The following is a 55161-nucleotide window of genomic DNA, read 5'->3' as shown; positions in this document are numbered from 1 at the left end:
TTTGGTAAACGAGAGCCCGGGCTAACGCTCGGCGCGGAATGCGGGCCTATGCACCAATGACGTATTCGTTGCCCTTGATCTTCTGCAAGTAGGCCCATGTGCCAGACAGCGCCAGGTTCGAAGGCGTTGTTTGCAAGCGGAAGGCGCGATCGCGGTAGGCATCGCCCGAGTCGCAGTAGGCGGTGATGAAGTCGTAGCCCTCCTTCCCGTGGAAGCGGAACCGATCCCCTTCTACACACTTCAGCAAGGCCTCTGGGAAGCATTCCAGCACCTTGCGCCTCCCGAACTTGACGGTGAGCGTCGGCGGCCCGTCCTCGTCGAACACCACCTCGTATGAGCTGGCCTCAATCTTCAGGAGCTCGGACAGGTGATGGATGGTTCCATAGCCGTCGTTCTCCACCTGCCCGCACATGATCGCCATGCGAGCGTCGGCCGGGAAATGCTCCCAGCGCCAGTTCTGTATACGGTGAGGATAGGGGAACCAGTGCTTCTCCAGGCACTCGGGCACGAGCGTGTGAAGTTTTTTAGCGTTGAACCGTGGGCTGCGGGACACGATGGAGCCGGCTTGGGCGACCAGACAGCGTATCTGCTCCACGTCGAGGCTCTCGCCTTTCAGCCGCTCATCTGGGATGCCGTGTGCCTTGAAGGCCTCTTCCGAAGATGGCCTTGCCACCTCCTGGTAGCCGGTATACATGGCAGCAGGATGCGCTTTGCCGTCCTCCCCCTTCTCGACCAGCACGCACATGACGTGGATGATCGGATCGTCTCGGGTCACACCGGTAGTGTCTGCCTCCACCAGCAGCACGGGGAAGTCGATGGGCTTGTTCCTTGCCATGGCTATAGCATCCCTGACGCATGAGGCGGAAGTCCGTGTAAGCCCACATCTTACAGTTCGCCGGCCTCGGCCTCGCCATTGGCTTGTTGGTTGAACCACCCCGCATAGGGGGAGTTCTTCACCAGGCGCTGGTTCCAATCCGGATCCCAATCCGCCCATCACACCGGGCACCGTTCGCCTAATCCCCTCTTCGCGCTGTCCACGGCTTGGCGCGGTTGCCAGGGCGTCGGCGTCCCCGGAGGCCTTAGCGGTCTTCACAGCCCGGCGGACGTCCAACAGTTCGTTGACCAGGCGCTGCCTCTCCTTCTCTCCCAAGCTTGGGTTGGTGGTTCGCCAGAGCCTGCATCTAACGTGAGGTAGCGGCCGTCTGGAGTGATGAGTGGTGGCACATGAAACTTAAGGAATTGGGTAGTGGAGCGCCAAGTCGCATGTGCGCCGGCCCTAGCCGCTGGATCGCATCGAAGCGGAGCTTGTAGTCCTCCACCTCCCAGAGCCAGGCCTCCTGGACCTCGTAGCCAGGGTTGTAGAGGATCCAGATCAGACGGTCCCAATCGTAGTTGCGGGGCTTCGGCACCCAGGTCACCACACTGCCCCTCTTCCCACTGGGCCGGTTCCCTTTCACTTGGTAGCGCACACCCTGATAGATGAAGTCATAGCCCCGCTGGACCGCGGTAGCGGCCCTCATGCTGGCGGAGTAGTCGGCCAGCGAGCAGCCCAGGAGAACGGCCGCGTCATGCTCGGACAGAGCTGACGTGATTGCGGGGGCATTGCCAAAGGCATTCTCCCAGGCCAGCGTGGTATCAACCAGCTGGCGACGAAGGTCTAGGTCAGAAATATCAGAGTTCATCTGCTATGGGTCATCCAGCGGTTAATTCGAACAAAGAAGATAGCCACTTCAGCTTGTTCCCAGTGTAGAGCGTAGCAATCAGACCCACGAAGGCAAGGAAAGCCGGCACGTAGACCTTATATGCATTTGACCTCCACTCATTCGCATACCGGCGATCTCTAATCCGCAATCGCAGCCTGAAGAGGTAGCCTCGCAGTCCCAGATCACCATGACAGCTAGTTACGGATAGATAGCGGAAAAACGTATTGAAATGCATTCGAAGTCTGCGTTCGTTGAGCGAGGTAGCGCAGCCGTAACGAGCAATGATCAACTCCTTTTCATCCATCCTCATTTTTGTTGATGAGTATGGCGAGATGAACACCGTAACCGCACCAGTTGCATCTTGAGAATACCAGAGCTGGCCTCCCCTTTCGTCCAAGAGCATCCTCTTCTGATTGGAGTCAAGAAACTGGACATTGAGCGGTCGGCCACCAACAATGATCCATACGGCATTGAGAACAGAATCTGGATAAGTTCCCTTGAGTGCGGGCATGTCCCTCTGATTCGAAAGATAGATATTCCCGATCTCATCACAACCTAGATCTTTAGCCTCATTGAAGAGCCTATCAATCCTTCGCTCAACATCTAACCATGCGACACGACTTACAAAGGCCTTGATCCTCCCTCTATGCAGGCGGCTTTGCGTTCTTTCCAACTGCTTCTTCATACCTGCCCTTTAAAGCTGTCCCCTGATGGTTCGTTTTAGTTCTTCTTCCGCGCTTGTCCGACAATCGCCTTCCGGACCTGCTTGCGCACCGGGTCCAGGTCATCAGCCGCTGTTGTGACCACCAAGCGCCGCTTGCTCTTTTTGAGCTCCTGGCAAGCCCAGGAAGCCAACGCGATGATCGCTGTGGTAACGATAGGCTGCTCTTCACCGGTGACATCCTGAATCTGCTCGCGGAGCTTCGGCGGCACGGTGACCATCGTTCGCTCCACACGCGCCCCGTTCTCGTCCCGGTAGTCAAACATCGTTGAATCGCGGCCCACCTCCAGGTAGATCCTCTGCCCGGATCGGGTGTAGGGCGCTTCTTCGCTGTAGTCGAAATACGTTTTGCGCCCTGGGGCGTCCCCGGCAGCCACCATCAGTTCGGCCAGCTCCTCTTCGGAGAACTGCCTCAGGTTGATGAGTGGCGCGTATTCCCGCTTCGGCTTGGAGTGCACCACCTTGGCGGCGGTTGCCAGGTTCTTGCGGGCAGGCACCTTCTTGGAAGTAGCTTTCTGGGTGGGGGACTTCTTGGCAGCCATGAGGTCAGGCAGGGGTAGCAACGGGGCCTCCATCATGCAGTCCCCCGCGCGTCGGTCAACCTTTTTTGGATAGCTCCACCCACCCTCAAAATGTCCTCCCGCGCCTTCTCCACGCCTGCGCCCCTCATGCTAAAAACCGTTTCGCCCAGCTCGTAGTAGCTGGCCAAGGCCGCCCGTTCGGGGATGACGATGGCTCCGACCAAGCTAGGATCCTCCAGCCGGCGGCGGTGTTCCGCCCGCTTCACATTGACCCGATTGGCCACTGGCAGGAAGGCCTTGCCCTGGCGACGCAACGTGTCGATGGTCCGCAGGTAGACGACAAAGCTGCCTCCGTCGAGCAGGGTTGGGACGATGTAGAGATCGGCGTCCGGCAGCTGATCTTTCACCGGGGCGCTGGGCGGCAGGTCCTGAATCTCCAGGTCAAACCCTGGGGAGGAGGAACGACCGACGGTGAACGGCGTTTCGTCGGACAGGGCGGCCCACGCAACGGACCCGCATTGCGGATCGCGATCGTTGACCAGCACGCGGGACTGGCTAGCAAAGGCGGCCGCCAGATTGAGTGACAGCGTGGTGCGTCCTACGCCCCCTTTGAAGCAGCAAACAACCAGTCGCATCGCGCGGATTCCTTTTATGAGTAGGTTATGCAACACACTACGATGCAAACCTATTCCCGCAAGGTCCGTGCAGCTAGGGGGTTGTAGCCATGCAGACGTCTGGGATTAAGAAGGGCCCGGGCCCGGCGGAAACCGTGGCCCTCCCCGCCCTTTCTCCCCGACGCTTTTCGGCGGCGAGCAGCCGCCGGCTCTGGCCTCATGCGACTTCCGCAATGTGCCGTGGGGATTGAACGAACGCCGGGTGGTGTCGGTGGAGTTCGGTGTTCATCCGGTCCACAGTGTGGCGCGCAAACCAGGCGTGCATGGCGGGGGCAAGGACGCCCTCGCAGACTTCAGCCAGCGTCTTACCATCGGCTACACGCCGCTGTTCCAGCTTTCCAAGGTGGTTCCTCTTAACGACGAACCGCTCACCGATCCGCACCAAGGGATTGGCTCCCGCATCCAGAAGCGCTGCAACCATGGCCGCATACCGGCCTGCTCGGTGGCGGTCTGATTTGAGCACGTTGGCATACATGACCGCGGCCACCGCCAAAGGGGTGATGCCTGGGTCACCGACCACGCCGGCATCCAGGTCCGGGGTTCCTTGTAGCGCGCGCAACCAGCCGTAGAAAGCCAACGAATCGTTCGTTTGGATGGCCCGGATGAGGTTTTCCGTTGAGGCGCTCATGCGAACCGCTCCTGCTCGTTCTTCCAACGGCGCTCGGCGCGGGCCTTGGCAGCCAGTCGGGCGACGCGCTGCCGCTTGGTGACCAAGTGATCCAAACCGTTGGAACGATCCAACGTCAGATTGGGGGTCAGTAGCTGAAACGACGCCACATCAGCAATCGTGTCGATCGAGTTCATCGTAAATACTTTCATGGTGCATCCTTTTATGTGTTGGTCGATTTACCCATTAAACCGACAAACCCATCCAACCACGCCCACAACGGTTGTCAACCCACTGATTTGACTGATATTTGACTAAAAGTCTAATCGCGGCGGGGGCTTGCCAAATCCGGGTCCTGTCACATGCTGAAGAGCATGAAAACAACCGCTCGCCGCCGCTGTCGTTCCTTACGTCCCCATGGTTTTGGCCTGGTGGAGTTGCTCATCGCGCTGGGCGCAAGCGCAGCCATAGGAGCGGCAGCTCTGATCTTCTATCCCCGGGTTCAAACGCGCGTGTTTGTCGCAACGGACGTGGAGAACTTGCGCGCCTTGTCCAGCGCGATAGACCGGTCCTACGGCGTCATTGGCACCTATCGAAACGTCAGTGCGTCAAGCGTGGTTGAGGACAACCTGGCCCCCACTGATTTCCGGAAAGCGTCGTCTGTGTCGGCGCTGACCAACGCTTGGGGCGGCCCCATCGCCATCACACCGACTACCGTTCGACGCTTTGGAGACAGCTACACAGTGGCATTCGCCGGCGTGCCTCGCCGCGCCTGCGTGCCCTTCCTTTCGACGATGGCCGGTGATCCCAACGTGCTGGACGTGATCGTGGACAACACCAGTGCGAAGCGAAACACGGGCGGGCAGCTGGACGTGCCGACGCTGGCGGCCGCGTGTGAGGAAGGAGGCCAGCGACTGGAGGTGCTTTACTACTCCGGCCTGGCCGGCGGTGGCTCTGTGGCCGCCCTTATTGATCTACCCGTTCCACCGGCCCGTTCTTCCCTTGATCCCCCGCAGGCGATGCCGGTTGGTCCGATTGGCTCGGCGCCAGACGTGGGCGATGCGTTGCCAGGCGCACCCGGCGCTCCTTTCCCCGGCGTGTCGCCTCCGGCTCCCCCTGCAGTCCCAGCCCTGCCCCCGGCCGCGTCGATCCCCTGGGTGCCGCAGCCCTTGCCCATTGGACTTCCTTACCCGTTGCCACCGGCCTTGGTGCCCTGCAAGCAGGCAGAAGCACAGACGCAGACGAGCACGTGCCCGGCGGGAACGTGGGGGACGGAAACGCTACGGACTCGGACCGTTTGTTCGGACGAAGGCGTCGATCCCAACACCGACGCGGCGTGGGAGCATCCGGAAGCGTGGGTCAGCCCTGTTGTGGTGACGGCAACGATTGCCAGCAGCTGCCAGGCATGCCCCACCAACGAGCGGCAAACGCAGGCCCAGTGGGTCACCCGCACCGGGTCATGCCCTTCCGGGATGACCGGGAACGTGTCGCAGGAGTGGGAGCAAGTCCACTCGCGGGACATCACCTACGCCTGCCCTGCTAGACGCACCACGGCTCCATCGCCCAACGTCGGTGGATGGTCCGCCTGGTCGGATACCGGCAACCTACGCAATCCGGTCAATACGTGCGTTCCAACAACCCCGCGCTGCAGTGACGGGAGCCTACAGGTTGCGGCGTGGTATTCCTCAGATTACGTGGATCTTCCACCCGCGTCGGGGTCTTCAGCGAACCAATATTGGTATCCAGACGCAGTGGTTCGTTTGACTTCAGCGGAGAGTGCACGGCTGCGATGGGCATTGAACAACGTTCCGGTGACCCGCGTGGAGACCCCTGCCCCGATACCAGGGAACTGGCCGGCGAACGTCAGCGAGTCAGCGAACTACGCAGAGCAGTGCAACGCGTTGGGAGACGTTGGAAACATCAACTACGCCTACTCCTACGACTTCGAATGCGTGTCTAACATGGGCATGCACTACTGCGACTACAACTCGACCGGTGGGGGCACTTCCATGGCGGTTTGTCGCCAAGCCTGCGCCTCAGACTTGGTTGGGAAAACAAACAATCCCTACCACTGGGAGTGGCCGAGCACCGCGATGGTTTCTTCCATCCCCTCCGTTACGTGCACGGGTCAGCCAGGGTGCACGCCCAACGGCGGGTATGGGAGCCAAGCCGGATTGCCTGCATGCACTGAGAGCAACGCGGGCCAAGCCATCGCTTATCGCTGGTATCGGCAGTTCTACAGCCCAGTGAGGGTGAACTACCAGGCGCTTACGCTAACTTGCCGAGGGCCCGTATGAGCTACAGGTAGGATGGGGTGTTCAGCTGTGGCACTCATTGGCAGACCAGTGAAGCTACTCAGTCGGCGGCACAAACGATGCCTGGCTTGGCGTCCCCATGACCTTCTGGACAAGCTCGTAACCTGAAACCTCCTCATATCGGGAGGGGATTCTTGCCTTGAGCCCATGGAGGCGACGATTCGCCGTCAATGCGAGCTGGTTGTAAGTAGTCGCCGTCACGCGACCGCGCCGCGAACCGTTGTATTCCCGGTCAGTTCCCGTCGAGATGTTGGATGCCACCGAATGACCGACAACGAACGCATGGAAGAACGGAACCCCTTCAATGCCGCCACTCGAGACAAGCTCATCGACATACTCAGCTGCCTGATTCATCTCAGGCCGGCCTATTTCAGAACGCCCCTTCTTTAACTCGATGAGCAAGACATCGCGCATCATCACGAGATGGTCTCTCGCGCTATCGAAGCTCTCTGTCCCCACCATCGAGATGGTGGCATCAGCGAGGACGACGATATCCGGGCGTTTCGCAGCATTGGCGAAGGATTGATCTAACTTTCTCGCTTTAAATAGGCTGGTGGCGACCGTGCGCAGAGTGTTGTTCGACGCATACTCCGAGCTATCGAACTCCGGTCCGAACAGCCAACGCGCCTGTGTCACAAGCGGGTGGAGGGTGTGCAGTTCGTCCGCTTCCGGGTCGCCGCTGAGCTTCTCCATGGCGGCGATGATGGACAGACGACTGTCGATCTCATCCAGAACGGTAAGCGCATCCTCCACAGTCCACTGCCCAAGCAGTCGATCCAGCCCGTCGATGTCATGCTCATCCAGCTGCATCAGCTTGTCGAGGAAACTTGCACCGCTGCGCCCCTTCTGAATCTTGATCACCGCCTTGACCACTTTACTGAGGGTCTCTGGCGATATGCCTGGTTGGTCCTGCACTACGGTTTTTGTGAACTGGGCCACTTCAAGCATGGAACGTCGTGGGAGCGTCCGCAGATCTTCTCGATTCTTGTAGAGAGCGTCCTCGGAGTTTTCCTCGATCAGGTTGGCGGACAGCTTTTCGACCATTTCCTGGGCATAGTCATTGATCGCTTTGAAAAGGTGCTCAGTGCGCTCCGTGGACTTGAACTTCGACCAGTCCGGTTCGACTTCTGATAGCCACTCCGCTCCGCACTCAATCACAATGGCGTAGCGCTTCGCGAAGCGCACCCGCCCGTCCAAAACGGCCCTTGGCCCAACAGTCCAACTCGGCAGACCAACCAACCGATTGCTCACCCAGAACGCTACGCCCTGGTAGCGCGTGGATTTGGCCGTGCGTGTCGTGTCCACCACATAGGCGGTGACGCTGAATCCGCGTTCGACCTGAATGTTGCGCTCTTCCAGAAGGCCTTCATGCTGGGACAGAGGAACTGACTGGCCGTTCACCGAGACTATGAACTGCGGGTCGTGCAGGAAGCGACCCGACAGAACCGTCCTGATCCGATCTGGATCGGGGCGGTGTTGTTCAACTTCCACCAACAACCGGGTGCCATGGCCCAACCGCCTGCCCACTTGATGACTATGAATGTAGAACGGCGACGGCTGATTTCTGGTCCCAATCACGAAGGTAGAGAGAACACCGTTCGTCCAGGTTTCGACTGTGTAGTGATCAGAAAAGCACAACAGACCGTGGCGACCTATGCCGTTGCGCCCAAAGGCCATGCGCACCCAATCGTCGCGTTCAGAGGGAAACTGGACGTTTTCCCCCTGGGTTCTTTGCCGGTTGTATCCCAATGTCATCCAGCGCTTACGAAACTGGTCCTCGGTCATCCCATGGCCATCGTCCTCAACCGAAAGCAACCCACCCGTCTCCGCCGGGATGATCACACCTACTTTGGCCGCCCCCGCGTCCCACGTGTTAGCTACCAGCTCAGTGAGGGCCATGTCTGGGTCATAGCCAATCCGCCCCAGTGACCGCAGCACGTAGTCTTCTTCAAAGAGAGCTTCGTTGGCTGCCGTGCCCTTCTTGGCCATGTGGATGCCCGCTAAATGCTTGATTGTGAATGTGTGCAGGACTATGCAGCCTTCCGCCGACTTTGGCAAAAAGCTACGCCTTGTCCATCTCACCCGCCGCGACGCCGGCGGGCATGAGTTATCTGGGGAGCGCGGTGCGATCCCACGCCCGCTTCGCGCAGCCGGCCACCACGGCCATCACAACCAACACCGGCAATCCGTAGAGGAAGGCTCCGTAGAAAGCGTAGTTGGCAAACGTCCCATAGAGCGGGTCGTCCATCAACCGCAAGCCGAGCCACGCCGCCGACACCACCAAGCCAACGCCCAGCAACGTGCCAACCGCCGCCCCCTTCAGGAAGCTGCGGTGGCGGAACATCGGCACACGACCGGTTTGGACGTGCCATCCCCAAAGCCGCTGGGCTCGAACATGGAGCGCTAGGCAGAAGGCCAAGAAAGCAAACATGCCCGCTCCGGGAATGCAGCAGACCAAGCCAACGAAGAAATCACGCTTCATCACCTCCAAGCCCGCGGCCAGGGCCAGCAAACCTAGGGGACCGAGAATGACCATGGGCAAGATCATCTGCGACGGACCCGGAGGAGCCATCATGCGACGGTGCGGTGCGTAGTTGCTCATGGTTCTCTCCCCCTAGCGGTCTTGCTGCACGCTTGATCGGAACCTGTGTGCAGTCAAGACGATGGCATGAAGGCGTTTAGCCTGCAGACGTCCCTTCGTCTTTCACCTCCACCGCCTGCCATCCCTCGCCTTGCGGCCGGAAAGTGACGTGCATCTTCACCTTCATGCTCTTTCCTTCCTGGCTCGTGGGCTGCCCTCCCAAGTGGCCCAAGGCGGTGACGGTCCCCGACACGTCGCAAGCGTGGTCGTCATTTGGCTTCTTCTCGCATTTCAGCGACAGATCGCTTGCGTCGGTCACCTCAAAGCGCCATGTCCGCTGAAGCGTCGCTTCCTTGCCTTGCTGAGTGAAGTAAGCCTCCACCGCTTTGACGGCGTCTTGGTTCGTTGGTCGCTTGTCTCCCGAACACCCCGCCAAGGCCAACACGGTGAGCGCTGCGAAAGCCTTCATCTCTCGGCTCATTTCATGCGTCCTTGTCTTTGGAGGGGGTGATGCCGATGACTTGGTTCTTGTAGCCGATCTCCAAGCGGTCGATCTGCAACACGATGTCTGGCAAGCCATTGGGCTGAAGGCCACCCTTCAGCACTTTGAAAAAGATTCGGTCCCCGGTCGCGTCTCGCCCCGCCCGGTTCAGTTCAGCCACGTCTTCTGGCTTCAGGCGCAAGGCGGCGTGGTAGCGGCCTCCGTGCTCCACCCCGACCACGGCTGATCCCTTCCCCAGCGGAGATGCCCCGACCACTGCAGTGGGTAGAAATCCGGGTGAGTGCGGATACCAGGCGTTGTCGAACACCTTCGCATAGGCGTGGAGGATCCCGGTCTTCGGATCGATCTCCACGTCGATGTGAGGACGCAGGTAAAACTGGTCCGTGGCAGCGAACTGGCGCGCCTTGGCGTCGAAGGCGGTCGTTGGGTCGCCGGTCTGCCCAAGCCGCTGATAGAGGTGCTGCCAACTGCCAATGCACCGGGTGCGTGTCGATGGCGCCATGGCGTAACCCGCCTTGGCCTGAGCTAACAGGTTGCCTTCGCAAAGGTCGAATCCGCCAGAGGCCGTGGCGGCAAGGCCCCACCGAACGCGGGTGTAGCCATCCACAACCGGGGGATCGCCGTCGTCCCAATACGTGCCTGCAGGCTCCAAGTAACGCTTCGTCGCTGGCGCGGACACCACGCCTTTACCCGCGTGCATCAGTCCTTTCCCAATCCGTCCCAAGATGCCGTCCTGAGCTCCAGCGGTCCCACTGGCCACCGCAATCGCAATGGCCACTGCTCCTATCCCCAGCTTCATGCACGCCCCCTGTGTGCGGCCGCCCTGGCCGCATTTGCCATTTTGGCAAATGCGGTGCAGCATTGGAAGCGGCAGACTGTGGGGTCGTTACGGATCCGTTGATCTCCCATGCCTGCTCCTCTCGCCCCTGCTCATATGTTCGGTCGTCGCTTACGCGAGGCCCGGCTTGCCAAGGGGCTGACACAAGCGGACCTGGGGGCCGTGCTTGGGTTGGACGAGGAGAACTCCGCTGCCCCCAGAATTTCTCGTTACGAGAGAGGCGATCGGGTGCCGGATCCTGCAAGCATGGAAAAGCTGGCCGAAGCTCTGGGTCTTCCAGTGGCCTATTTTCATGCTGCCAACGATTTGATGGCCGAGACGCTGCTGGTGATGTCTCGCTTGAACCCCGACCAGCAACGTGAGTTGCTGGCGAAGGTCAGAGCCTACGCGCTCAGCAATGGCGTAGATGTCGATCCGACTCCCGAGTAGCGGCATTCATCGGCCCCAAGAAAGAGCCCTCATGTTGAATCGTTTGAAGCAATGGTGGTCCCAGCGACGCCCACCGCGCCCCATGGCTCCTGAGCAGATGCAGGCCCTGGTGGAAATCAACTTGTTGGAAATCCAGTTGGCCACGTTGGACAGCCGTCGGATCGGGGCAGCGTATAACGGGGCAGTGAGCACTCGAATTCGCGCCTGGCTGGCCACCCTCCGGCGTCAGGGCCTAAACGTTTCCCACGACTGGGCCAAGTTAAAGGCAGAAGCCCGGGCATTGAATCGCGAGCTGGCACCGATCCTCCATGCGACAACTCCTGGTTCTTTCTCCGAATCACTCAACGAACCGAACCCTTCGCCTCCGCCGAAGGCCTGTCCTGACGCCCACGACGGACACCCACTTGCCCCGGGCCTTGACCAGCGTCACCATTGAATGAGGGGGAGGGGCCTTCCTGGCTCACCGCCGAACACAGGGGATGTGATCCATGGCGAAGAAGGACGGGGCCGCTGCGCCCACGGCGCTGGAAGATTGGTTGAATGGCCGCCCAAGCTGGCTGCGCATGGCGGCGGCCATCCTCATCGAGCACCGTCGCATGCCGACAGAAGAAGAGATGGAGGCCCTGGCTGCCCATTGCCTGGCAGAAGCAGCCAACACGCTGGACGCGCCACACCCGCCATTGACGCCTGGGACCATCTTGGGAACGCCATCGGCGGCAGATCTTCGCATCGATTCGGTCTCAACCATCCGCGGCGTCAATGCCATCGGGGAAGGCGCCACTTTGGATCTTAGCCAGGGGCAGATGACCGTGGTCTACGGGCCCAACGGAGCCGGAAAATCGGGCTACGCGCGCTTGATGAAACACGTCTGCGGGGCACGGGCCAAGGGATCTATCCACGGGAACGTGTTCAAGCAGGGCTCTGCAGCCGCTTCCGCCCTCATCAAGGTCACAGCGACGCGGGCCGACGGCACCACTGCGTCTGCCGATCTCGGATGGGAAGAGGCACACGGCCCCCATCCGAAGCTAAAAGCGGTCCCGGTCTTCGATTCGGCTACGGCGCTGGAGTTCGGGGACACCGCCACCACGGCCACCCACCTTCCACGCGCAATGCGGTTTGTGGGCATGCTCATCCAGATTTCCGATGGCATTGCCATTCGACTGAAGGCCCGCGCAGCCAAGCTCACCAGCAGCCTGCCCCTCATCCCGGCGGAGCATTCCCAAAGCAGCGCTGCCACGTTGCTCCACAAGTTGACAGCAAAACTGACCGAGGACGATATCAACAAGGCTTGCGCCTTCCCCTCCGCCTTGGATGAAGAGCGATTGGCGTTGGAGACGGCGCTGGCACAGGCCAATCCGGAAGTGGCCCACGCCAAGGCTGTCGGGGAGCTGGAGCGCCTGTCGCAGATGGCCACGAGCCTCTCGACGCTGAAAGACAACCTGAGCGATGGGAAGGTCAAAGCGCTTACAGAGGCGCGCACCGCTGCGGAGGTCAAACGCCAAGCCGCCACCGCCTACGCCACGGCCTTCCTCAACGGTCTGCCGCTGAAGGGCGTCGGGCAGAAGGTGTGGCGAAGCCTTTGGGAGGCAGCCAAGGCGTATTCGACCGGCCACGCTTACCCTGCCCACCCCTTCCCGCACGTCGGTGAGGGGGCCTGTTGTGTCCTTTGCCAGCAACCGTTGGGCGACGACGGCAAGGCACGGCTGGCCAGCTTTGAGCACTACCTCAACGACATGCTGCAGACGGAAGCAAAGTCAGCAGAAGACGCCTTGGAGGCATTGAAGAAAGCGCTGCCCGCCCCCCTCGCCGATGTTGCTTGGCAAGCCCAGTGCGCTGCCATTGGTCTGGAAACCGAGCAAGCCACGCAGCTTCTCAAAGCCATCCATGCAAGGTTGAAAGCCATGACCGAGGCCACGGCGGCTCCGGCGGTGGAGTGGTCGGTGTGGACCAACGCCTATGATCAGAAGGTCAAGTCGACGACCGCAGAGCGCAATGCCTTGGCGGTCCTGCTGGACCCCAAAGGCCGTGCGGAGAAGGAAACCCGCCTTCGCGAGCTGAAGGCTCGACAATGGCTGGCCGGCCAGCGCGACGCGGTTTGGGCCGATGTGGTTCGCCTCAAGCGCGTAGCAACGGTTGAAACCGCCGTTCGATCCACATCGACCAATCAGCTAACGTCCAAGAGCAACGATATTGGTGAGTCCGAGCTGGCCCAAGGCTACTGCGATCGATTCAATGCCGAGCTTCAGGCCTTGGGGGGCAACTTGCTTCCCGTCCGCATGGCCTACCGGGCCGTAGGCAAGGGCGCGTTCACCTTCTACATCGAACTCAAGGACGCGACCGGCGGGGTGAAAAACCGGGAGATCTTGAGTGAAGGCGAGCAACGCATCGTCACCTTGGCCGCGTTCCTGGCCGATGCGACGGGCCTGACGCAAGGGCTGCCGGTGATCTTCGACGATCCCATCTCATCGCTCGACCAACGTTACGAGGAGGCGGTCGCCAAACGCCTGGTGGACTTGGCCGAGCATCGTCAGGTGATCGTGTTCACGCACCGACTGTCGCTGATGGTCCTTCTCCAGAATGCCGCTGAACAACGGGCCAAGCTCGATCAGCCTGCGGTCAAGGTCTCGGTTGAATCGATCGCCCGCGATGGCAGCAGCACCGGCATGCCGGCGCAGATCAACACGTTCTCGCTCAAGCCCCAATCCGGCTTTGGCCAAATGGTCGGCAACATAGGGCAGCTCAAGAAGCTGGATGCGCCCTTGAAAGAACTCGCGTTGAAGGCAGCCTGCAGCAACTTCCGAATCCTGGTCGAGCGGTCCGTGGAAGACGACCTCTGTTCCGGCATCGTCAACCGCTACCGGCGCGAGATCAAAACACTCAACAAGCTCAAGCGGCTCAACGCCATCGCCCCAGCGGACTGCGCGTTGATCGATGGGATGATGTCCAAGTATTCCGCGTTTGAGCACTCGCAACCCACGGACACCCCCAGTTGGCTCCCAGAGCCAGATGATTTATTGGCAGACGTTCAAGCGATGCTGGAGTGGACGAAGGAGTTCAACAAGCGCGCCGAAGCGGCGGCCAAGCCCAACAGCTAGTTTGGCGCATTCGCATTCCGCCTATCGGACTAGCGGATCATCGGGCATCAGAAGCGTCGCTTGCCCTTGCAGGCGGCGCCCAGCGCCTGAGGGAGGTCTTGCCGCAACTCGTGGGCCCTTAGCAATGTATAGAGCCAGGCGACTCAACACGGGCTTCGACTGCGAAACAAAGATCCATGCCAACCGATGAAAGGAGCCATATCTTGAAGATCACGATCCGAGGTTCAGCCGGAGGCAACGACTGCCTCTTTGCACACAAACTACTGCTTTCAGAAGTCAGGAGCGGACACTTTGAGCCAGGTTTGTTAGATCCGCACGCCCAGGCCGGCCTCATGGCCAATCTGGAAAGCATTCACTTAAAAGGCAACCGCAAGGACTCGAACGGAAAAGTATTACCCGCCCAGATGACCATCGCAGAAATCAATGGCTCACCAGTAGGCTTTATTGTGACCAGCGTGCTTGAGATCTATACGGCTAGAGTGAATGAGATCTGGCTTGCAGCGGTATCGCCGGAGCATCGTAAAAATGGAGTCATGACAGAACTTCTTCGCTTTTTCTGTAGTCACCTGGATGCCCAGAGTGAGAGGATATTTGCCCGTTTACTCCCAGCCTCAGACGAGATGAGAAGACTTCTATCAGCGCATGGATTTCAGCATATCGAGACGCTAAAAAATGGCTACGCGCTCTTAGAGAGAAAAGCAAGGACGCAATCCAACTGAGCAATCGAAGTGCAATTAATTTCGATTTCTTTAAATCAATCCTCATCCACGTTCTCGCAGACAAGCGTTTGAAAAAAAATCGCACTACCCTCGACCTAGTGCTTGTTGGCCACCAGCTCGCAGCTGTTTGCACGGTCGTCCTACGCTTTAGCGAACTCGACCGGGCGTTTGTGGGTGAGGATCCCAATCGACTGCCTGACCCGGAACGCTAACTTCAACGCCGGCATCTCCAGCCTCTCTACGAGCGAAAAATTGAAGATGTAGTCCTCCATTTGAGCGCTTACCAGTCGATGTTGTCAGGCATACCACTGGGGATCCCGGCCATCGGCCCCGAGTAACCGACCTGCTGAGTCAAGCCCCGTGTGATTTGCCCCATGCGGACCAGGCGTTCGCTGGCCATGTCGAAGGCGAAGATTGCGAGTCCAAAGATGGCGATGTTGAGAAGCTTGTTGAAGATCTTGCGCATGGCTGGTTTCCTCCTGTTTCAGGCATTCGGTTTCAGTTGAGTTGGACGTGCTGGGCGATGCCGAAGAGGCAGAGCGACCAAACGGCGATAACCACGACCGGCACCAGGCTGAGCAGCAGGCCGGCGGTGATGTGCTTGAAGCTGGACCACGGCCCGCTGAGCAGTTGCCAGCCCATCTGGCCGATGGCCAATCCGCTGACCCCGAAGACGACGTAGTGGAGCAGTGCGAGCGGGGTTGAGGCCGGCGGGGGCTGGGGAATCTTTTTCAAGTGGCTGGCGGTGGTGCTCATGCATTCCCTCCAGCGCTTTTCAGCTCCAACAGTGCTTCCAGCTGGAGATTCAACACCTGCTCCCGAAGCTCGTTGTAAGCGAAGTTGTAAAGCTGGTAGTCCGCAAAGCCGATCTCGTCTTGGCGCGCACTCGCCTCGCGAATCTTTTCAACGAAATGGTCTTCAAGGGGAGCAAGGAAATCTCGGACGTTACTGCAGGCCTCGTCTCCTGCGGCCCCTTGAGCCAACTTGAGAGCCTCAACCTGGGCTTCGAGCTTTTTATTGAGCCGATTGCGTTCTGCTTCGTATGTAGTGGCTGCGGCAACGCCTTCTTGGTGCAGGAACTGAAGTTTCATTAGGATTTCCTTAGTTGAAATAGGGGTTGGATTCGATGCAATCAGCGATGGCGAGGCCAGCAACAAGGCCAATGAGCAGGCTTGCGGTGTAAACAGCGAGAGTGATAGTGAGCATTTCTTGGTTTCTTTTTACTAGCAGGAAAAAATTTCCCTTCCCTGACTTCAGGGTATTAGAAAAAAGAATTTTGGCAATACGTTTATAGATTCTTTTTAAGACTAAATATTTAAATTGACGAACCAAAAGCAGTTCCACCAAACCTTTGCACCGTCTCACATTTTCTACCAAACCGCATGCAAGGCGGAATCTGCCGCTTTTCTCCGCCTCTCATCCCAAGACGCTTTTAGCCGCTCTTGCTCTTTGCTATAAAAGAACGCGGCGTTGCCGCGCTGAAAACCAAAAGCATCGTGAGAGAGGAAAGGCCCCGTGCCAGGGCTCCCGCCCCGCCACCGCTGCACTATCCCTCCCCCACGCTCGCCTGTCCCTTCAAAGGGGGCAGTTGCCCCTTTCCTGCAGCAGCGGATCGCCATGCGCAAAAAAGGCGGCCATCGCCGCCCGATCCCCCGCCAACCCTCAGCCCATCAACCGCCCGCCTGGACACACCTCACGACCAGCTGGCGGACGGCTTCAGTCATGCGGATGCCGGCCCGGTTGGCGTCGATCAACAGAGCCATGCCGTCCTCTGGGGACACTTGGACGGCTGGCAGAGCGGCGTTGTAGGTCGTGCGATCCAGAGCGGCATTGATGCCCCACGGACGCGGGGTGCGGGGCTCGAAGGGCTGGCGGAGTTGGGCATGGAGGGTGATCAGCTGCGCCAGCGCCGCACGTGAGCTCAAGCCCTGCGATTGGGCCAAGTCATCAAACGCGGCTTTCGTGGCCAGATCTATTTTCACCGGATGGATGTGTCGACTCCCCGTAAACTTGATCCATCCATAACTACAGGTCTCCGGGCACACTAGCCACCGAGGAGACCAACGATGCGCAAGAGCAAGTTCACAGAAAGCCAGATTGTCGCCACGCTGAAGCAGGTTGAGGGCGGCCGCCAGGTCAAGGATGTGTGCCGCGAGCTGGGTATTTCCGACGCGACGTACTACGTCTGGAAGTCCAAGTACGGTGGCATGGAGGTAGCTGATGTGCAGCGCCTTCGCGACCTGGAGACCGAGCACAGCAAGCTCAAACGCATGTACGCCGAGCTTGCGATGGAAAACCATGCACTCAAGGATGTCATCGCAAAAAAGCTGTAGACCCGGCGCATAAACGCCCGCTTCTTGCCTGGCTCGTCGAGCAACATGGCTGGAGCGAGCGCCGGGCCTGTGCGGTCGTTGGCGTGGCTCGCTCGACGGCGCGCTATCGGCGTCGTCCTGATCGCGACGAGGAGGTCATTGCACTGTTGTCCGAATTGGCCGAGCGTTTTCCCGAGCGTGGTTTTGGAAAACTTTTTCAGATCATCCGTCGTCGCGGACATGTGTGGAATCACAAGAGGGTCTGGCGCGTGTATTGCCTGATGAAGCTTAATCAGCGTCGTCGCAGCAGGCGTCGGGTCCCGACGCGTCATCCACAACCGCTGGCATGCGGAGAGCGACCCAATGCTGGATGGTCAATCGACTTCATGTCCGATGCGCTGTGGGATGGTCGGCGTTTCCGCACGTTCAATGTCATTGACGACTTCAGTCGGGAAGCCTTGGCGATCGAAGTGGACTTGAATCTTCCGGCGGCCCGCGTCATCCGCACGTTGGAACGCATCGCAGCCTGGCGCGGCTATCCCGCTAAGCTTCGCTTGGACAATGGCCCGGAGTTTGTCGCATTAGCCTTGGCCGAGTGGGCCGAGTGCAAAGGCATCGCATTGGATTTCATCGAGCCGGGACGGCCGATGCAAAACGGTTTCATCGAACGCTTCAACGGCAGCTACCGGCGCGGCGTGCTGGATATGCATCTCTTCCGCACGCTGAGCGAGGTCCGCGAACAGACCGAACACTGGCTGGCCGACTACAACCAACAGATACCGCACGACAGCCTGGGCGGGCTAACGCCCGCCGAGTTCCGTGATCAACATCAACCGCAGACCTCTAGTTTTGGCTGGCACTGAATTGCGGGGAGTCGACAGATGGTCTCCACCCGGCGTTGAGTTTTTGGCTGCGGCTTGAGCGTGTAGCGGGGCGTCATGGGGTCCTCGGGCCGGGTCGTGGCAGCCAGGCCTGACGGTTGGCCTCCTCCTGGGTCAGCAGCGAAGAGGTGTGGAGGCACCTGGCCAGGTGGAAGTAAGCCTGGGTGTGCGGGTATCGCTGCATGTGTTCATGCATGGCTTTATCAAAGTAGCACGTGCTACCCGAGCGGCGTTCGTAGGCGTAGTAACGGCAGCGGCGTTCACTGGTCATTGGTAAATCCTTTAAAAGCGATGCCGCGCCGGACTTGTCTTCACTGCTGCCGGCAATGCGTAGTCCAAGAACTGCGAGCGCTCGGCGCTATGTTCAAGTTGCTGCAGGTAGTCGCACACATGCGACTGCTTCCAGCCGTCTTCATAGAAGCGTGCCCGTTCTGCATCCGACATTTCGGCGCCAGCGGCCAGAAGCGCTTTCACTTGGTCGAGGTTCCCACCAATGGCTGCCTCGTAAAGCACCGAAACCCCAGCAGTATTTCTCAGATTTGGGTCGGCGCCGGCAGCGAGCAGCGCGGAAACTGTGGTCGCGTTGGTATTGCGACGGAGCCGCTTGGCAGCAACATGCATGGGGGTGTCGCCCTGGCCATCCCGTGTGTTGGACTGATGGACGCGCACGGCCCAATGAAGAGGCGTATCGCCTTGAGCGTTCTGCGCGTTCGGATCCGCGCCTTCCGCAAGAAGCTCCCTTAATGCTGCATAGTTTTTTTCAATGTCGAGGATAGACATGTTCAACCTGTTTATGCGGAGGACCCATTTCCTCCTTACAAATCCAGGTTATGGCAGACCCAATAATTCGCAATAGGTCTGTAGATTCATTTTAAGACTAAATATCAAAACTGACGGTCGAAAAGCATAAATTAGGACTATCTGCACCACATCCCATTGTCTGCAAAACCGCAGGCAGGGCGGGAGCCGCTACCGCTCTTTCTGCCTTTTTCTCCCAAGACGCGGCGGCGCCGCCGGCTCTTAGGCTCTTAGCCGCTTTTGCTCTTAGCTCTAAAAGAACGCGCCCAGTGGCGCGCCTGAAAAGCCTAGAAGCATCTTGAGAGGAAAGGCACCAGGCCAAGTTCTCCCGAACCCCAGCCGCCGTTTCACTATCCCACCCACCCTCGCTTCCCCGCACCAAAAGGCGACCGCCCCTTTTGGCAATCCCCTCCCACAAAAAAGCCCCGGTTTCCCGGGGCTCCAGTTCAACCCATCGCGCCGATCAATCCGTAGTGTAAGGGTATGCGGGATATTTTTCGTTCGGGTGCTTCTTCTGCCAAGCCTTGCCTTCGGCCGTCGCGAGCCAGTTCAAAAACTTGGTCGGATGCTTGCCATTTCCTGCCCAGGTCGTGCCGTCGGCGATCTGATATTTCGGTGCCCGAGTCGCCGTTCCGCCCACCTTCCCGGCTTTCTTCTCGACAAACCCCAGCAGCGCGCCCAGCTCACGCTTCTGCTGCGTCGTGTAGTGCTCTGCGTAGGTGCTCAAGAACTCCACCACCTCCGGAAAGCGTTTCGTGGCTTCGGCCTTGGCAATGTCTTTGGCCTCTTGCTCCAGCTTTACCAGAAGTGCCTGCGCCTTGGCTTTTTCAGCAGCGATGTCTTTCAGAGTGCGAGCCATGTTTCACCCATGCATTCGTAAATAAGAACGCCGATCCTGCCTGTTCAGTGGATTGAAAACAATGCTTACCTTTCCATACCCTGCTTTTCTTTTCCTACTGCCAGTTCCAAAGGGCTTTTCCCCTGGAAATCACGCAACGAGGGATCCACGCCCGCGGCAATCAACCGCAAACAGCTCTCCGTGTCCCTGACCTGCGCCGCAAAGTGCAGGGGCGTCTGGCCGTTGTGGTTGAAACTCCCTCGCCCAAGCCCCGGCCTCCAGCAGTGGCACCACCAGGCCCGGGTGCCCGTTGAGGATGGCTTGGCGCAGGGCCGTGTTCCCGCCCGCGCCTGGCGCGTTGACCGCCGCCCCAAGCCCCAACGCCGCTTTCAGCAATCCTGCATCGCCCTTCTCAACCGCCTCGTCCAGGAACGCTTGACGCCCGCAGGTCTGCTGGAGGTGCTGCGCGTGGTGCTGCCGCTCGCGGAATGCGATGCCATCCATCGCGATGGCTGCGAGGGTGTCGGCGCGGTCCTGTCTGACCAGCTGCTCATCCAGGTAATCCAAGATCACGCCGCTCACCAGCGCCACGTCGCCGTCGTGGAGGGCCATGTCCACGCTCTCCGGAGTGATGGGCCCCAGCATGAGGATCTCTCCCCTTTCGCCGTGGCAATCCAGCGCCAGCTTCACCCATGGCCACCCTTGCTCGGCGCCCCCTGCGGTCCAAGTCAACGCCCCGGAGCCGTCCACGCCATCTACCGGCTGCTGAAGGACCGTAACGGCGGCGTGGAAGACGTGGGCGGGGTGATGGTCGCCCACGTCCAACTGGGATCGGACGTGGTTGGCGATGATCGAGGTCGGGGGCGATGCCCATGCCGGGTGTTCGAGCGTTTCGAGCAGCTCGGTGATGCCTGGGGATGTTTGCGTGTCCATCCCCAGGTTCTACCGTGCAATCGGCGGATGTAAAGCGGCTACCTGGGCGGCAGCAACGCCCCAGGCATCAGTGCCGCAATCCGGGCATTCAGCCAGTCCAACAGTGTCAGGGCGTGAGCGCAGCAACGAGGTGTCGGCGGTCATCGGCAAAAACAAACCCCGGCTTTCACCAGGGTTTGGTCGTCGGCGCTTGGATGGAGGCTGTTAATCCCCCGACCCCCTTCCCAGCTCACGTGACCTAGGGTTTCGTGAGTGGTTCCGTTCTCATTGGTGCTTCCATTGCTCGGGTGTTGGTGGCCTGGACGGCTTGGATAGATTGAACGTTGCCGATCTTCACTGCTATCGGACTCAAACACTACAAAGGATAGGATTTTTCCTAACTTGCGGTCGGATTCGGCTTGCGCTACAAAGCGATTGCCTGCTCGGCAAAAGCCCAGGTGTTGTGCCCGCATGCCAAACGGCTCCGGGTGCCCGAGGTCCACCCAATGGGGGCACGGGAATCGAACCTTGATTCCAGGAGCCTTCCATGACCCGCCTTCAATTTCTCCGCACCCTCGCCTTCCATGCCCAGCAGGGCCGTTGCTGCTATTGCGAGCAGCCAATGTGGCTGACCTCTCCAACAGAGCTCAAGCTGTCCCATCGATCCGCACGTCGCGACCAATGCACTGCCGAACACCTGACTGCACAGCAGGACGGCGGCAAAGACACGCGAGGAAACATTGCCGCAGCGTGTTGGACCTGCAACCAGCGCCGGCACAGGCGCAAGAAGCGTCTAACTCCAGAAGCTTTCAAAGCCCTGGTGCGCCGGAGGGTTGCAGCAGGCAAATGGTGGCCATCAACAGACAGCACGAATGCCAAGGCTTCGTATCGAATCAAGCCGGCAAGCAAAGGACCAAAGCAGCCGCCAGGCATCTCGATGCTCCACTGACCGAACGAGGTCAGCAGGCATCACCGCGCAGCCGATGGTGTGCGTAGGTTGATCGCTCTGTATTGCCTCTGGTTGCCGTAACGCGGCCCGTTCTTCTCAAGCGTGGCGCAAAGCCTTCCTTCCCCACAGGGAGCTACGTCCGCACGCGACACGCGATCCAGGTAATCGATGGACGCTCGAAGCTGTGCAAGTTCGGTTCGCTTTTCGTTGATGATGCCCACCGAGTAGGCCACCGCCCCTAGGCCCAACACGCCGGCCACGAGCATCGTGGCGGATGCAATGCCCATGCGTCGCGTGATCCGTGTCTCCAAGGACTGCTGGGCCTGCGCATAACGTCGAGTGGCTTGCTGCAACGTCTCGTCCGCATGGGCCATTTCTTTGTTGAACCGCTTGGCGGCCGGTTCCAGTGTCTGGGTCAACGCCTGATTGGTCAGCTGCGTCAGCCTCGGCAGTGCACTCTCCAGCACCCGATTGACCTTGGCATCGGCGTTGCTGGCCGCGTGCTGGAGCACCTGGAGTTGCTCGGCGACCACCTCGCGCAACCGTTGTTCGCGCCGCTGCATTGATGCCACCAGCGTCGTTAGCACTTTGACCGTTTCCTGCAACGAGGCGTTCGATGCGTTCAACGTGGCCATCATTTCCGCCATTGCGGCGGCGTCTTGCCTGTCCATGAGGTCTCCTAACGTGTCTGGTCACAGAAGCGATTCTGACTAACCACCGCCCCCACCACCACCGCCTCCTCCGCCGCCGTCTCCGCCTCCACCGCCGTCCCCTTGGGGACCGCTCTGCATCGGTCCCTTGGCGAACTCCGGCAGCGTCATCACCATGACGGGCCCGCGACTGGTGTTGATCTCTGCTGAGACATCCATCCCCAGCGCTTGGCGCGTGGCGACGTGCTCTTGGGCCTCCTGCTGGGCCTGCGCCTCCAGGAACTCATTGCCTCTTTTGATCAGCGCCTGCGTTGCAGCGCTGTTGGCCACCCGATTCAAGGCCTGCTCGATCGCCAACTCGTTTTTGCTGTCGAGCGCATAGAGCACCTCGTCCACGTCCGGGTCGCCCGTGATGGATTTCCGCTCAGGCTGCGAAGAGTCGTGTGGCGCATCCCTTCCCCCTGACCCGATGGAGCGCTGGGCTAGAGGTGGGAAGGCATCGGTTTGCTCGACCGCTTCACTGGGAGAGCGTCGTGCTTGCTCGTGCTGCGGGAACCCATCAAGGCTTGCGCCTTGCGCGCTTCGTGTGTCGTCGCGAACGAAGGGATAGGGTTCTCCACGGTCGCGATAATTCTTCCACTCCTGGTGGAAGCGTTCGTCTTCCCGATCGGCCGCCTCAATCTCTTGTTGCAGCTGGCGCAGCGAGCGCATGGACTCTTCCAAGAACAGGGCGCCCCCCGGGTGTGCGGCGCTGCGATCCTGGGCCGGGATCGATTGGTCCTGCTGGTTTTCCGCGTCTGCTGGCTCCTTGGGAAAGCGATTCTCTACGCTAACTTCCAGCGATTGCCCGTGTGCCTGCGCGAGGTATGCAGGCGATAGCGCTGGCGCGTCATGCTCAGCGAGAAACATGTCCGAAGGACGGTTCTGCTCTGACTTCGTTTCTTGCTCAGGATTGCTAGACGCTGCGGCCTGCGATGCACTCAACGGCCCTGCTGTCACAGGCGTTGTTTGGGCCATGACCCGAACCGGCGCTGCCTCCTGCTCACGCGCCATGTCTTGCTGGCGGACCGACGCTTGCCCCATCTCAACCTGCTGCGTTTGCACGTGGCGAGACAGCGCTGACGGCCCCGCATCGGCCTGCACGCTCTGGGAAGGTTGGCTGTCCTGCTCCGGGCCTTCGGAGGAAGACACTTGGACGCGGGCGGCGGCGCGGCTCTCCATTGCCTGTATTTCCGGAGCGCGCTCTGCCTCTTGTGCTTGATGCGGCGGCGCGTCACCTGGACCGGACGTCTGCTTCAGTGGGTCAGGTGTGTCGTGAGCCAGGTTTTCGCCTGTCTGTTGGTTCTGTGTCTCTGGCCGCTGGCGCGCGTCTTCCTGTTGCGACTGAGGACTCGTTACTTGGTGAGCCAGCGCGGCATCTTGAGCATTCGGCTGAGTGTCTGGTTGCTGCGAGGCTTGCTGAAATTCGTCCTGTCCCTGCGCTTGCTGAGCCTGACGTTCCTGGACCTCAATTCGCGTTGCTTCTTGAACCTGGCGGTATTGCTGCTGCTCGCGCTCTTGGTTGTCCTGAGCCTGGCGCTCTTGCGCCTGACGTTGCTGGACGTCCCTTTCCTCATGTTCCTGCAGTTCGCGCTGTTGGCTGGTCTGCGCTTGGCGCTCCTGCACCTGGCGCTCTTCTTGTTCGCGTTGCTGCTCCGCTTGGCGTTGACCTTCCAGCACCGCGTGCGCCTGGACCGCTTGTTCGCTTTGTGACCTGTCTTCGTGCTCAGGCTGTGCCTGCTGGAGGTGCTCGCGCACCTGCGCTGTGTGCTGCTCTTGCGCGAGGCGATCTTGCTGTTCGCGTTCTTGCCGCGCCTGCGCCGCGACGGAGGCTTGCATGCGTGCCTGGATATCCAGCACTTGCTGCGGATTGGACGACTCGGATGTAGAGGTGTCCGCGTCTGCCGTTCCCTCAAGCACGCGCCCAAGGGTCGGCGATTCTCGCCGATTGCCTTGCGTCTCACTCAGCGCCTGCCGAATGTCGTCGCTGCTGGTCACAGCCACCACGCGTGCGATGCCATCGGGCCCTTGCTGCAGGTGTGCGATGGGGCTGTCATAGCCGTATTGCCCGGACTCGTTGCGCTGGAGTTGCTGCATGGTCGGTCCGGTGATGCCGTTGGCGTCCCTGGTCCGCTGCGTGGCCAGCTCCACGGCCTGCTGGGTCTGCGGGTTGACGTTCAAATCAACGCCTGCGGCCCGGTAGCGGTGCAGCAGCTCGTTCTGCTCCATCTGCGCCGCCGTAGGCGCGGGACGCGCTTCAATCGCCGCCAGGGTCTCCTGAGCGCGCTCCAGCGAAGGCTGGCGCATCTGGTTGGTGAGCTCCAGCTCCGCCGCCAGGTTGCCGGTCGCCAACCCTTCCTTTCCAAGCCACTGCCCAGCCTCGTTGCGCTGGTAGGCCTGACCATCGTGGCCTTGAACCCGGTCCGGCTTGGCCAGCGCCGCTTGCACCGCCGCCGGCACCTCCACTCCATAGTCGCGGGCGCGCTGCGCGGCGTGGTTTTCCAGGTAGGTCGCTGCGATGGCCTCACGGCCGGTGGCGATGTTGCTCTCGATGCGCGCCAGGGCTTCCTGGTTGAGCTGTCGCGCGCGTTCCGGGGGCGCGAGTTGGAGGGCGTAACTGCCAATCTCATCGGTGCCGGACGCGGCGGTCCTGACTTGGCGCTCCCAAGTCTGACGCTCGGGATTGCGCTCCCAATTCTGGTTGTCCAATCCCAATTGGTCGCTTGCCCGTGCTGGGAGGTTGAACGGGTTCTGGGGTGGCGGAGCGTTGCCCAACGCCAGCTCCACCGCCTTCGCGTTGGCCAGGGCCCCCAGTTCCTGGGATTTCTCATAGCTTGCAACCACGGGCTGCTCGCCCGACGTGCGGCGGCCATCCTGGGCGAGGTCAATGGCGGCTTCGCGCTGGAAGTTGCGACCGTTGAAATTCCACTCCACGTCCGCTTTGTCGGTCTGATGGTAGATGGCACGGTTGTCCAGCAAATCGGCGCCTTTGTCGAACGCCTTGCTCATCAACAGCGCGTCGCCGACCACCAACGCCGCAGGCACGAAGCCGCTGCCACCCAGCGCTGCTGCCGTGGACGCGCCACCGGCCCAGCCGCCCGCGTTGCGGGCCAAAGCATGGGTGACCTCGGATTGCGCGGCGGTGGCGTTGCCTTGCTCCAACAACGCCGAGGCCGTGCGCGCGGTCATGACCGCATCTGCGCCAGTGGTCAGAAGCCCACCCGCACGGGTCAGACCCCGAGCAGATGCCTCCCCCATCAACAACTCCATGGCGGCTTCGCCACGTTGGCCACGAGGCACGCGTAGATGATGTGCGGCTTCCTCACCGAGAACCTGCTCGACCTTGAGGATGCCCTGCTCAGACAAGACCACGCGCCCATCGTAGTGAGCATTTGCGATGGCGAGCGACAATCCGCTGCGCTGAAGCTCGATGTCCCCGCCTCGAATGATGGCGGTGTTACTGACCTGGATCTGGCTGAGCGTGGTGACGATGCGCGACTCGGAATGCGCAACAGCTCCCCAACCGTGGTCCACCCCCGTGAAGCCCTTCAAAGCCTCGATTTGCTGGGCGTGGGCTTGGTGATATGCAGAGATATCACGAAAGAACTGGCGAACTCTCTGGTTGGTTTGCGTCGGAACCTCACCTAATGGCGTGTTGGTTTTTAAGTCATTGTTGATCAGTCCGACCTTGACTGTATCGCGCAGCTGCTCCACGCGCTTAGCAACTCTATCCATAGCCGCCGTGTCGCCTTCCAGAGCTGCCTGACCGTCCCGCGTCAGCTGAATGCGATTCAACCGTTCAAGCATGCCCTTTTGGTATTCCGCTAAAGGGCCGCCACTGTGCGGCGTTACCCCAAGCGCGTCAGCCAGCTGAGGACTAGCGGGCAGAAACAAACGGTTTTCAGGCGCATGGATATGAAACTTCCCGACCTCTTGCAACCTTGCCAACAACTCGCTGTTCTTCAGCGTCTGCTGTTCGATGTTGTGATGGTCTTGGAAAAGTGTCCGATAGTTCGCCATGGATCAGGCTCCTTCCTTGCTGCCCTTGTTTGCAAATCAGCAGTTCACAACGTCGTAGAACCAAAGCCCATTGGATTTGCTAGACGTGACAATGCCCGCCGCCTCAACGGCCTCCTTGAACGCTCTATCGCAGAAAACGCCGCCATGGAAAGACAACCTGAAAACATGTGCAGAACCCAGCACATCTCGCCGGAAGGCCAGCCGGATGTCGCCAGTGAGGTCGTAGTATTTCCCCGCTTCGAAGTCGTCACTGATCTCGATGTTCAGCTCGGAGGCCTCTTCGTCCAAGGCATCCAATGTGCGGACGACATCGCAGAGGAAGACGGTCGGACCTTTGGAACCATCGGCCAAGCGATAGTCAGCGTCAGCGAAGACGAAGGCAGCCGCATCCACTGACTCCATCACACGCCGCAGCCTTTCGGAAACCAACCAATAGCCGCTGAAGCCTCCCTCTAGGTCTTCAGGCAATACACCTTCACTCGGGTGGTAAACGAGGCGCGGGGTTTCGCGCAATGGCGGGAACCCGCCCTCCTTTGGCTTTACGATCAATCTAGGAGGTGTTCGCAGAATCTTCTCGTTTTCAAAGACCACCCCATGCCCTTTTCCTCCACGCCGAGCGTCTGGCTGCAGTTGGAAGAACTCATCCTTTTTGGGCTCATTGTTCATCGTCGTATCCCCGCGTTGCGCCCAGTCCTTCAAACTCTTCCACGACAACAAACTTACTCACAAGCCAGCCAAATGCGTCACTGAGGGCGTCGGCAATACCGTCTTCGCTCTCGCATTCGACCGTGGCTTCAGCCGGTAACGAGCGACGCTTGCCGTCGGCCTCCCAAACAATCCCACGCACGTGAAACGCCTTCATTCCTGCCCCATGGAAGTGGATGTGTATCTGCCATGGCAGTCTAGCTTCGGCAGATGCATGGGTGAAGGGGCGGGCTATGCCCACCCCCTGGCCGCCAGGCTGACGCTCTTCTGGCCGCCGATGACCAGGTGGTCGAGGACCCGGATGTCCAGAAGGCCCAATGCCTCCTGCAGGCGCTTAGTGACTTGGCGGTCCGCTTCGCTGGGCTCGGGATTTCCGCTTGGGTGATTGTGGAAAAGGATGAGCGCGACTGCGTTGAGCTCCAGCGCGCGCTTGGCGACCACTCGGTTGTGGACTTCGCATCCGTCGACGGTTCCAGTGAACAGGTGCTCGACGGCCAGGATGTGGTGCTTGGTGTCGAGGAAGACGACGCCAAAGACTTCGTGCGGCAGGTGGGCGCAGCGGGCGACCAGGTAGCTGCCGGCCTGCTCGGGGCTGTGGATGTGGCCCAGCCGCTGAAGGCGCTGCTCCAAGATGGTGGCTGCTGCGAGCAAGATGCCCTCCTCGTCCATCTGGATGTGGTATCGGGCCGTGCTGTCCTTGGTGCTGCGCTTCATCGGTTCTTCTCCACCAGCGCGTTATGCGCCTCGTGGGAACCGATAGGCAAAGCGTCCGGCCCTACCGCACCCGAGAGCAAGCACCGCGACAGCGGCGCGCAGCGAAGGGCCGCAACAAAGCGCCAGCGCCGAGAAGGATGCCTGTCCTTGCGGTTGGGACAGCGAAGCTAAGGTCCCTTTCAGAGGCCCAGCGCTGGTAGAGAGTGGTGATGTGCGACTCCCATGTCAGTGGTCGAACAGCCAAGGGTGGGCCGGATGCTGCTCGCGTGCCGTTGCCATCTGCTGCACTAGCCTTGTCTCTGCCTGCCAGCACCCAGCCGTTTGCGATCCGTTGTCAGCACCAGCAGCCTTGAGCGTCTGTCCACAAAAGCACTCCTACTGAGCGCATTTCTGACGCAGTAGCTGAGGCGTGCATCTCAACGAAATGTCGCCACGCTGTGGGACACTCGAGGCATCTCCGGACTGGCACCGCGACATGTGAAATGAACGACTGAAGGCCGCCCTGGACCGGTGGATATTCGCTTTCAAGGCAAGCATGCCTCGCATGTCCGCATCCGCCCGGGGGATCAGAACCATCCGCACCGAGCGGCGTCTGCGTAGCTGAAAGCACGCAGATAGTCGACCACACCTTTAAGAGCTTCCGAACCAAAGGGGGCAGCTCAGGCTCTCATCTACCGCAGGAGGGCGAAGTGGGTCGGACTATCGGCGGTTCTACTGGGGAGAGCTGGTAGTAACCAACGCCAACTCAGCCTTGGCCGTCCGAGCCTTGTAACGCTGGCGCTCATGAGGTCTGCATAGCAACGAGGGCAGCGGACCTCTTTTGATAGAGGTCTTCCGCCACCTGGGGCCACTCAATTAAGTCGTGCACCGGAACGCCAACCCATGCATGGTAGACGCACGGCAGTGCGGGGATGGCTAAAACCAGCCAAGGCGTCCATGCATGCCATTGCGAAAGAGCCGCGATGCCGGAGCCAGCCATGTTCCAGTCCAATGCCACCAACGTCACCCCGACCCAGCCCGCTCCCACCAGGGCCTGCCACCTCCCCTCGTCAATCGCGCGCTCCGCGAGTTGTTTCTCCACCGCCTTCGGGCGAGCCGACTCGGCCACTTGGGCCAACGCCTTCTCGGCCTCCCACCGATGGACGTAACGCGTCGGGTCCGGGTTCTGCGGTGGGATAGGGGTTGCCAGCCAGTGCTGAATCTTGGGCACAAACAGTTCCAGCACGGCCATTGCCAAGGAAGAAATCAACCCAGCGCCTAGGGTCATCATCACGCTGTAAGCAAGGACCAACAATAACCAGGGACCTGGGCGCGAGGCGATGTCGTTCCACTTAAAGGCCCATAGGTTGGATCCCGTCATCAACACCAGGAACACATCCGCCAGCGCTGCAAACGCCAACAATGCGAGAGCAAAGCGAAAATCCCGAACTTTCTCTAACAGGTTCAACTTTTCAACATCGAAGGCCATGGCAACAACTCCAAGGGTAGTAGCCCGGACACCATGCCCCAGCGATGTCTCAGCAGCTGCGACGCCTAGGGCTTGGGGAAGCACCATTCCCACTCGGGGATGCCATCGACCATGCGTCCGGTAGCGATTGCACCCACTCGCTGAAACAGCTGTTGATAGGCTGGCGAAAACTTGCGGACAAGAAAAACGATCCGCGCGACCCCCAGTTCACGCTGGATTGATTCAGCAAAGCCCCGAAGCAGCGGCTCGCCAAATCCCTTTCCCTCCAGCTCCCGCGCCACCGCAAAATGCCCGACCGTAGCCGCCGCGCCTCTCAGCACCCATTCGTGGACGTAGCCGGCATGTCGCCCTGCGAAATAGACGTAGAGATTGGGCGATTGCTCGATAGCATTTTCGAAGTGTTCCAGCCCACGCTGGCTTCCAAAGGTTCGCGCGTAGTGTAAGAACCGCGTTCGTAGCTCTTGCCGCATTCTTTGGGTGCCCCACGCGCATCGTTGACGCCACTCCCACATGTTCATTGCCCTCCGTGTAATCGGATTGCGATCCACGCCATCCAGCCCGACTGTGCCGTGGAGGCGCTCGCCATCACGGCCCCGTGACCGGGGATGACTTTCAGCTGGTCCACGCCGGCCCGGTCTTGCGGGAAGAACGGGCCATCTGGGCCGTAGACGAAGTGATCGCCCTGCAGCGCGTCGCAGGCCTGGCAGTGGTTGCCCAAGTAGGTCCGGTCAGCCGTTTGCGAGTAATTGGGCTTGAGCCAGGGAGCCTCGGCCTGGACCCGGGCCATCGTTCCCACGTCCAGCTCGCTGATGTATTTCAGCAGCGAAGGCCCGCCCTCTTGCGGGTATTCCTCGTCTTCGTTGTCGATGAACCCTGGCACCCAAAGCGCGGTTACGGGGATGGTTGCCGAACACTTCCAGCAGGTGGTTTCGCCCTGCAGTAGGGCGTAGCTGGTGGCCGCGATGTTGAGATCAGTCATGGGGACACGTCCTTATAGACACCTCGATCCCAAGAGCGGTAGCGCCATGGCACCACGTCCTCCAAGAACGTGACGCGGGGGCTGGGGAGGTTTTTCAAACCGCCGATGGCGTATTGGAGGCCCTTGGCGTTGGCCTCGGGGACAAACAGCCAAGGTCTGGCGCTCCAATCCAGGGGCACACCGCTGTCCCTGGCCAGCGCTGCCCTGACCCCTGGCCAATGCTCGTCCCAGGCCCGCAGACGCGCCAGGAGCGACGGCGCGCGTGCGGCGTAGGTGATTTCGCAGAGATAGGTGGCCTGCTCCTTGAAGCTCACCGCCACCGCATCGCAATACCAGTGCGGCCCGCTGGTGTCCGGGTTGGCGCCTTCGTTGAGCTGGATGCAGCACTGGCTGTTGACGAACAGCGCCCGATCAGCCCGTAAGTAGTCCAGCACCACGCCTTCAAAATGGTCCATCACTTCGTGTCAGGGATCTTCTAATGATCGAAACAACCGTCCGGTCCGGGCCACGGAACGTGGCGGACGGAATGCTCATTGGTTCAACAGCTTGCTCTTCTGCGAATCGAACTCGGTCTGCGTCAGGATACCCTGCTCTTTGAGCTTCAGAAGCTTGGTCAACTCATCGGCAACCGAAACGGCTTGAGCTACGGGGGTGGTCACTGTGGTCGAGTCCCCAGCGACGCTAGCGACCTGAGTGGCAGCGGGTCGGTAGTCACGTTCAACGGTGAGTGCCAGCGCAGAGCCATTGCGCGTCACGTCGAGTGGATAGGTCGGCGCCTTAGTGGCTTTAGCCAAGCAGTCCAAGAAGTCGCTATCGGTCTTGAATTTCTTTCCGGCAACCGAAGTAATGGTATCCCCTGCCTTGAGGCCTGCTCGGTCCGCAGCTGCACCGGGCGTTTGAACCGCCCCGGGAATCGCGGAGGCTGTTTGATCGAAGTCAGGCTGCCATCGCGGCGGCTTGACTGGCGAGTTGTTGATAGTAGTTTGCTTCGGCCTCTGCTGGCGGGATGTAGCCGATGGATTGGAGCAGGCGCCGACTGTTGAACCAGCTCACCCATTCCAGTGTGGCCAGTTCTACCGCCTGGCGGGTTTGCCATGGCCCACGGCGATGGATCATTTCAGCCTTGTACAGCCCGTTGATCGTCTCGGCCAAGGCGTTGTCGTAGCTATCGCCCTTGCTGCCGACCGAAGGCTCGATGCCGGCCTGGGCCAGACGCTCGCTGTAACGGATGGAGACATATTGAACGCCGCGGTCGCTATGGTGAATCAGGCGGCTGTCAGGCCCAGGCTGACGCGCGTAGAGCGCCTGCTCCAGTGCATCCAGAACAAAGTCGGTGGTCATCGACTGGCTGACCTGCCAGCCCACGATGCGCCGGGCAAAGACATCCACGATGAAGGCCACGTACAGCCAACCCTGCCAAGTCGAGACGTAGGTGAAATCGGAGACCCACAGCTGGTTCGGCCGGTCGGCATGGAACTGCCGGTTCACCTTGTCCAGCGGGCATGGGGCCTTGGTGTCACTGACGGTAGTGCGCACCGCCTTGCCACGCCGCACCCCACGCAGGCCTAGCCGGCGCATCAGCCGCTCGACCGTGCAACGGGCCACCGCCTGGCCTTCCCGGTGCATCTGCTTCCAGACCTTGTCAGCACCGTAGACCTCCAGGTTCTCGTGCCACAGCGCTTGGATCCGGGGCATCAGTGCGCTCTCGCGCTGTGCCCGGACGCTGCGTAACGAAGGATCACGTTGTCTTGCTGCGTGGCGGCGATAGGCCGATGGGGCAATCTGAAGGACCGCACAGATCGGCTCGACCCCGAAGCGCTCGCGCTGCCCATCAACCAGGGCGTACATCACTTCAGCCGGCGGTCGAGCTCCGCCTGGGCGAAAAACGCGCTGGAGACCTTGAGGATCTCGTTGGCCCGGCGCAGTTCCTTGTTCTCACGCTCCAGGTCCTTGATCCGCTGCGCCTCGGACGTGCTGACGCCGGGGCGCTTGCCAGCATCAACTTCCGCTCGCTTGACCCACTCCAGCAGCGTCTGCGGCACGCAGCCGATCTTCGGAGCAAGCGACTCGATGGCCGACCACATCGAGGCGTAATCCCCGCGATGTTCCTGCACCATCCGCACCGCCCGCTCACGCACTTCGGGGGAGAACTTGTTCGTCTTGTTCATGGCTTCATCCTCTCAGGAGTTGAAGCCTCCGCAAAACCCGGGGCGGTTCAGTTTGGAGACCATGCATATGCGTTCTTGGCATAGACAAAGAGATGGTCGTGGTCGACCGAAAAGTGCCTTGCAGACGACTTGGGCGAATAGTTCTTACGCCAGACAACATTCGCAATGAAGTTCTTTCGACCGAACACCTCGTCTGCTATGACCTTGAAGTAGTGGGCTTCGTTGTCGTCCAGCGTGATCCAGATCGACCCATTCTCGGACAGGAGCTCACGAAGAAGCTCTAGTCTCGGGTAGATCATTGATAGCCACTGCGAGTGCTCGATGTTGTCGTCGTAGTGCTCGCTGACCGCTGATTTTGTGTTGTAAGGCGGATCGATAAAGATGCACTTCACCTGCCCGGCGTAGTAAGGCAACAGCGCTTTCAGCGCAGCCAAGTTGTCGCCTTCGATCAGCATGTTGGGAGAGTCCACTTCCCCATAGGATAGACTGGCCACCGGCTCCAGGAGGCGGTAGGGCGTCAGGGCGGAACGGGTCAAGTCTTCATCACGGTCAGACCAGTTGAGCAGCGGCATCTAATACATCCCATCGAACAGGCCCCAAGTATCGTTCAGCAGCGCGTCTGGACCAACGTTCCCGAACATCTCCGCCCGTAAGTGCCTGATCGGACGAGCCTTAGAGAGAGCAGAGCTAAATCGCGGTCCTTGGACATGGCCTACCGGAGGATTGGACCGCTAGGAGCCTTCCCCTACTAGGAGGCGATGAAGCCTGTCTTCCTGCAAAAGCGGTAGACCGCCGAGCTGCTCACCCCCAGCTCCCGAGCCAACTGGGCCCTGCTGATGGACATCAAGCGGGTCTGGATCTGCGCCCGGTCCAGTCCCCGTAAGGTCCGCCCCCGGGGCCCCTTCAATGCGCGGACAACGCCCAGCGCCCGACGGTCCACGCTTAAGGTGGCAGTGGAAATCCCCAACCGGGCCGCCACCTCCGCCGAGGTCCGCCCCTCTCTCAGCAGCTGTCGCACCCGCCGGCGACGTTGAGCCACTTGCTCAGCTTGCCGTGATCGGTAGGACTGCAGCCCCACAGAAAGGAGGCCATGGCGGTGCACGAAGCGGCTCACGGCCTGGTGCGTGACGCCCACCCGTTCGGCCAGGGCGCGCTGAGTGAGGCCCTGATCGAGCCGCGCTTGGACTTGCTCCGGTGTTTGACCGCCCAAGCGGCCTTTGCGTGGGGTCATCAGGCGATGGCCTTGACGTCGCCACAGATAACGCCAGGCGACACCCCCAGCGCTTGTGCGATTGCCACAGGAGCCATGCCCGCAACAATCCCGGCACGCACCGCATAACGCCGCTGGCGCACGTAGGCATCGCGCCGATCATTAGGTGTGGCAGGCATGGCATCGCACGGATCTAGGCGTTGGGCGTGCGCGATCTGCGCCGGCTCGCCGTGGGCCTGACGATGGGCCGCCAAGGCGTCGTCCAGCTCCGTGCCGTAGGGAGTGCCTCGCTGTGCTGCGTCGTAGATGGCTTGGAGGCTTGGTGGCATTGGCAGCAACTGAAAGCCGCCGCTATTCGACAGCGCGACTGGCGCAAACAAGGTGGAGCGCACGCGGCTCATTGCCTCGCTCCGCGCGCGACAATGCATGCACCCAAGCCGACCACAAGCAGGAAGAGGCCTACCGGCCAAGCACCGAAGGTGCCCACCGCCGCGACCATCCCCAGGAAGGCGACCCCCACCCCAAACAAGGCGGCTTGGATAACGAAGCGGCCGTAGGTTCGGCCGTGTCGCTCTCCAGCGCGGACGCGGATCCATGCGGCCTTTGCTTCCGCGAAGCGGTTAAGGGTCCAGAACGGCACCGTGAGCATCAAACCCAGCAGCAACACCAGCAGAAGCGCGCTCATCATTGGCGTGCACCCCGGGCAGCGGACAGCGGGTTCGCACGGTAAGCCGGAGCTTGGCCCCATGGCTTCGACTGGATGTTCCAACGAACAGGCAACTCCGATGTCGTCTGGCGCCGAATGCCGTCAGGTAAGGTTCCGCCGCACTGGGACGAGACAATGGATATCGGCGGGGGTTGGAAATCTGATTTCATCGACGACGCTCCCACCGGGAAGGGAGATCTCGCCAGTCGTTGTGGACAACGCGCCCTCCGCGATGCGGCGAATGGCGGTGCCTCATTCCCGCATTCCCTATTGCCCAACGGTCTTCCAGCTTGAGCGTCAAGTTCTGCCTGTTTGCACGACTACAATCCACGCTGGCCCGCACGATTTCAGGCGTGATGTTCAAAGCCTGAACGCTGGGAAGATCGTCGTGTTCTGTCGGAAGGCAGCTCATGCCATCAAAGATGAGATGCTCGTAGTCGCCGCTTATGAATGCCCGTTCCATCAGCGCTGCCCCTCAATCGGCACGACGCGGGTCTTGCTGCCCTTCCCCGTCAAGAACACCTTGTCACCGGTGCGAACCAGCAGATCCGCGGATTGCACGATCGCCTGGACCTTGCCGCTTTCCAGATCGCGCACGTAGATCTCGATGCCTCGGCGCTTGCTGATCCCGTTCTGGATGGCAGTTCCGGCGACGCCCCCAATCACCCCTCCCGCTACACGCGCGGCGCTGCGGTAGTCGCCTTTGACCTCGCGGGCGGCACCGTAGCCGACGGCCGCACCTATGGAGCTTCCAGCGTTCAGGCGTTTGTCGCTCTTGATGTCCACCGAGCGGACCATCAGGACTTCACCCAGACGGACGCTCTGGACCGACAGGGCTTCAGATGTGCCGTAACGGCGGGCGGAGGTGGAATCGGCAGCAGAGGCCGTCAGCGGGAGCAGGCTGGCGATGGCCAGGGAAAGGATGAGTGCGCGCATGGATGCTCCTTTTTCGTGTGGGTTGATATACCCATAACAAAGAGTTGGAGTTACGCAAGGGGCTCAGACAAGGGAAAGGCGGCTCTCGCCGCCTTTCTCCTTCAGCCACATTTCAACTGATTAGACCAGTGGGGATAGATCTTGGCCGACGCTCCAGAGCCGTATAAGCAGGCGAAGGATGTCGAGCGAAAGTAGTCCACGGTCAGTTGAGCGGACTTGCTCACAACGAGCTCCTTTACGCGGGCGCCATCGATATCCAGGTAGGCGACCTGTATGTTGTCACCGGCTTCCTCTGCACGCATCACCTTCACCAGTGCCCCTTGGCCTGATGGCCTATCCGTGCGAATGAAGGCAGCTGGGGTCGGCCCAATGGGCGCGGCGACAACGGATGCAAAGGGACCATTCCCATGGACGAATACACCGTCATTGGGTTGAAGCGCAGGCCGCCCATTAGCAAAGGCTGGCTGGACGATCGCCCTTTCGACATCCTTCGGTCCAATCAGGCGGTAGAGGACCAACCCGCCATCAAATCCTGGCAGCCAGACGCCCTCCACCCCGACGGCCTGGTGCGAGCGCACGCTTTCTGTGGTGTTTTCTACCGGTTCAACAGACAGGACCACGTAGCCAACCTGTGGGTCTTCAGAAGGGGGCGAACCTGCCGTCTTTTCGGACGAGCAGCCAGCCAGAACAAGCAAAGCACCGGCGATAGCCGAAACAGTAAAGATGCGCATGAATACTCCTTTTTTGTGTGGGCATATACACCCATAACAAACAAATGGATTTGCGCAAGGGATGGGAGAGAAAAGAAAGGCGGCTTTCGCCGCCCCTTGATAAGCGAAAACCGCGACCGAACCGGCTGAGCTTTCAGTAAGAGAAGTCAGACGATTGACTCGCCGCACATCGGAGAGATCGCAGCTCCGTTGGGACGACTTCCCCTGCCTTCGGTCCGCGGAACCTCCTAGCACAGCGCGCGAGCACTACCCATGAGCTACTGTTTGCCCCCGAACGCAGATTTTGAACCTCATGACCGGACCCACCTTCCCTATCCAACCCTCCAGCGTTCGCTTCATTAAACTTGGCAAAGGAGGCCAGTGGGAGCAACTGAGCATCAAAGAGCGACAGATCTTGTGCTTCGGCTTTGATTCCTCGGACCTCAAGCAACTACAGAAGATGAGGGACGGCGATTGGGTTGGGGTCAGAAGTGGCTGGCTCGATGAGAACCGGGGCGCCGGGTTTCCTACCTACGTGACCAACGCATTGAAGGCCTACTTCCAAGACGACGGCACCACCTTGTGGGTGACCTTCTATGCAGGGGACCTGTATTGGTGTTTCCTAGAACCCGGAGAGCCCGTGCCGTTGCCTGACAGCGCCGAAGGCTATAGTTTCCGCAAAGTTCGCGGCGCTTGGTCTAACAAGGACTGCAAAGGCAACGTCCTCAACCGCCGTAACTTATCGGGTGCCATCAACGCTGCGTCGCGGGTCCAAGGCACAACCCACCTGCTGTCTGCTCACAAGCAGCTCTTGCAGCGTCTGAATGGCCAGAGCCCCAAGGCCGTCGAAGACGCAGAAGTCGCCTACAAGGCGCTGGTTGAATCGGTCAAACCGCTGATCGGCGAACTTACCTGGCAGGACTTCGAAGTCCTTGCCGACCTCATCACCACGGCAAGCGGGTGGCGTCGAAACAATCAGCGCGGAGGCGGCGAAAAAACCATTGATCTAGATCTCGAGCTACCGCTGACGGGCGAAATCGCCTTTGCCCAAATCAAAGCCAAGTCTAAACAAGCCGAACTGGACAGCTACATTGAGCAAATGGCCCAGCGCGAAGGCGTAAAGATGTTTTACATCCACAACTCCGCTCAGGATCTTCAGACAGAGACACCAAACGTCTACATCATCGGTCGAGAGCGCCTCGCAGAGCTGATCGTTAAGCTCGGCTTCGTTGAATGGTTGGTGGACAAGGCGCGATGAGCAACAGGGAAAGCTTTTTTGGAGATCAGCAATCAACCATATGAATTTCCGTCAGTTTGATCGCAATGATTCTGCCTAATTTAAGGAGGGCTATGCTCGCCTTTTTTTGGTTAGTTTTTTACCGAGTCCGTGCGCGCGTTCCCGCTTGGCTCGCTGAGCGTGACAGAGAAGTTTGTTAGACAACGACAAGCACTCTTCCTTCAACGAGTCTGATGATGGTGTCTCGCTGAGCTTCTTCATCAAACCAGCGCTAAAATGTCCATCGTCATCGACTAACATCCACCCCCAATTAGCGAAAGCCGGACCGACCGCTCCCGCCTCGTTGATCATGCTGTCAAAAGCGATATTGTAACGTGAACGCATGATTTCCTTATTGAACAAACAATTTCAAGGAACGATGAAAAAAAATCTCCCATCCCACTCTGAAGCGTTGATTCGAGAACTGGAACCATCGGTTCCGGACGATCACGCACGCAATCTTGCATCCGTTTGGGACGAGATCGTTCATCGGATAATTGAGTCGATGCTGGATGACCAGAGCGAAAATCAGCACCCAGAGCTGCACATCAACGTCCGCGCCGACATGATTCATCACATTGCCAAGTTGACTCACTTTATAACAATGAAAGTCGTAGAAGATCGTGTCGCTGGCAGAGGCATTCTCGAAATAGATCCTGAAGTTGAGCAATCCATCTGTTTCAGCCCCGAGGGCACGACGAAGATCATGACAACCGCTCAAATCTTTCACGAGCGCTTCTGGAAGAAGATGATGGAGACTCGATGGCTCCCAAAATCAAAACGAGCTATTGAGAATGACTCATCTCCGCCCCAAGCGAAAGCACTTGCCGTAAAACCGGTTCAGACCCAACACTACATTAGCCGCTGGCTGATCCGAGATCACTGGGCACAAAAGGACAAGGCAATCCGGTGGAGGAGGAATGGACAAAGATGGAGCAGGAGCTCTATTGGCTTTGGCACATGGGGACATCGCCAGCGTCTTTGGAGCGACCGACTTGAGGCTTATTTCAGCCTACTCGAAGGAGATGCAAAAGGCCCGATCAATAAATTACTGTGTATTGAGCCCTTGAATCCACCGCAACAGCAAGCCTTTGTCGCTTTTTTGATAATTCACATTTTGAGAAATCCTTCCCACATTGAAAACCTACGCTCAGGGACACGAACCGTTGTTGACGCGTGGGCATCAGACGCTGGCATGTCCACCGAAGAGGCAGCATCAAAGGCCTTCGATGGAATTTTTTCTAACCATGACATCTACAAAATCTACGCCGCGCCCTTGTTAGAGAGTCGTTGGACGATCGTTTCGTCGAAGACGCCTATTTTCGTGATGCCCGACTCTTTTTGCGCAACTGGGATGACCACCCAGGGCTTACGATTCGTCGTCCCGATCTCACCCTTTAAGTGCTTTGTCACTTTACCTATTACAGAGCAAGAAAAGCGGATTGTTCCATACCAATACGCCGCGAACGAGAGCATAGCGATGTTGCTTGCAAGTCTCCTTGCCGCGAGCGCGAAGAAAGATTTCCTCGCACATCCCGATCTTGAACATGCACCACGGCAATCCGAGCTGTCGCTTGAACAGGTTCTTATAAGCCTCCAGGCTACTGTCCTCAACAAAAACCCGCACTTCTAGAAGTGACTCTTTCATAGACAACTTGTGATGCAGCAACCATGCAAACTTTAACTAAACGCAGCCTCGCGCTCCTTCCTCTTCCCCGAGCTTTCGGCCACCGGGGTTGAAGCGGGCTTTTCGGCTTCCTGTTCTTTTCTGACGACTGGCAAGGGCTCCCGCTCGAATGCCGGGATATCCAGGAAGGTCATGACCTTCTCAGCCTGGGACGCTGCACGAAACAGGGTTTTGGGGTCGTCGGCCAAGGCTTTCATCCAGGACTGCAGATAAGCTGCGTGCTGCTCTTCGTGTTCCTTTCCCAGGCCTATTCCCAGGCGCTCGGAAATAAAAAGGCTTGAGAGCTCGGCCACCAGCTCCTCTTTCGCGTAGTCCTCGCTGCCAAATCGGCCGCTCTGGTCTCGATCGAGACGATGCTTGGCGCCGGTCCAGTGAGCGAGTTCGTGCAGGAGCGTGGCCTGATAGCTCACATCGTCGTTGAACTCCGCGTGCTTGGGCATATGAATCGAATCGACGACGACGCTGTAGAACGCGCGATTACCCCCGTCATGGTGGATTTTTGGCTGGTGCTGATCTAGCAGCTCTCGAACCCGGAGGTTGCGAATCGTCTGGGGCATGACGAACGGCGGGGGGGGCGGTGCGAGGTTGCTTACCTGCGAGCCATTAAAGACGGTGGCCACAAACACTGATGGGCCTTGATAGCCCTTCTCTTCGCCCTCCATACTTGATTGCTGGCCTTCTTGCGCCTTGCCGGTCTTGCTGAAATCCCAGTAAGCGATCTGCTGGCCCACTTCCCCTCGGCGCACCTGTCCGCCAACAGCCAACGCTTGCTTATACGTCAGCCAACGGCTGTCCTCGTAGCCGTTGACCAGCTGTGCCCCTCTCAGGATCAGAGTGTTCGACCCGCGATACTGCTTGCCCGTGGTGGGATTCCAGGGCCCGTTGATAAGGCCGTTCGGCGGGGCGTCGCGATCATTCCATGGCTGGCGCCAGGGGATGGTTCCCTGCTGCATGAGGGCGAGCATGCGCTCGGCGGTGGCTTGGATGAGATCGGAATACTTGGACATGCGTTGTGCCTCAAATCTTTTTCAAACGCCTGCGCCTCTTAAGCAGGTGCTTATGGGTGGATGGGGTTGGTTAAAACTCGAAATGCAGGTCTACCGATTTGCGCCGATCCAGAAGTCGGCGGACCAGGTCAACGATGTCACTCTCACTTCGCAGACCTTCGTCCCCGTCTTTGCCGGGTTTGACGTGAAGGCCGAACGCGGACTGGACCAGCAGGTATTGCGGATCGAACTCAGGGCCTTCTTGCCGCAGGTCGGCGGCGGTGATGGCCTCTTCGTTAAAGGCGTCGTCGGGGATGGTGGAGGTGGGCGGTGGCATGGGAGGGGTTCCTTTTCTGAGGGATACCCCTTTGCAATACCGCGGCCTGGGGAAAAGTAAAGGCCTGCGCCCTTACTCTCCTGCCGCTTTCTTTTTAGCGCCCTCGGCCTTGCGGCATTCCCGTGCCTCCGTCTCGCGTTTGTCCTGGGACACCCAACCTGCAGCCTCCTTCGCCTGACTTGCGCGGGTCTCGCGGCGTTCGGCCTGAACCTGCTCATACGGCGTGGTCGCGCTGAACCCAAAAATCTCGCGGATCTCCGATGGTGTTTCCTCCCAGTCCTTTTTTGACAGGGCTTCAGCCCGGGCCACGCTGGCCTGGTTGGATTCATCGTTGGCGGCGCGCATGGCGCTTACCTCGGCCTGCCGTTGCTCGGGGGTCATAGAGGCCAAGCGCTTCTGGGCGGCTTCCTCCGCACGCTCTTGGTCGGTTTGCTCCCCCTGCCAGATGCAGAGGAAGCAATCGGCCTCCTCTCCATTGATCCGGCGATTGGAGGGCCGCCCGCGCAGGTGCCCGGCGGTCTTCAGACCGCGGGTGAACTGGCGTTGCGAGAGGATTTCCTCGGCCTCAAAGCCCTTCTTTTGGCACCAGGACGCGTAGCGGGTGTGCATGGCCTTGATGCTGCTCCACTGCCCGCTGCCGGCCGCTTCGCCAAACACCACTCGGTCCGAATGCACCCAACTGGCGATGGAATCGGCGTTGTGGATCACGGCTTGTTTGTAAGCACGAGCAGCCTCCGGCAGCTCGTGGTCGGCCATGAAACGGCCGCGTGCCACGACCCGGCGGGCGCCTTCCAGCATCCAATCGAGGAACAGCTGTCCCTCCTCGGCAAGCAGTCTTTTGTGGAAGTCTGGGATCCGCTCGGACTCGGGGATCGCGTTTGCCCATTCCACGATAGAGAGGCGTCGGGCCACCCCGCCAGACTTGTCACGGAAGAACGGCGCGGAGTTCGACGTGATGATCCACTTCGCTTTGGAGTGGTAGTTCAGAACGGACAAGTGCTTGCGGTTGATCCCGATGCCGTTGCCACTGACCAGGGTCTTGAACGTGCCTTCCTTCCAGCGGTCGCATTCCACCTCATCGACCAAGATCAGGTTCGCGCCGATGATGTGCTCCAGCGCGAACACGTCGCTCAACGTCGCAAGATCCAGGCGGGCTACCTTGTTGTGCATGCCCTCTACCGCTTCGGCCAGGCTGCTTTTGCCGGAGCCCGCCGCGCCGTGCCACCACGCTGCCATCTGATAGCTGCCGGGCAGCAACGTCATGCCGCACTGTTCCTGCACTAGGTCCCGGACGCCTTCGTCGGGCAGAGCCCGGGCCAGAAACGTCGCCAGCAGGCTGTCGGCAGGCAGGGGCTTAAGGGTGTAAGCCTGGTCATGCGCGGCGTTGGTGGTGATGTTGATCGCGTGCGTCATGCCATAGCGCGGCGCTGGGGCCAGTGCGTGGATGCTGTCTTTGTTGATCTCCAAGTAAGCGTCCTTGCAAGGCACCAGCGAACGGCCTTCCAGTTGCGGCAAGGGCGCTTGCTGGCCCAACCGGGTGCGTGCGTAGGCCCAGAGCCCGGCGGCGGTCTTGTCGCAGGCCTTGGCGGGGATGTTGGTGTCCAGCCAATCGGACGCCAGGCCCTGCCCTTTGCCGCCATGGACCATGGACCAGTGGTTGGTTTCCCATCGATAGATCAGCGTGGACTGAGTGGCCCACTCGTCGCGGACGCTGGCCCAGAGGTTGCCGTCCAGGCCAAGCTGGAGGTGGCGAGCGTAGAGATAGTCCAAGCTTTCCGGGCGCAACTCGCCTTTGTTGAGCTTGGCCTGTTTGTGTCGATCCAGTGCCCGGTGCTCCACCTTCAGGTTGCTGGAGAACTCCTCGCGATTCTTCTCCCAGTGCTTTTCGATCAGGAAATGAACGTTTGCGGGCTTGACGGCCGACGGATCTTCGGCCACATTAAGTTTAGACATTGTAGTTAGCTCCAACGAACCCTCGCCCTGCTAGGCGGGGGTTTCGCATTTGTGGGGTTAGGCGACTTGCGGCAAGGCGTTGTCGAGGATGCGCCGCAGCTTTTCACTGGGAGAAATCCCCGAACGCTTGGCGTCGGCTTTCAGCCGTTCAATCAGCGCCCGTTCCATTCGAGCATTGAACGGGTCTTTCCGAATCGAGGACTGAGGGGTTTTCTGCGGCTGCATGGAATCTCCGTATTGCTTGTGTAATACATCCAAGAAAGCAGGTTTCCGGACAACGTCAAGCCCAAAGCGAAAATAAAGTTTTTAGTTGCTGGTTAACTCTGCTGCTGGTTTTCTGCTTTTTCTTAAACCAGCACCCAAACCAGCAACTAAAAAAACTTCAAGTGATTGATATTCATTATTTTTGTTCAAAAAATAAGCTAACTGCTGGCTTGCTGGTTTAAAATTTAGCTTTTACGCTCGCACAATGTCTCAACAAAGATTGAGATTTTTGAACCTCTTCACTAATTTCATCACTGAAGAAAAGTCGAATAAATTGACCAGCAAACCAGCAGAAGCGGGAAGGCCTTGCCCTGTATGGCTTTAGCTGCTGGTTTGGCTGCTGGTTTACGGTTTGAGCGTTAACCAGCAGAGACGTTAACCAGCAGAAAACGCTAACAACATGGATACGGATGAATTCTTTTCCGCATGGTTTTACCAGTGAGTGGCAGGGAATAAGCGCCCGTTACCTGCGGGAGAAACAAAAGCAAAAGCAGCTCAAAGCAAAAGCGCCTGGGAGGCAAATGCGAGGCCTCCGGCCTTTTTTCACTCACCAAGCGTCGCCATCACTCGTCGTTTGCAGCCTCGCAAGCTCCGGCCACCATGCCCACGCGGGCCATGTCCAGGTAGCCACCCAGGATCTGCCCTTCGCTAACCGCCAGGCGAAGCCGCCGTGCCGCCTCCTCCCCATAAGCCACGAACACCGGGCCGCAGGGCGGCGCGTCCCCAGGTGTTCCGTCCTGACGGCAGAACTTCAGCCTCCCGCGCTGGAACACAATGGCGCTCGTGGCAGGGTGGTTGAGCACGTGGTCCTGGAACCAGGCCGTGTCGGTCCTGGCAAACACCAGTGCGATGCCACCGCTCGGGTGGTTGGCCAGCTTCTGCATCCAGGCATCCTGTCCGCGGCCGAACGGCGGGTTCATGAAAACGAAGGCGTCTGCGGGCCAAGGCGTCGCCAAGCCGTCCTCGATCGGCGTCAGCATCCGATTCGCCGTGGGCCAAGGCATGTCTTCCGGCGTGCACGGATCGAGGTCAAACGGACCCAACCCCGTGAAGCATTCTCGCGGGCTCCCCCAGATCAGCTCCGGTGGCGTGAGCCAGGTGTCCGTGGTCTGCGCTGCCGGCAGGCGGTCGTAACCGACCATGGCGGACGCGAGCTTGGTTGCCCGCGGGGAGGAGGTGTTCCTGCGGGCCTTGGGCAGCGACAGGGCGTTGTGATCAGCAAGGACATTTGCAGCATTCATGGGTAATCTCCGGTTTTGATTGGTGGTTGGGCAAAGCTCCACCAGCACGGCCGGTTGGCCGCGTTTTGCGAAAGGGGTTAAGGGGTTGGGCCAAGCTTGGCCCGGACTACTTCAGGCGTGTCAGGCCATCAGTCGTTGGCGGCGTCCTGGACGTCAAGGAAGCGCTCCAGGGTGGCGATCTGCAGGGTGAGAACCTGGTGGGCCTGAAGCGCCGTCATGTCCCCGCAGGCCACCATGACCGACTGGGCAATACCGGCATCGAACTGGGCCAAGGCCTGGGGAAGCGCGTCGGCGAGGACGTCAGCCAGGGCCTGAGGCGTGAGCGCGGCCCGGTGATGACGAGCGGCGGCGGGATCAAGCTGGAGGATGATCGGAAGCATGTCGGCGGGTCCGTGTTGGTGTGGGAATAGCATCCTTTGAACCGACAATCGCGTCTGGCGGAAAGGGGCGGTTGCCCCTTTGGCTTGACGACGGGCACAAAAAAGCCCCGGACGTGAGCCGGGGCTTGGATAGGTCGACCTGGCGGCGGCGGAAGCCGGCGCCTTCCTGCCTCTTCTTCCCCTACGCTCTTCGGCGGCGAGTAGCCGCCGCACGTTCGCTCCAACGATCGCCTCTGCCTTAGAACCGAAACGGTGGCCGCTCGATGGGCGGCCCTGCGGGCGGAAGGGTCACGTCCAGGATCGCGCCGCGCACCTCACTGACCTGCATCTCTAACGCTCGGCTTTCTTCGGCCCATTGTTCCACCAACGCTTTGTGGGCGTCCTGGGCATCCACCTTGTCCTCCTCCGGTGTGAGATTGGGGATCACGTTCTGGACACGCTGCAAGTGCTCTTGGAGCTCACTTCTAATGCCTTCCAGCCCTCCTGTGTATTGGCTCACCCACTCATTTTTGAGTGTCAGGTCGGCCCAAGGCAACTTGAACGCCTCGGGCAGTGTGGCCTGCTGAAGCATCACGATCCCTCGGCCATCTTCCTGCAGAGCCCCCCCCTTCGCTCTGAACAAGTCCAGAAGCGCGTCACGCTCGCCCGCGCTCAACTTTGACAGGTCCAAAGAGGAAACCTTGCCCTCCACCAAGGTGATATCAACCACACTTTCCTGGAGAAGCTTGAAGCGAGCTAGTGGAGGCATTGGGGCTGTCCGCCCAAGAATGTCCCCATCTTCTCGGCTTTCCCGCCACCGTCGGATTCGCGGATAGGCATCGGCCCATTCCAGCAACCGAGATATGGGAACGGCGGTGTGCGTGCCGTCGTCTACCAACAGGGGACCCGTCGGACTGTCGCTCTTGGCCAACTCGCGGAACGCCTTCTGCGATAGGTTAAGCAGCCCCGCCGCTTCTGCGGAGGTCCAAGGCCTCGACTCGCTCGGACGCGCGCGTCCGGCTCTAGCGGCCACGCGTGCCTGGTGATCAGCGACCGCTTCTTTCTCCACATCCCGCTTTAGGCGCGCCCATGACACGCCCTTGCCGCTCATGAACTCAGGGTTCCCGGGGGCGTAGGTCTCGCGGTAACGCTCGATCAGTTTGACGAGGACTTCTTGCTTGGAATCAAGAGACATGTGGGCTTGCCACCAAGAGGAAACCTGATGGTAGGCGATCAGAACCGGAACGGCTTGCGCGTGCTCTCTGGCGCCGTGGGCGGCGGCAGCCTGTCCTCCAGCCCTCGAGCCCGGTCCTGGTTTCGCGTGTGGTCCAGGGCACGCTGGAAGGCAGCTAGCGCGTCCTTCATGGCGTCATCGAAGGGATCGCGCGCCTCAACACTGATCCACGGCTCCAACAACGCGTCGGCCAAAGGCGCATCCCAAATCTCACCGTCGGCCAGGGCCCGGTCCAACGTGTCCTCGCCCACTGTGAGCACGTGCCCGGCGATCAGGCCTTCCACTACGGCCCAGGCGTGGGAGGTTGCCCAGCCCTCGTGCGACGTCACCAAGGCGGCGTAGCGTCCAGCGTTCTTGCGCAGCTTTTCCAGAGCCACCTTGGCCTCATGGATCTGTCTCTCCAGTTGCAGCTCCCGCTGCTGTTGATTCAGCCGCTCCAACTCCGAACTCAACCGGCGCTCTTTCGCAGTCCTGCCCTGTTGACCATCTTTCCAGGCCACCAGCTCTTCGTAATCGTATTTCACCCGCTGGTTGGGGCCGTCCAGGGCACTGCCGGACGCTTTTTGAAAACGTGGGCCCATGGGCGGGATTCGGCGGCGCCACTCGCCCAGCGTGTCGGCATGGATGCTCAGGAACAACGCTGCAGCCTTGGCGGACACCATCCCGCCCCCCGCGCTTTTGGCTCGGATCAACTCCCCATTCCAGGCCGCTTCGGCTTTGGCACGGAAAGCCTCTTCTGTGCGAACTGGTTCAATCCTCGTCATCGAACGCCACCTTCTGATTTCTTGCGGCAAAGATCGTAGCTGGCGGGTCGTTGACCTCGTCAAGCCGCGGCTTGTCCGTTCCTTTCCAGCGGTTCCACACCCTCGGGCTGCTGGCCATCATGTGCTCCTCTACGAGGGCAAACGCCTCCCGTAAAACAGCCCATTCCTGCTCCGTGTAGATCGCATCGGTGGAAGCGGAGTCTTTGTCCTTGACCCTGTGGTGAAGCATTTGCGATACGACCCGAGCTTTGCCGCTGTGGAGCCGTTCTGCGTAGCGCCCCAACGTGCGGCGCAAATCGTGAGGGGTCAGGCCGATGTCCACCTCCTCGCGCAAATCGATCAGCCCGGCGTCGCGGCGCACGTTGGCGATGATGGACTTGCTGTCGGAGTAGTGACCGGATTTGCTGCGCCGGGACCTGGCCGGAAAGACGAAACGGGTTCGATCCAGCGCGTGCTCGGCGTTGGCAACCGCGGCCTGAAGGGTTTCAATCAGGGCCGCGTGTCCGCCCCGCTTGATTGCTGTGGTGAGCGCGGCCTTGGCGGCCTCCAGCCCTTTCTTGGCCCCGGCATCGTCCTCGCGCTCGTTGAAGCGTCGCTGCAGGACGCGCTCGGCAAAATAGGTGACAGGCAAGAACCGCTGCTCTTTGTTCTTGGTTTCAAACAGGTAAACCTGGCTGCCCGCGCGCTTGGTGGTTGGGTTGATTTCCTCGGGGGCCGCCAGCCAAACCCAAGACACCAGTTCCTGCGACAGCTCACCCGGGGTGCAGCGGTCATACCACCGCAACGGCGCCGCTTCGCTACGCCTGGTTCCCCAAAGCAAGGTCAGCAGCAGGTAGTCTGCACCGGCCGCGTTTCGCCCGCCTTGCTCGTCCCGCCGTGCTGCAATGGCTTTGAGGACCTTGGGCAGGGTTTTGTCATCCAGGGGATTGCGAACCTCGGCGCGGCTGTAGTGGCTGCGCAGTTCGTGGGCTTCGCGGAGCATGTCCCGAGTATGGATAACCACCAGGGGGTTGTAAAAGTGGCGCTGGGGTCGGCCGAACTGGTGATCGCGCGCTTTCTCCTCTTCGATGATGAAGTCAACCGCTCGCCTCGCGTCCGAGAACGTGTGCTCGGTTGAAGAAAGCCCGGCTGCTCGGACCCGCTGGATGTATTTGCCGGTGATGCCCAGCGCTTCCAACTGGGGAACGGTGAGCTTGGCCCAGTCCTCTACCTCCGCCAGCTTTTTGCTTATTTCCCGGGGAATGCGGTTAGACAGTTGCATGGAGCTGATCCGGCAAGCGTCAAAGGCTTGCTGGATGACCTCCAGCTGGAGCTGACTCAGGGTCTTGTCCGACAAGGCAACCGTGGGCCGTGAAAGGCGGGACAAACTGTCGCGCACCGCATCTACGCTGACCGGTTTGATCTTCTTGTTCTTTGCGCGGGAATCCAGGTGCGCGATGTAACGCTCCATCCCCTGCCGCAAGGTTAAGTCCCCGAAGTCTTTTTCCGATTCCCTCTCCTGGGTTTCCAGTAGCTGCCGCCGTTTGACGTGGACGGGGTTCTTCCCGGTTTGCTTGAGCAGCGCTAGGTGCTCTCGGCAAACCTCCCTCGCCTCGTCCAGAGGCATATCCGCGACGTTGCCCAGGGTGAAGCGGATTGGCTTGCCATCGGGCCCACGCTTCTGCCCCACGTAAGTGGTCATTGTGGAACCGACGCGGAAGCCAAACCCGGAGGGCGCCCCCGGCCCGCCGTCCAACACCAAGTAGGGCCTGCCCTCCGACCGGGGAGCGAGGCGGACCTTGCCCTGCGCGTCCCATGCGGGGGCCTTGGTCAAGGACAAGGCCAGGACTTGGTTGTAGGTCAGATTAAACTTGAGCGATCCAGCTCTCTTGCTTGCACTTGTCGCGGTCTTCGTCATTGCACCCCCCCTACACCTCATTGCTACATTAGCGCACGCCATCACCAGCTTCTACGCCCCGTTGCTACATCGATTTTACGTCACTTCAGCCATGCCGCTACTCAATTGCTACAAAAAACACCGTCACTCGTCATTACTCGCCCCTACTCGCCGCCATTGCTCAACCACACAATAACTATCAAGTGACTGATTTTAAAGTGATAAACAGCGAAACCAAGGACGTGAAAGAACACACGCCTGCCATGAAGCAATTCTTCGCCGCCAAGTCGGACTACCCCGATCTGCTGCTGTTCTTCCGTATGGGCGACTTCTACGAGCTGTTCTACGACGATGCGCGCAAGGCGGCGCGGCTGCTCGATATCACCCTGACCCAGCGCGGCAGCTCCGGTGGTGCGCCGATTCCGATGGCCGGCGTGCCGGTGCATGCCTACGAAGGCTATCTGGCGCGGCTGGTGGCCTTGGGCGAGTCGGTGGCGATCTGCGAGCAGATCGGCGACCCGGCGCTGGCCAAGGGTCTGGTCGAGCGCAAGGTGGTGCGCATCGTCACGCCGGGCACGGTCACCGACGAAGCGCTGCTGGATGAGCGACGCGACACCTTGTTGATGGCGATCTCGCGCAGCAAGCAAGGCTATGGCCTGGCCTGGGCCGATCTGGCCGGCGGACGTTTTTTGGTCAATGAAGTAGACAGCGTCGACGCGCTGGAAGCGGAGATCGCGCGGCTGGAGCCGGCCGAACTGCTGGTGCCCGACGAAGACAACTGGCCGGAATTTTTGCGCGGGCGCATCGGCGTACGTCGCCGGCCGCCGTGGTTATTCGATGCAGACAGCGGGCGTCGTCAATTGCTGGCGTTCTTCAAGCTGCACGACCTGTCCGGCTTCGGCATCGACGACAAGCCGTGCGCCACCGCTGCCGCCGGCGCGCTGCTCGGCTATGTGGAAGAAACCCAGAAGCAGCGCCTGCCGCATCTGACCTCTATCGCCATGGAAGTGGCCAGCGAAGCGATCTCGATGAACGCGGCCACGCGCCGGCATCTGGAACTGGACACGCGCGTCGATGGCGATACCCGCAATACCTTGCTCGGTGTACTCGATAGCACGGTCACGCCGATGGGCGGGCGGTTGCTGCGACGCTGGCTGCATCGTCCGTTGCGCTTGCGCGATGTGCTGATGCAACGTCACCACGCGGTCGGCAGCCTGATCGATTCCGGCGCCGATGCCGACGTGCGCGAGGCCTTCCGCGCGCTTGGCGATCTGGAACGCATCCTCACGCGCGTGGCATTGCGCTCGGCACGCCCGCGCGATTTTTCCACCCTGCGCGATGGCTTGGCCCTGCTGCCGAAGGTACGCACCATCCTGGCGCCGCTGGATTCGCCGCGCCTGCAGACCTTATTCGCCGAACTGGGCGAGCACGACGCCACCGCGCATCTGCTGATCGGCGCGGTAGCCGAACAACCGCCGCTCAAGCTCAGCGATGGCGGCGTCATCGCAACCGGCTACGACGCCGATCTGGACGAGCTGCGACGGCTATCTACCAATGCCGATCAATTTTTGATCGACCTGGAACAACGCGAACGCGCCAGCAGCGGCATCGCCACGCTCAAGGTCGGCTACAACCGCGTGCATGGCTATTACATCGAGATCAGTAAGGGACAGGCCGACAAAGCGCCGCTGCACTACAGCCGCCGTCAGACCCTGACCAATGCCGAGCGCTACATCACCGAAGAACTCAAGAACTTCGAAGACAAGGTGCTGTCGGCACGCGAGCGCTCGCTGTCGCGCGAAAAGCTGCTGTACGAAGGCCTGCTCGATGCACTGGGCAGTGAGCTGGAAGGCCTCAAGCGCTGCGCCAACGCACTGAGCGAGCTGGATGTGCTGGCCGCCTTCGCCGAGCGCGCGCAGGCGCTGGACTGGGCGCAGCCCGAACTGGACAGCGCGCCGTGCCTGCGCATCGAACGCGGCCGCCACCCGGTAGTGGAAGCGGTGCGCGACCAGCCGTTCGAACCCAATGATCTGGACCTGCACACCGACCGCCGCATGCTGGTCATCACCGGCCCGAACATGGGCGGTAAATCGACCTATATGCGACAGAACGCGTTGATCGTGTTGCTGGCGCATATCGGCAGCTTCGTGCCGGCCAGCCGCGCGGTGATCGGGCCGATCGATCGCATCCTCACCCGTATCGGCGCTGGCGACGACCTGGCGCGCGGGCAATCCACCTTCATGGTGGAAATGGCCGAAACCAGCTACATCCTGCATCACGCCACGCCGCACTCGCTGGTCTTGATGGACGAGATCGGCCGGGGCACGTCCACCTACGACGGTCTTGCCTTGGCCGACGCGGTGGCGCGCCATCTGGCGCACACCAATCGTTGCTACACGCTGTTTGCCACGCATTACTTCGAGCTCACTGCACTGGCCGACGAATCGCATGCAGGCGGCGCCAGCGGCATTGCGAATGTGCATCTGGATGCGGTGGAACACGGCGAGCGTCTGGTGTTCATGCATGCCGTCAAGGACGGCCCGGCCAATCGCAGCTTCGGCCTGCAGGTGGCCGCACTGGCCGGCTTGCCCAAGGCGGCGGTGACGCAGGCGCGGCGGCGCCTGGCCGAGCTGGAACAACGCGGCGGCGAAAGTCACAGCGCACACATGGCGCCCGCCGCGCTGGACGCCCCGCAACAGTTCGGGCTGTTCACCGCACCCTCTTCCGCCGCGCAGGAAGCGCTGCAGGCACTGGACCCGGACGAACTCACCCCCAAGCAGGCGCTGGAAGCGCTGTATCGGTTGAAGGCGTTGCTGTGAGGGCGGGGATTGGGGAGTTGGGATTTGGGATTGGTTAGAGCGCAGTTGGGTGGTTTTATCTTTCGACCCACGGTATGCAAACACCACAATTCCGCCGCATGATCGGATGCGTTCGCCTCGCCGCCTGTGGCGTGAGCGCTACGCAGCTGCCTTGCATCACGCTTCGCGCGCGCCGGTCCGCTGGTGGATTGCCCTGACGCCGCGACAGGCGCACCCTGCCGCAACGCTTTGACCACCAGGGAACCCGTCGCATGACCACCTCTGCCTCGTTGACCGATCAGCTGGCCGCGCAGTTGCAAGGCCCGCAACTGCAACAACTCGGCAGCCGCCTGGGCATCGCGCCAGAGCAGGCGCAATCGGCGGTGCAGACCGCGCTGCCGCTGTTGATGGGTGCACTGGGACGCAACAGCCAGCAGGCCGGCGGTACCGATGCCTTGCTGGGCGCCCTGCAGCGCGATCACGCCGCCAGTCCGGACATCGGCAGCCTGTTCGGCGCGCTGCTGGGCGGCTCGGCCAGCGGCGCGCAAGCCAACGGCGCCGGCATCGTGAGCCATCTGTTCGGCGACAAGGCACCGCAGGCGGCCGCAGGCCTTGGCCAGGCCACCGGGCTTGAACCCAGCAAGGCCGGCCAACTGCTGCAACTGCTCGCGCCCATCGTGATGGCCTACCTGGCCAAACGGTTTCTTGGTGGCGATGCTGCCACCAGCACCCAGCTCGGCCCCGCCCTGGCGCAGGAACATCAGCAGGTCCGCAGCACTAGCGGTGCCGGCGGTTTGCTGACCAGCGTGCTGGATCAGGACGGCGACGGCCAGTTGGATCTGGGCGATGTCATGACCCTGGGCGGCAGCCTGTTCGGCAAACGCTGACCACGAGGCGATGCGCTGATGGGGCACCACCGTGCTATCCATAGCGTGACGCTATCGATATGGTTGAATAATTCGAATTCACCAAATGATCGATGCTCCTTATCGTGTGCCAACGCCGCCATGATGCGTCTGCCTGAAACAACTTCCTGTCTCGTGTTTCTGTCGTCAGCTCGCGTGCACTTGCAACGCCAGGCAGACGCTAGCATCGGCAGACCCGGCAGCATTCGTGGAGCTGCAGCCGCATTGATTTGTCGTCGATGATCACACTCCAAGCACTGCTCCACTTCGATTCCACCAGCACGTGCCGCGCACCGGCACGCAGCTCCCCAAGTGCTCACGCACATAGGTAAACGCCATGACCACCGAAGCAAAGTGCCCGATCAACCACGCCGTCGTCGGCGCCGGAACCACCAATCGCGATTGGTGGCCGCAGCAATTGCGTGTGGACCTGCTCAGCCAGCATTCGAGCAAGTCCAATCCGTTGGGTGAGACCTTCAATTACGCAGAAGCATTCAAGCGCATCGACCTGTCCGCGCTCAAGCAGGAATTGCGTGCGCTGATGACCGACTCGCAGGACTGGTGGCCGGCCGACTTCGGTCATTACGGCCCGCTGTTCATTCGCATGGCCTGGCATAGCGCCGGCACCTACCGCATCGGCGACGGCCGTGGCGGCGGCGGTCGCGGCCAGCAGCGCTTCGCACCGCTCAACAGCTGGCCGGACAACGTGAGCCTGGACAAGGCGCGCCGCCTGCTGTGGCCGATCAAGCAGAAGTACGGCCAGGCCATCTCCTGGGCCGACCTGATGATTCTCACCGGCAACGTCGCGCTCGAATCGATGGGCTTCAAGACCTTCGGCTTTGCCGCTGGCCGCGAAGACACCTGGGAGCCGGATCAGGACCTGTACTGGGGCCGCGAAACCAAGTGGCTGGGGGGCGACGAACGCTATGCGCACGGCTCGCCGGGCGTGGACGAAGCGCACGGCGTGCTGGTCAAGGACGACGACAGCCAGGTCAAGCACACCCGCGATCTGGAAAACCCGCTGGCCGCCGTGCAGATGGGCCTGATCTACGTCAACCCGGAAGGCCCGGACGGCAATCCCGATCCGTTGCTGGCCGCCAAGGACATCCGCGACACCTTCGCGCGCATGGCGATGAACGACGAAGAGACCGTGGCGCTGATCGCCGGTGGCCACACCTTCGGCAAGACCCATGGCGCCGGCCCGGCCGATAACGTGGGCGCCGAGCCGGAAGCCGGCGAGCTGGAAAGCCAGGGCCTGGGCTGGCACAACCGCTACGGCAGCGGCAAGGGCGCCGACACCATCACCAGCGGCCTGGAAGTCACCTGGACCACCACGCCCGCGCAGTGGAGCAACGACTACTTCGACCATCTGTTCAAGTTCGAGTGGGAACTGAGCAAGAGCCCGGCCGGCGCGCACCAGTGGGTGGCCAAGAACGCCGACGCCATCATTCCCGATGCGCACGACGCGGCGAAGAAGCATCGCCCGACCATGCTGACCACCGATCTGGCGCTGCGCTTCGATCCGGCGTACGAAGCCATCTCGCGCCGCTTCCACGCACACCCGGACCAGTTCGCCGATGCGTTTGCACGCGCCTGGTTCAAGCTCACCCACCGCGACATGGGTCCGCGTGCCCGCTACCTGGGTCCGGACGTGCCGGCCGAAGAACTGATCTGGCAGGACCCGGTGCCGGCGGTCGACCACGCCCTGGTCGATGCACAGGACGCTGCTGCGCTGAAGCAGACCATCCTCGCTTCCGGCCTGAGCGTGGCGCAGCTGGTCACCACCGCCTGGGCCTCGGCATCCACCTTCCGCGGCTCGGACAAGCGCGGCGGCGCCAACGGTGCACGCATCCGCCTGGCACCGCAAAAGGACTGGCAGGCCAATCAACCCGAACAGCTGGCCAAGGTGCTCGGCACGCTGGAGCGCATCCAGGCCGACTTCAATGCCGCGCAATCGGGTGGCAAGAAGATTTCGCTGGCCGACCTGATCGTGCTTGCCGGTAACGCCGCGGTGGAACATGCAGCGCATGCCGCAGGCCATAGCGTCACCGTGCCGTTCGCGCCGGGCCGCACCGATGCATCGCAGGCACAGACCGATGTCGAATCGTTCGCCGTCCTCGAGCCGGTGGCCGATGGCTTCCGCAACTTCGCCAAGCGCCGCTACGCAGTGCCTGCCGAAGCGATGCTGATCGACAAGGCACAGCTGTTGACCCTGACCGCACCGGAGTTGACCGTGCTGGTCGGCGGCCTGCGCGTGCTCGGTGCCAACGCAGGCGACGCGAAGCATGGTGTGTTCACCACCCGCCCCGGCGTACTGAGCAACGACTTCTTCGCCAACCTGCTCGACATGCGTACCGAATGGAAAGCGACCTCGGACGCGAAGGAGCTGTACGAAGGCCGCGACCGCAGCAGCGGCGAACACAAATGGACCGGCACACGCGTGGATCTGGTATTCGGCTCCAACTCCATCCTGCGTGCGGTGGCCGAGGTCTACGCCAGCGCCGATGCACAGGAGAAGTTCGTGCACGACTTCGTCGCTGCCTGGACCAAGGTGATGCAGCTGGATCGGTTCGATCTGGCCTGAGCGCAGCTAACACACCGACTGTGCTCGCCACGAGGCAAGCCCAGTCGGTGCTCGGAACCGGCGCGGACGAATCCATACTGGTTCCGAGTGCGCTGTCCACAGCCACCTGACGAGTGCTCGCTACGGTTGTCAGCCGCTCCAAGCCGCAGCAGTAACGCAAACGCCCCCGATATCCGGGGCGTTTTTTTGCGGCAGTGCAGACGCAGTGCCATGCGTTCCGACTGCCGTGATGCTGTCGATCAGATGCGTTGCTGCTCCGCATCGTCGTCGCTCCGAACAACAGCCAGTCTCCTTCGACAGGAGCGCAGGTTTTCAGCTGAATCGCACGCCTGGATGGTTTGCCATGGCCGCCTCTGTGCAGCGCATGCGTCCCGCACCCACTGATTTTTTACAACGCATCGATATCGCCCAACGCGTTGATCAACCGGCGGGCGCGCTTGTCCGGTTTTCCTTCCGGTGCGCGGTAACCGGTGCGCTCGGCAGCGCGCTGCAGCCGCCATTGCGCACGCGCCTCGCGTGAGGCATCGCCTTCCACATACAGCGCCTGTGCAACCGGCGCGGGGCCGCGCACGTCGCTGAGTGCGGACACCGTGACCTCAAAGATTTCGCCCCCGCGGTCGATGCGCAATTGCTCGCCGCTGCGCAGCGTGCGCGACGGCTTGGGCCGCTGACCGGCCACATCTACCTTGCCGGTCTCCACCGCCGTCTTGGCCAGGCTGCGCGTCTTGAAAAAGCGCGCGGCCCACAGCCACACATCCAGCCGGACCGTCTTGCCCTGTTCCAGCTCCAGATTCATGCGTCTTGCTGTCTCGTTCTCTCAGGTAAGCAATGTTTGGGCAGCCATTCGGGAACTCAAGCTGGACCGTCAACCCTCCGATGGTGATCGATTGCCAGAGGTCGATGGTCGGTGCATCCCCATCCGCCCTGCGGGCACCTTCCCCCGCAGGCGGGGGAAGGGACCTGTTGTCCGTGTGCAACGCCGATCCAACAGACGCTCGCAAACCCCGGCCCTTCTCCCGCCTGCGGGAGAAGGTGGCGCGCAGCGCCGGATGAGGGACACGCCCCTGCTCTGCAGCGTATCCCGAACAGCGAGCGCAGCATCTTGCAAAGGCGGTCACCGCTGGTATCGAACGTGGAGCGTGTCCCAACCCGAAATATGCAGCGCAAACCAAATGGCACTGCATCGGATCTCACCCA

General features: G+C 60.6%; 59 protein-coding genes, 1 pseudogene and 1 other annotated feature (1 of these 61 cut by a window edge). Of the genes and pseudogenes, 14 read left to right on the top strand and 46 right to left on the bottom strand.

Going from position 1 to position 55161, the window contains the following annotated elements:
* Window positions 1–25, top strand: the end of a protein-coding gene (locus ACCQ06_RS07535; RefSeq protein ID WP_316691590.1) for a hypothetical protein. 1025 nt of this gene lie to the left of the window's left edge; 25 of the gene's 1050 nt are visible here — the last part of the coding sequence; its start codon lies off the left edge, out of view; its stop codon occupies window positions 23–25.
* A 21-nt stretch (window positions 26–46) separates the two neighbouring features.
* Here ACCQ06_RS07535 and ACCQ06_RS07530 read toward each other — a convergent pair whose 3' ends face one another.
* The 7 genes from ACCQ06_RS07530 to ACCQ06_RS07500 all read right to left on the bottom strand — a co-directional run bounded on the left by ACCQ06_RS07530 (window position 47) and on the right by ACCQ06_RS07500 (window position 4438).
* Window positions 47–835 (bottom strand): hypothetical protein, encoded by a 789-nt coding sequence (locus ACCQ06_RS07530; protein WP_316691589.1) that lies wholly within the window; start codon window positions 833–835, stop codon window positions 47–49.
* Window positions 836–1181: 346 nt separating this feature from the next.
* Window positions 1182–1682 carry a hypothetical protein gene (locus tag ACCQ06_RS07525; protein WP_372365392.1) on the bottom strand — a complete coding sequence of 167 codons (501 nt, stop codon included), beginning with the start codon at window positions 1680–1682 and terminating at the stop codon, window positions 1182–1184.
* A gap of 10 nt (window positions 1683–1692) precedes the next feature.
* A complete protein-coding gene (locus tag ACCQ06_RS07520; RefSeq protein ID WP_316691588.1) occupies window positions 1693–2388 on the bottom strand; it encodes a hypothetical protein in 696 nt (231 codons plus the stop codon).
* 35 nt (window positions 2389–2423) lie between these two features.
* Window positions 2424–2966 carry a hypothetical protein gene (locus ACCQ06_RS07515; protein WP_316691587.1) on the bottom strand — a complete coding sequence of 181 codons (543 nt, stop codon included), beginning with the start codon at window positions 2964–2966 and terminating at the stop codon, window positions 2424–2426.
* Between the two features lie 32 nt (window positions 2967–2998).
* The gene (locus ACCQ06_RS07510) at window positions 2999–3580 is read right to left on the bottom strand and encodes a ParA family protein (RefSeq protein WP_316691586.1); all 582 of its coding nucleotides are present in this window, start codon (window positions 3578–3580) and stop codon (window positions 2999–3001) included.
* 196 nt (window positions 3581–3776) lie between these two features.
* The gene (locus tag ACCQ06_RS07505) at window positions 3777–4247 is read right to left on the bottom strand and encodes a hypothetical protein (RefSeq protein WP_316691585.1); all 471 of its coding nucleotides are present in this window, start codon (window positions 4245–4247) and stop codon (window positions 3777–3779) included.
* Window positions 4244–4438: a hypothetical protein gene (locus tag ACCQ06_RS07500; RefSeq protein WP_316691584.1), complete on the bottom strand. Its 195-nt coding sequence runs from the start codon at window positions 4436–4438 to the stop codon at window positions 4244–4246. The genes ACCQ06_RS07505 and ACCQ06_RS07500 overlap by 4 nt, the downstream gene beginning before the upstream one ends.
* A gap of 150 nt (window positions 4439–4588) precedes the next feature.
* Here ACCQ06_RS07500 and ACCQ06_RS07495 point away from each other — a divergent pair, with 150 nt between their 5' ends.
* A complete protein-coding gene (locus tag ACCQ06_RS07495) occupies window positions 4589–6523 on the top strand; it encodes a type 4 pilus major pilin (protein WP_372365388.1) in 1935 nt (644 codons plus the stop codon).
* 54 nt (window positions 6524–6577) lie between these two features.
* Here ACCQ06_RS07495 and ACCQ06_RS07490 read toward each other — a convergent pair whose 3' ends face one another.
* The 4 genes from ACCQ06_RS07490 to ACCQ06_RS07475 form a co-directional block, all read right to left on the bottom strand.
* Window positions 6578–8530 (bottom strand): ATP-binding protein, encoded by a 1953-nt coding sequence (locus ACCQ06_RS07490; protein WP_316691583.1) that lies wholly within the window; start codon window positions 8528–8530, stop codon window positions 6578–6580.
* Between the two features lie 118 nt (window positions 8531–8648).
* The gene (locus ACCQ06_RS07485; RefSeq protein WP_316691582.1) at window positions 8649–9143 is read right to left on the bottom strand and encodes a hypothetical protein; all 495 of its coding nucleotides are present in this window, start codon (window positions 9141–9143) and stop codon (window positions 8649–8651) included.
* A gap of 76 nt (window positions 9144–9219) precedes the next feature.
* Window positions 9220–9603: a hypothetical protein gene (locus tag ACCQ06_RS07480; protein ID WP_316691581.1), complete on the bottom strand. Its 384-nt coding sequence runs from the start codon at window positions 9601–9603 to the stop codon at window positions 9220–9222.
* Window position 9604: 1 nt separating this feature from the next.
* Window positions 9605–10423: a hypothetical protein gene (locus ACCQ06_RS07475; protein ID WP_316691580.1), complete on the bottom strand. Its 819-nt coding sequence runs from the start codon at window positions 10421–10423 to the stop codon at window positions 9605–9607.
* A 108-nt stretch (window positions 10424–10531) separates the two neighbouring features.
* On the opposite strand from ACCQ06_RS07475, the pseudogene ACCQ06_RS07470 reads away from it, so the two are divergent.
* From ACCQ06_RS07470 to ACCQ06_RS07455, 4 genes and pseudogenes are all read left to right on the top strand, one after another.
* Window positions 10532–10693 (top strand): annotated as a pseudogene (locus ACCQ06_RS07470) (helix-turn-helix domain-containing protein); the annotation flags it as partial.
* Between the two features lie 15 nt (window positions 10694–10708).
* Entirely contained in the window at window positions 10709–10891 is a 183-nt protein-coding gene (locus ACCQ06_RS07465) for a hypothetical protein (protein WP_233369496.1), read from the top strand.
* Window positions 10892–11379: 488 nt separating this feature from the next.
* Window positions 11380–13986, top strand: coding sequence for an AAA family ATPase (locus tag ACCQ06_RS07460; protein WP_316691579.1), 2607 nt, complete (start codon window positions 11380–11382; stop codon window positions 13984–13986).
* A 203-nt stretch (window positions 13987–14189) separates the two neighbouring features.
* On the top strand, window positions 14190–14705 hold the full coding sequence (locus ACCQ06_RS07455; RefSeq protein WP_316691578.1) for a GNAT family N-acetyltransferase: 516 nt from the start codon (window positions 14190–14192) through the stop codon (window positions 14703–14705).
* 280 nt (window positions 14706–14985) lie between these two features.
* On the opposite strand, the gene ACCQ06_RS07450 is transcribed toward ACCQ06_RS07455, so the two are convergent.
* The 5 genes from ACCQ06_RS07450 to ACCQ06_RS07430 all read right to left on the bottom strand — a co-directional run bounded on the left by ACCQ06_RS07450 (window position 14986) and on the right by ACCQ06_RS07430 (window position 16687).
* On the bottom strand, window positions 14986–15171 hold the full coding sequence (locus tag ACCQ06_RS07450) for a hypothetical protein (RefSeq protein ID WP_316691577.1): 186 nt from the start codon (window positions 15169–15171) through the stop codon (window positions 14986–14988).
* A gap of 32 nt (window positions 15172–15203) precedes the next feature.
* Window positions 15204–15461: a hypothetical protein gene (locus tag ACCQ06_RS07445; protein ID WP_316691576.1), complete on the bottom strand. Its 258-nt coding sequence runs from the start codon at window positions 15459–15461 to the stop codon at window positions 15204–15206.
* Window positions 15458–15796, bottom strand: a complete 339-nt coding sequence (locus tag ACCQ06_RS07440) for a hypothetical protein (RefSeq protein WP_316691575.1) — start codon at window positions 15794–15796, stop codon at window positions 15458–15460. Before ACCQ06_RS07440 ends, ACCQ06_RS07445 begins: the two co-directional genes overlap by 4 nt.
* Window positions 15797–15806: 10 nt before the next feature.
* The gene (locus ACCQ06_RS07435) at window positions 15807–16049 is read right to left on the bottom strand and encodes a hypothetical protein (protein ID WP_316691574.1); all 243 of its coding nucleotides are present in this window, start codon (window positions 16047–16049) and stop codon (window positions 15807–15809) included.
* A gap of 326 nt (window positions 16050–16375) precedes the next feature.
* Entirely contained in the window at window positions 16376–16687 is a 312-nt protein-coding gene (locus ACCQ06_RS07430) for a hypothetical protein (RefSeq protein WP_316691573.1), read from the bottom strand.
* An 84-nt stretch (window positions 16688–16771) separates the two neighbouring features.
* Between ACCQ06_RS07430 and ACCQ06_RS07425 the strand changes: the two genes are divergently transcribed.
* Window positions 16772–17880, top strand: a protein-coding gene (locus tag ACCQ06_RS07425) for an IS3 family transposase (protein ID WP_316686063.1) whose coding sequence is annotated in 2 segments (ribosomal slippage) — window positions 16772–17033 and window positions 17033–17880 — 1110 coding nt in all. Because the reading frame shifts where the segments join, the coding sequence is not laid out codon by codon here.
* Window positions 17881–18180: 300 nt separating this feature from the next.
* Here the strand turns inward: ACCQ06_RS07425 and ACCQ06_RS07420 are convergent.
* The 3 genes from ACCQ06_RS07420 to ACCQ06_RS07410 all read right to left on the bottom strand — a co-directional run bounded on the left by ACCQ06_RS07420 (window position 18181) and on the right by ACCQ06_RS07410 (window position 19908).
* A complete protein-coding gene (locus tag ACCQ06_RS07420; RefSeq protein WP_316691572.1) occupies window positions 18181–18678 on the bottom strand; it encodes an ankyrin repeat domain-containing protein in 498 nt (165 codons plus the stop codon).
* Between the two features lie 481 nt (window positions 18679–19159).
* Window positions 19160–19555 carry an H-NS family nucleoid-associated regulatory protein gene (locus ACCQ06_RS07415; protein WP_316691571.1) on the bottom strand — a complete coding sequence of 132 codons (396 nt, stop codon included), beginning with the start codon at window positions 19553–19555 and terminating at the stop codon, window positions 19160–19162.
* Window positions 19556–19620: 65 nt separating this feature from the next.
* Entirely contained in the window at window positions 19621–19908 is a 288-nt protein-coding gene (locus ACCQ06_RS07410) for an ankyrin repeat domain-containing protein (protein WP_372365377.1), read from the bottom strand.
* A 61-nt stretch (window positions 19909–19969) separates the two neighbouring features.
* Here ACCQ06_RS07410 and ACCQ06_RS07405 point away from each other — a divergent pair, with 61 nt between their 5' ends.
* The gene (locus ACCQ06_RS07405) at window positions 19970–20500 is read left to right on the top strand and encodes a hypothetical protein (protein ID WP_372365375.1); all 531 of its coding nucleotides are present in this window, start codon (window positions 19970–19972) and stop codon (window positions 20498–20500) included.
* Between the two features lie 493 nt (window positions 20501–20993).
* Window positions 20994–21395, top strand: a complete 402-nt coding sequence (locus ACCQ06_RS07400; protein WP_316691569.1) for an HNH endonuclease — start codon at window positions 20994–20996, stop codon at window positions 21393–21395.
* Between the two features lie 20 nt (window positions 21396–21415).
* Here the strand turns inward: ACCQ06_RS07400 and ACCQ06_RS07395 are convergent, their stop codons facing one another.
* The 17 genes from ACCQ06_RS07395 to ACCQ06_RS07315 form a co-directional block, all read right to left on the bottom strand.
* On the bottom strand, window positions 21416–22066 hold the full coding sequence (locus ACCQ06_RS07395) for a hypothetical protein (RefSeq protein ID WP_316691568.1): 651 nt from the start codon (window positions 22064–22066) through the stop codon (window positions 21416–21418).
* Window positions 22067–22105: 39 nt separating this feature from the next.
* The gene (locus ACCQ06_RS07390; protein ID WP_316691567.1) at window positions 22106–26104 is read right to left on the bottom strand and encodes a hypothetical protein; all 3999 of its coding nucleotides are present in this window, start codon (window positions 26102–26104) and stop codon (window positions 22106–22108) included.
* Between the two features lie 36 nt (window positions 26105–26140).
* Window positions 26141–26770 carry a DUF1629 domain-containing protein gene (locus ACCQ06_RS07385; protein ID WP_316691566.1) on the bottom strand — a complete coding sequence of 210 codons (630 nt, stop codon included), beginning with the start codon at window positions 26768–26770 and terminating at the stop codon, window positions 26141–26143.
* Window positions 26760–26966: a hypothetical protein gene (locus tag ACCQ06_RS07380; protein ID WP_316691565.1), complete on the bottom strand. Its 207-nt coding sequence runs from the start codon at window positions 26964–26966 to the stop codon at window positions 26760–26762. Before ACCQ06_RS07380 ends, ACCQ06_RS07385 begins: the two co-directional genes overlap by 11 nt.
* Before the next feature lie 74 nt (window positions 26967–27040).
* Window positions 27041–27523, bottom strand: coding sequence for a JAB domain-containing protein (locus ACCQ06_RS07375; RefSeq protein ID WP_316691564.1), 483 nt, complete (start codon window positions 27521–27523; stop codon window positions 27041–27043).
* Window positions 27524–28304: 781 nt separating this feature from the next.
* Window positions 28305–28991 carry a hypothetical protein gene (locus tag ACCQ06_RS07370; protein ID WP_316691563.1) on the bottom strand — a complete coding sequence of 229 codons (687 nt, stop codon included), beginning with the start codon at window positions 28989–28991 and terminating at the stop codon, window positions 28305–28307.
* Between the two features lie 65 nt (window positions 28992–29056).
* Window positions 29057–29509 carry an N-acetyltransferase gene (locus ACCQ06_RS07365; RefSeq protein ID WP_316691562.1) on the bottom strand — a complete coding sequence of 151 codons (453 nt, stop codon included), beginning with the start codon at window positions 29507–29509 and terminating at the stop codon, window positions 29057–29059.
* On the bottom strand, window positions 29506–29970 hold the full coding sequence (locus ACCQ06_RS07360) for a hypothetical protein (RefSeq protein WP_316691561.1): 465 nt from the start codon (window positions 29968–29970) through the stop codon (window positions 29506–29508). The genes ACCQ06_RS07365 and ACCQ06_RS07360 overlap by 4 nt, the downstream gene beginning before the upstream one ends.
* Window positions 29967–30425, bottom strand: a complete 459-nt coding sequence (locus tag ACCQ06_RS07355) for a hypothetical protein (protein WP_316691560.1) — start codon at window positions 30423–30425, stop codon at window positions 29967–29969. Before ACCQ06_RS07355 ends, ACCQ06_RS07360 begins: the two co-directional genes overlap by 4 nt.
* Before the next feature lie 75 nt (window positions 30426–30500).
* Complete coding sequence (locus ACCQ06_RS07350; protein WP_316692516.1) at window positions 30501–30818, bottom strand: SHOCT domain-containing protein; 318 nt, start codon at window positions 30816–30818, stop codon at window positions 30501–30503.
* An 88-nt stretch (window positions 30819–30906) separates the two neighbouring features.
* A protein-coding gene (locus ACCQ06_RS07345; RefSeq protein WP_372365369.1) for an IS3 family transposase occupies window positions 30907–32138 on the bottom strand; the annotation gives its coding sequence in 2 pieces (ribosomal slippage) (window positions 30907–31847 and window positions 31847–32138; 1233 coding nt in all).
* Window positions 31744–31860, bottom strand: a sequence feature (AL1L pseudoknot). Its footprint overlaps the gene before it by 117 nt.
* A gap of 47 nt (window positions 32139–32185) precedes the next feature.
* Window positions 32186–32710, bottom strand: coding sequence for a DNA methyltransferase (locus tag ACCQ06_RS07340; protein ID WP_316691558.1), 525 nt, complete (start codon window positions 32708–32710; stop codon window positions 32186–32188).
* 176 nt (window positions 32711–32886) lie between these two features.
* Window positions 32887–33369 carry a helix-turn-helix domain-containing protein gene (locus tag ACCQ06_RS07335; RefSeq protein WP_372365363.1) on the bottom strand — a complete coding sequence of 161 codons (483 nt, stop codon included), beginning with the start codon at window positions 33367–33369 and terminating at the stop codon, window positions 32887–32889.
* Window positions 33369–33749, bottom strand: coding sequence for a hypothetical protein (locus ACCQ06_RS07330; RefSeq protein WP_316691557.1), 381 nt, complete (start codon window positions 33747–33749; stop codon window positions 33369–33371). The genes ACCQ06_RS07335 and ACCQ06_RS07330 overlap by 1 nt, the downstream gene beginning before the upstream one ends.
* Complete coding sequence (locus tag ACCQ06_RS07325; protein WP_316691556.1) at window positions 33746–34036, bottom strand: hypothetical protein; 291 nt, start codon at window positions 34034–34036, stop codon at window positions 33746–33748. Before ACCQ06_RS07325 ends, ACCQ06_RS07330 begins: the two co-directional genes overlap by 4 nt.
* 480 nt (window positions 34037–34516) lie before the next feature.
* Window positions 34517–34990, bottom strand: a complete 474-nt coding sequence (locus tag ACCQ06_RS07320) for an outer membrane lipoprotein (protein WP_316691555.1) — start codon at window positions 34988–34990, stop codon at window positions 34517–34519.
* Between the two features lie 101 nt (window positions 34991–35091).
* A complete protein-coding gene (locus ACCQ06_RS07315) occupies window positions 35092–35721 on the bottom strand; it encodes a hypothetical protein (protein ID WP_316691554.1) in 630 nt (209 codons plus the stop codon).
* A gap of 292 nt (window positions 35722–36013) precedes the next feature.
* Between ACCQ06_RS07315 and ACCQ06_RS07310 the strand changes: the two genes are divergently transcribed.
* Both ACCQ06_RS07310 and ACCQ06_RS07305 read left to right on the top strand, forming a co-directional pair.
* Window positions 36014–36958 carry a hypothetical protein gene (locus tag ACCQ06_RS07310; protein WP_316691553.1) on the top strand — a complete coding sequence of 315 codons (945 nt, stop codon included), beginning with the start codon at window positions 36014–36016 and terminating at the stop codon, window positions 36956–36958.
* A gap of 361 nt (window positions 36959–37319) precedes the next feature.
* Window positions 37320–38609 carry a DUF4238 domain-containing protein gene (locus ACCQ06_RS07305; RefSeq protein ID WP_316691552.1) on the top strand — a complete coding sequence of 430 codons (1290 nt, stop codon included), beginning with the start codon at window positions 37320–37322 and terminating at the stop codon, window positions 38607–38609.
* 47 nt (window positions 38610–38656) lie between these two features.
* Here the strand turns inward: ACCQ06_RS07305 and ACCQ06_RS07300 are convergent, their stop codons facing one another.
* The 9 genes from ACCQ06_RS07300 to ACCQ06_RS07260 form a co-directional block, all read right to left on the bottom strand.
* Window positions 38657–39670 (bottom strand): ArdC family protein, encoded by a 1014-nt coding sequence (locus ACCQ06_RS07300; protein WP_316691551.1) that lies wholly within the window; start codon window positions 39668–39670, stop codon window positions 38657–38659.
* 70 nt (window positions 39671–39740) lie between these two features.
* The gene (locus ACCQ06_RS07295) at window positions 39741–39986 is read right to left on the bottom strand and encodes a hypothetical protein (protein WP_316691550.1); all 246 of its coding nucleotides are present in this window, start codon (window positions 39984–39986) and stop codon (window positions 39741–39743) included.
* A 72-nt stretch (window positions 39987–40058) separates the two neighbouring features.
* Entirely contained in the window at window positions 40059–41939 is a 1881-nt protein-coding gene (locus ACCQ06_RS07290; RefSeq protein ID WP_316691549.1) for a DUF5906 domain-containing protein, read from the bottom strand.
* 57 nt (window positions 41940–41996) lie between these two features.
* A complete protein-coding gene (locus ACCQ06_RS07285; protein WP_139371122.1) occupies window positions 41997–42164 on the bottom strand; it encodes a ribbon-helix-helix protein, CopG family in 168 nt (55 codons plus the stop codon).
* A gap of 602 nt (window positions 42165–42766) precedes the next feature.
* Window positions 42767–43444, bottom strand: coding sequence for a DNA N-6-adenine-methyltransferase (locus tag ACCQ06_RS07280; protein ID WP_316691548.1), 678 nt, complete (start codon window positions 43442–43444; stop codon window positions 42767–42769).
* A 128-nt stretch (window positions 43445–43572) separates the two neighbouring features.
* The gene (locus ACCQ06_RS07275) at window positions 43573–43824 is read right to left on the bottom strand and encodes a hypothetical protein (protein ID WP_316691547.1); all 252 of its coding nucleotides are present in this window, start codon (window positions 43822–43824) and stop codon (window positions 43573–43575) included.
* Window positions 43825–44062: 238 nt separating this feature from the next.
* Window positions 44063–44998: a hypothetical protein gene (locus ACCQ06_RS07270; protein ID WP_316691546.1), complete on the bottom strand. Its 936-nt coding sequence runs from the start codon at window positions 44996–44998 to the stop codon at window positions 44063–44065.
* Window positions 44999–45036: 38 nt separating this feature from the next.
* The gene (locus ACCQ06_RS07265; RefSeq protein WP_316691545.1) at window positions 45037–45801 is read right to left on the bottom strand and encodes a nucleotide-binding protein; all 765 of its coding nucleotides are present in this window, start codon (window positions 45799–45801) and stop codon (window positions 45037–45039) included.
* Window positions 45788–47698, bottom strand: coding sequence for an integrase arm-type DNA-binding domain-containing protein (locus tag ACCQ06_RS07260; RefSeq protein WP_316691544.1), 1911 nt, complete (start codon window positions 47696–47698; stop codon window positions 45788–45790). The genes ACCQ06_RS07265 and ACCQ06_RS07260 overlap by 14 nt, the downstream gene beginning before the upstream one ends.
* Window positions 47699–47940: 242 nt before the next feature.
* Here ACCQ06_RS07260 and mutS point away from each other — a divergent pair, with 242 nt between their 5' ends.
* The 3 genes from mutS (at window position 47941) to katG (ending at window position 53964) form a co-directional block, all read left to right on the top strand.
* Window positions 47941–50496 (top strand): DNA mismatch repair protein MutS, encoded by a 2556-nt coding sequence (gene mutS, locus ACCQ06_RS07255; protein WP_316691543.1) that lies wholly within the window; start codon window positions 47941–47943, stop codon window positions 50494–50496.
* Between the two features lie 251 nt (window positions 50497–50747).
* A complete protein-coding gene (locus tag ACCQ06_RS07250; protein WP_316691540.1) occupies window positions 50748–51362 on the top strand; it encodes a DUF937 domain-containing protein in 615 nt (204 codons plus the stop codon).
* A 355-nt stretch (window positions 51363–51717) separates the two neighbouring features.
* Window positions 51718–53964, top strand: coding sequence for a catalase/peroxidase HPI (gene katG, locus ACCQ06_RS07245; RefSeq protein WP_316691538.1), 2247 nt, complete (start codon window positions 51718–51720; stop codon window positions 53962–53964).
* Window positions 53965–54352: 388 nt separating this feature from the next.
* Here the strand turns inward: katG and ACCQ06_RS07240 are convergent, their stop codons facing one another.
* Entirely contained in the window at window positions 54353–54760 is a 408-nt protein-coding gene (locus ACCQ06_RS07240) for an RNA-binding S4 domain-containing protein (RefSeq protein WP_316691537.1), read from the bottom strand.
* Window positions 54761–55161: the final 401 nt, after the last annotated feature.

The organism is Xanthomonas sp. NCPPB 4467, from assembly GCF_041475665.2.
GTDB lineage: Bacteria > Pseudomonadota > Gammaproteobacteria > Xanthomonadales > Xanthomonadaceae > Xanthomonas > Xanthomonas dyei.
Note: the sequence above shows the minus strand (reverse complement) of the source record. Positions and strands in the feature narration are given on the sequence as shown.

Coding starts and splice junctions, on each gene's coding strand:
- ACCQ06_RS07275 (WP_316691547.1), bottom strand. CDS start 43,824: ATGCTTCCGATCATCCTCCAGCTTGATCCCGCCGCCGCTCGTCATCAC.
- ACCQ06_RS07300 (WP_316691551.1), bottom strand. CDS start 39,670: ATGTCCAAGTATTCCGATCTCATCCAAGCCACCGCCGAGCGCATGCTC.
- ACCQ06_RS07395 (WP_316691568.1), bottom strand. CDS start 22,066: ATGGACAGGCAAGACGCCGCCGCAATGGCGGAAATGATGGCCACGTTG.
- ACCQ06_RS07525 (WP_372365392.1), bottom strand. CDS start 1,682: ATGAACTCTGATATTTCTGACCTAGACCTTCGTCGCCAGCTGGTTGAT.
- ACCQ06_RS07485 (WP_316691582.1), bottom strand. CDS start 9,143: ATGAGCAACTACGCACCGCACCGTCGCATGATGGCTCCTCCGGGTCCG.
- ACCQ06_RS07385 (WP_316691566.1), bottom strand. CDS start 26,770: ATGAACAATGAGCCCAAAAAGGATGAGTTCTTCCAACTGCAGCCAGAC.
- ACCQ06_RS07365 (WP_316691562.1), bottom strand. CDS start 29,509: ATGAACATGTGGGAGTGGCGTCAACGATGCGCGTGGGGCACCCAAAGA.
- ACCQ06_RS07305 (WP_316691552.1), top strand. CDS start 37,320: ATGATTTCCTTATTGAACAAACAATTTCAAGGAACGATGAAAAAAAAT.
- ACCQ06_RS07315 (WP_316691554.1), bottom strand. CDS start 35,721: ATGCGCATCTTTACTGTTTCGGCTATCGCCGGTGCTTTGCTTGTTCTG.
- ACCQ06_RS07380 (WP_316691565.1), bottom strand. CDS start 26,966: ATGAAGGCGTTTCACGTGCGTGGGATTGTTTGGGAGGCCGACGGCAAG.
- ACCQ06_RS07450 (WP_316691577.1), bottom strand. CDS start 15,171: ATGCGCAAGATCTTCAACAAGCTTCTCAACATCGCCATCTTTGGACTC.
- ACCQ06_RS07265 (WP_316691545.1), bottom strand. CDS start 45,801: ATGACGAGGATTGAACCAGTTCGCACAGAAGAGGCTTTCCGTGCCAAA.
- ACCQ06_RS07280 (WP_316691548.1), bottom strand. CDS start 43,444: ATGAATGCTGCAAATGTCCTTGCTGATCACAACGCCCTGTCGCTGCCC.
- ACCQ06_RS07320 (WP_316691555.1), bottom strand. CDS start 34,990: ATGCGCGCACTCATCCTTTCCCTGGCCATCGCCAGCCTGCTCCCGCTG.
- ACCQ06_RS07325 (WP_316691556.1), bottom strand. CDS start 34,036: ATGATGAGCGCGCTTCTGCTGGTGTTGCTGCTGGGTTTGATGCTCACG.
- ACCQ06_RS07495 (WP_372365388.1), top strand. CDS start 4,589: ATGCTGAAGAGCATGAAAACAACCGCTCGCCGCCGCTGTCGTTCCTTA.
- ACCQ06_RS07415 (WP_316691571.1), bottom strand. CDS start 19,555: ATGGCTCGCACTCTGAAAGACATCGCTGCTGAAAAAGCCAAGGCGCAG.
- ACCQ06_RS07510 (WP_316691586.1), bottom strand. CDS start 3,580: ATGCGACTGGTTGTTTGCTGCTTCAAAGGGGGCGTAGGACGCACCACG.
- ACCQ06_RS07270 (WP_316691546.1), bottom strand. CDS start 44,998: ATGTCTCTTGATTCCAAGCAAGAAGTCCTCGTCAAACTGATCGAGCGT.
- ACCQ06_RS07530 (WP_316691589.1), bottom strand. CDS start 835: ATGGCAAGGAACAAGCCCATCGACTTCCCCGTGCTGCTGGTGGAGGCA.
- ACCQ06_RS07240 (WP_316691537.1), bottom strand. CDS start 54,760: ATGAATCTGGAGCTGGAACAGGGCAAGACGGTCCGGCTGGATGTGTGG.
- ACCQ06_RS07340 (WP_316691558.1), bottom strand. CDS start 32,710: ATGCCGCTGCTCAACTGGTCTGACCGTGATGAAGACTTGACCCGTTCC.
- ACCQ06_RS07295 (WP_316691550.1), bottom strand. CDS start 39,986: ATGCCACCGCCCACCTCCACCATCCCCGACGACGCCTTTAACGAAGAG.
- ACCQ06_RS07420 (WP_316691572.1), bottom strand. CDS start 18,678: ATGTCTATCCTCGACATTGAAAAAAACTATGCAGCATTAAGGGAGCTT.
- ACCQ06_RS07480 (WP_316691581.1), bottom strand. CDS start 9,603: ATGAGCCGAGAGATGAAGGCTTTCGCAGCGCTCACCGTGTTGGCCTTG.
- ACCQ06_RS07290 (WP_316691549.1), bottom strand. CDS start 41,939: ATGTCTAAACTTAATGTGGCCGAAGATCCGTCGGCCGTCAAGCCCGCA.
- ACCQ06_RS07515 (WP_316691587.1), bottom strand. CDS start 2,966: ATGGCTGCCAAGAAGTCCCCCACCCAGAAAGCTACTTCCAAGAAGGTG.
- ACCQ06_RS07285 (WP_139371122.1), bottom strand. CDS start 42,164: ATGCAGCCGCAGAAAACCCCTCAGTCCTCGATTCGGAAAGACCCGTTC.
- ACCQ06_RS07500 (WP_316691584.1), bottom strand. CDS start 4,438: ATGAAAGTATTTACGATGAACTCGATCGACACGATTGCTGATGTGGCG.
- ACCQ06_RS07335 (WP_372365363.1), bottom strand. CDS start 33,369: ATGACCCCACGCAAAGGCCGCTTGGGCGGTCAAACACCGGAGCAAGTC.
- ACCQ06_RS07390 (WP_316691567.1), bottom strand. CDS start 26,104: ATGGCGAACTATCGGACACTTTTCCAAGACCATCACAACATCGAACAG.
- ACCQ06_RS07520 (WP_316691588.1), bottom strand. CDS start 2,388: ATGAAGAAGCAGTTGGAAAGAACGCAAAGCCGCCTGCATAGAGGGAGG.
- ACCQ06_RS07360 (WP_316691561.1), bottom strand. CDS start 29,970: ATGACTGATCTCAACATCGCGGCCACCAGCTACGCCCTACTGCAGGGC.
- ACCQ06_RS07475 (WP_316691580.1), bottom strand. CDS start 10,423: ATGAAGCTGGGGATAGGAGCAGTGGCCATTGCGATTGCGGTGGCCAGT.
- ACCQ06_RS07505 (WP_316691585.1), bottom strand. CDS start 4,247: ATGAGCGCCTCAACGGAAAACCTCATCCGGGCCATCCAAACGAACGAT.
- ACCQ06_RS07400 (WP_316691569.1), top strand. CDS start 20,994: ATGACCCGCCTTCAATTTCTCCGCACCCTCGCCTTCCATGCCCAGCAG.
- ACCQ06_RS07250 (WP_316691540.1), top strand. CDS start 50,748: ATGACCACCTCTGCCTCGTTGACCGATCAGCTGGCCGCGCAGTTGCAA.
- ACCQ06_RS07375 (WP_316691564.1), bottom strand. CDS start 27,523: ATGAAGCGCAGCACCAAGGACAGCACGGCCCGATACCACATCCAGATG.
- ACCQ06_RS07445 (WP_316691576.1), bottom strand. CDS start 15,461: ATGAGCACCACCGCCAGCCACTTGAAAAAGATTCCCCAGCCCCCGCCG.
- ACCQ06_RS07460 (WP_316691579.1), top strand. CDS start 11,380: ATGGCGAAGAAGGACGGGGCCGCTGCGCCCACGGCGCTGGAAGATTGG.
- ACCQ06_RS07310 (WP_316691553.1), top strand. CDS start 36,014: ATGACCGGACCCACCTTCCCTATCCAACCCTCCAGCGTTCGCTTCATT.
- ACCQ06_RS07440 (WP_316691575.1), bottom strand. CDS start 15,796: ATGAAACTTCAGTTCCTGCACCAAGAAGGCGTTGCCGCAGCCACTACA.
- ACCQ06_RS07370 (WP_316691563.1), bottom strand. CDS start 28,991: ATGGCCTTCGATGTTGAAAAGTTGAACCTGTTAGAGAAAGTTCGGGAT.
- ACCQ06_RS07355 (WP_316691560.1), bottom strand. CDS start 30,425: ATGGACCATTTTGAAGGCGTGGTGCTGGACTACTTACGGGCTGATCGG.
- ACCQ06_RS07465 (WP_233369496.1), top strand. CDS start 10,709: ATGGAAAAGCTGGCCGAAGCTCTGGGTCTTCCAGTGGCCTATTTTCAT.
- ACCQ06_RS07260 (WP_316691544.1), bottom strand. CDS start 47,698: ATGACGAAGACCGCGACAAGTGCAAGCAAGAGAGCTGGATCGCTCAAG.
- ACCQ06_RS07330 (WP_316691557.1), bottom strand. CDS start 33,749: ATGAGCCGCGTGCGCTCCACCTTGTTTGCGCCAGTCGCGCTGTCGAAT.
- ACCQ06_RS07490 (WP_316691583.1), bottom strand. CDS start 8,530: ATGGCCAAGAAGGGCACGGCAGCCAACGAAGCTCTCTTTGAAGAAGAC.
- katG (WP_316691538.1), top strand. CDS start 51,718: ATGACCACCGAAGCAAAGTGCCCGATCAACCACGCCGTCGTCGGCGCC.
- mutS (WP_316691543.1), top strand. CDS start 47,941: ATGAAGCAATTCTTCGCCGCCAAGTCGGACTACCCCGATCTGCTGCTG.